Annotated in this window: 46 protein-coding genes (1 of these 46 only partly in view); 27 read left to right on the top strand and 19 right to left on the bottom strand. The window is 57.9% G+C overall.

All coding sequences use genetic code 11. The features are described from left to right. Positions 1–510 carry the 5' portion of an AraC family transcriptional regulator gene (locus tag EXY20_RS09105; RefSeq protein WP_135549990.1) on the bottom strand. The gene continues 315 nt to the left of window position 1, outside the view, so the window shows 510 of its 825 coding nt (coding positions 1–510); its start codon is at positions 508–510; its stop codon lies beyond the left edge, outside the window. 128 nt (positions 511–638) lie between these two features. Here EXY20_RS09105 and EXY20_RS09100 point away from each other — a divergent pair, with 128 nt between their 5' ends. From EXY20_RS09100 to EXY20_RS09090, 3 genes are all read left to right on the top strand, one after another. After that, positions 639–1,913 carry an alpha-L-fucosidase gene (locus EXY20_RS09100; protein ID WP_135549987.1) on the top strand — a complete coding sequence of 425 codons (1,275 nt, stop codon included), beginning with the start codon at positions 639–641 and terminating at the stop codon, positions 1,911–1,913. Positions 1,914–2,043: 130 nt separating this feature from the next. Next, positions 2,044–2,346, top strand: coding sequence for a winged helix-turn-helix domain-containing protein (locus EXY20_RS09095; RefSeq protein WP_135549984.1), 303 nt, complete (start codon positions 2,044–2,046; stop codon positions 2,344–2,346). A 254-nt stretch (positions 2,347–2,600) separates the two neighbouring features. Further along, a complete protein-coding gene (locus EXY20_RS09090; protein WP_135549982.1) occupies positions 2,601–2,939 on the top strand; it encodes an NIPSNAP family protein in 339 nt (112 codons plus the stop codon). Between the two features lie 105 nt (positions 2,940–3,044). On the opposite strand, the gene EXY20_RS09085 is transcribed toward EXY20_RS09090, so the two are convergent. Then, the gene (locus EXY20_RS09085; RefSeq protein ID WP_135549979.1) at positions 3,045–3,563 is read right to left on the bottom strand and encodes a DUF3231 family protein; all 519 of its coding nucleotides are present in this window, start codon (positions 3,561–3,563) and stop codon (positions 3,045–3,047) included. A gap of 861 nt (positions 3,564–4,424) precedes the next feature. Continuing rightward, positions 4,425–6,296, bottom strand: coding sequence for a cytochrome c oxidase subunit I (gene ctaD, locus EXY20_RS09080; protein WP_407944905.1), 1,872 nt, complete (start codon positions 6,294–6,296; stop codon positions 4,425–4,427). A gap of 564 nt (positions 6,297–6,860) precedes the next feature. On the opposite strand from ctaD, the gene EXY20_RS09075 reads away from it, so the two are divergent. Together EXY20_RS09075 and EXY20_RS09070 are read left to right on the top strand one after the other, a co-directional pair. Next, positions 6,861–7,211 carry a hypothetical protein gene (locus EXY20_RS09075; protein WP_135549974.1) on the top strand — a complete coding sequence of 117 codons (351 nt, stop codon included), beginning with the start codon at positions 6,861–6,863 and terminating at the stop codon, positions 7,209–7,211. Positions 7,212–7,429: 218 nt separating this feature from the next. After that, entirely contained in the window at positions 7,430–8,284 is an 855-nt protein-coding gene (locus EXY20_RS09070) for an AarF/UbiB family protein (RefSeq protein ID WP_328592517.1), read from the top strand. Here EXY20_RS09070 and EXY20_RS09065 read toward each other — a convergent pair. Beyond that, positions 8,232–9,098 carry a helix-turn-helix domain-containing protein gene (locus tag EXY20_RS09065; protein ID WP_135549971.1) on the bottom strand — a complete coding sequence of 289 codons (867 nt, stop codon included), beginning with the start codon at positions 9,096–9,098 and terminating at the stop codon, positions 8,232–8,234. The two genes, EXY20_RS09070 and EXY20_RS09065, sit on opposite strands and share 53 nt — an antisense overlap. A 129-nt stretch (positions 9,099–9,227) precedes the next feature. On the opposite strand from EXY20_RS09065, the gene EXY20_RS09060 reads away from it, so the two are divergent. Continuing rightward, the gene (locus tag EXY20_RS09060) at positions 9,228–10,751 is read left to right on the top strand and encodes an alpha-N-arabinofuranosidase (RefSeq protein WP_135549969.1); all 1,524 of its coding nucleotides are present in this window, start codon (positions 9,228–9,230) and stop codon (positions 10,749–10,751) included. A 127-nt stretch (positions 10,752–10,878) separates the two neighbouring features. Here the strand turns inward: EXY20_RS09060 and EXY20_RS09055 are convergent, their stop codons facing one another. The 3 genes from EXY20_RS09055 to EXY20_RS09045 all read right to left on the bottom strand — a co-directional run bounded on the left by EXY20_RS09055 (position 10,879) and on the right by EXY20_RS09045 (position 14,101). Further along, on the bottom strand, positions 10,879–11,265 hold the full coding sequence (locus EXY20_RS09055; protein WP_135549967.1) for a hypothetical protein: 387 nt from the start codon (positions 11,263–11,265) through the stop codon (positions 10,879–10,881). Next, the gene (locus tag EXY20_RS09050) at positions 11,262–13,217 is read right to left on the bottom strand and encodes a primary-amine oxidase (protein ID WP_135549964.1); all 1,956 of its coding nucleotides are present in this window, start codon (positions 13,215–13,217) and stop codon (positions 11,262–11,264) included. The genes EXY20_RS09055 and EXY20_RS09050 overlap by 4 nt, the downstream gene beginning before the upstream one ends. Before the next feature lie 131 nt (positions 13,218–13,348). Beyond that, entirely contained in the window at positions 13,349–14,101 is a 753-nt protein-coding gene (locus EXY20_RS09045; protein ID WP_135549962.1) for an IclR family transcriptional regulator, read from the bottom strand. A 192-nt stretch (positions 14,102–14,293) separates the two neighbouring features. Here EXY20_RS09045 and EXY20_RS09040 point away from each other — a divergent pair, with 192 nt between their 5' ends. After that, on the top strand, positions 14,294–15,172 hold the full coding sequence (locus tag EXY20_RS09040; RefSeq protein ID WP_135549961.1) for an SDR family oxidoreductase: 879 nt from the start codon (positions 14,294–14,296) through the stop codon (positions 15,170–15,172). A gap of 213 nt (positions 15,173–15,385) precedes the next feature. On the opposite strand, the gene EXY20_RS09035 is transcribed toward EXY20_RS09040, so the two are convergent. After that, positions 15,386–16,864 (bottom strand): protein adenylyltransferase SelO, encoded by a 1,479-nt coding sequence (locus EXY20_RS09035; RefSeq protein WP_135549960.1) that lies wholly within the window; start codon positions 16,862–16,864, stop codon positions 15,386–15,388. 423 nt (positions 16,865–17,287) lie between these two features. Here EXY20_RS09035 and EXY20_RS09030 point away from each other — a divergent pair, with 423 nt between their 5' ends. From EXY20_RS09030 to EXY20_RS08975, 12 genes are all read left to right on the top strand, one after another. Continuing rightward, positions 17,288–19,207: an exosporium glycoprotein BclB-related protein gene (locus EXY20_RS09030; protein ID WP_167859104.1), complete on the top strand. Its 1,920-nt coding sequence runs from the start codon at positions 17,288–17,290 to the stop codon at positions 19,205–19,207. A 290-nt stretch (positions 19,208–19,497) separates the two neighbouring features. Continuing rightward, positions 19,498–20,631, top strand: a complete 1,134-nt coding sequence (locus EXY20_RS09025; RefSeq protein ID WP_135549956.1) for a response regulator — start codon at positions 19,498–19,500, stop codon at positions 20,629–20,631. Between the two features lie 173 nt (positions 20,632–20,804). Next, positions 20,805–21,665, top strand: coding sequence for a non-homologous end joining protein Ku (gene ku / locus EXY20_RS09020; protein WP_135549954.1), 861 nt, complete (start codon positions 20,805–20,807; stop codon positions 21,663–21,665). 192 nt (positions 21,666–21,857) lie between these two features. Next, entirely contained in the window at positions 21,858–23,081 is a 1,224-nt protein-coding gene (locus EXY20_RS09015) for an ATP-binding response regulator (protein WP_167859103.1), read from the top strand. Positions 23,082–23,105: 24 nt separating this feature from the next. Further along, a complete protein-coding gene (locus tag EXY20_RS09010; protein ID WP_135549950.1) occupies positions 23,106–28,817 on the top strand; it encodes a HAMP domain-containing protein in 5,712 nt (1,903 codons plus the stop codon). Between the two features lie 446 nt (positions 28,818–29,263). Next, a complete protein-coding gene (locus tag EXY20_RS09005; RefSeq protein ID WP_167859102.1) occupies positions 29,264–30,532 on the top strand; it encodes a glycosyltransferase family 39 protein in 1,269 nt (422 codons plus the stop codon). After that, positions 30,511–31,218, top strand: a complete 708-nt coding sequence (locus EXY20_RS09000) for a glycosyltransferase family 2 protein (protein WP_135549944.1) — start codon at positions 30,511–30,513, stop codon at positions 31,216–31,218. Before EXY20_RS09005 ends, EXY20_RS09000 begins: the two co-directional genes overlap by 22 nt. Before the next feature lie 5 nt (positions 31,219–31,223). Further along, positions 31,224–31,604, top strand: a complete 381-nt coding sequence (locus tag EXY20_RS08995; RefSeq protein ID WP_135549942.1) for a DUF2304 domain-containing protein — start codon at positions 31,224–31,226, stop codon at positions 31,602–31,604. A gap of 34 nt (positions 31,605–31,638) precedes the next feature. Further along, on the top strand, positions 31,639–31,956 hold the full coding sequence (locus EXY20_RS08990; RefSeq protein WP_135549940.1) for an EamA family transporter: 318 nt from the start codon (positions 31,639–31,641) through the stop codon (positions 31,954–31,956). A 7-nt stretch (positions 31,957–31,963) separates the two neighbouring features. Beyond that, positions 31,964–33,007: a GNAT family N-acetyltransferase gene (locus tag EXY20_RS08985; RefSeq protein ID WP_135549938.1), complete on the top strand. Its 1,044-nt coding sequence runs from the start codon at positions 31,964–31,966 to the stop codon at positions 33,005–33,007. A gap of 35 nt (positions 33,008–33,042) precedes the next feature. Then, positions 33,043–33,702 carry a class I SAM-dependent methyltransferase gene (locus EXY20_RS08980; protein ID WP_135549936.1) on the top strand — a complete coding sequence of 220 codons (660 nt, stop codon included), beginning with the start codon at positions 33,043–33,045 and terminating at the stop codon, positions 33,700–33,702. Next, positions 33,702–34,598: a polysaccharide deacetylase family protein gene (locus EXY20_RS08975; protein WP_135549934.1), complete on the top strand. Its 897-nt coding sequence runs from the start codon at positions 33,702–33,704 to the stop codon at positions 34,596–34,598. The genes EXY20_RS08980 and EXY20_RS08975 overlap by 1 nt, the downstream gene beginning before the upstream one ends. Before the next feature lie 12 nt (positions 34,599–34,610). On the opposite strand, the gene EXY20_RS08970 is transcribed toward EXY20_RS08975, so the two are convergent. Continuing rightward, positions 34,611–36,176, bottom strand: coding sequence for a stalk domain-containing protein (locus EXY20_RS08970; RefSeq protein WP_167859101.1), 1,566 nt, complete (start codon positions 36,174–36,176; stop codon positions 34,611–34,613). A gap of 130 nt (positions 36,177–36,306) precedes the next feature. On the opposite strand from EXY20_RS08970, the gene EXY20_RS08965 reads away from it, so the two are divergent. After that, positions 36,307–36,912 carry a DUF3298 and DUF4163 domain-containing protein gene (locus EXY20_RS08965; RefSeq protein ID WP_135549930.1) on the top strand — a complete coding sequence of 202 codons (606 nt, stop codon included), beginning with the start codon at positions 36,307–36,309 and terminating at the stop codon, positions 36,910–36,912. Between the two features lie 171 nt (positions 36,913–37,083). Here EXY20_RS08965 and EXY20_RS08960 read toward each other — a convergent pair whose 3' ends face one another. Beyond that, entirely contained in the window at positions 37,084–38,115 is a 1,032-nt protein-coding gene (locus tag EXY20_RS08960) for an aminoglycoside phosphotransferase family protein (protein ID WP_135549928.1), read from the bottom strand. A 243-nt stretch (positions 38,116–38,358) separates the two neighbouring features. Between EXY20_RS08960 and EXY20_RS08955 the strand changes: the two genes are divergently transcribed. Further along, the gene (locus tag EXY20_RS08955) at positions 38,359–39,201 is read left to right on the top strand and encodes an alpha/beta hydrolase (RefSeq protein ID WP_135549926.1); all 843 of its coding nucleotides are present in this window, start codon (positions 38,359–38,361) and stop codon (positions 39,199–39,201) included. 1 nt (position 39,202) lies between these two features. Here the strand turns inward: EXY20_RS08955 and EXY20_RS08950 are convergent, their stop codons facing one another. Beyond that, the gene (locus EXY20_RS08950) at positions 39,203–39,460 is read right to left on the bottom strand and encodes a YkgJ family cysteine cluster protein (RefSeq protein ID WP_135549924.1); all 258 of its coding nucleotides are present in this window, start codon (positions 39,458–39,460) and stop codon (positions 39,203–39,205) included. 65 nt (positions 39,461–39,525) lie between these two features. Between EXY20_RS08950 and EXY20_RS08945 the strand changes: the two genes are divergently transcribed. Beyond that, entirely contained in the window at positions 39,526–40,233 is a 708-nt protein-coding gene (locus EXY20_RS08945) for a DNA alkylation repair protein (RefSeq protein ID WP_135549921.1), read from the top strand. Here the strand turns inward: EXY20_RS08945 and EXY20_RS08940 are convergent. Beyond that, the gene (locus EXY20_RS08940; protein ID WP_135549919.1) at positions 40,230–41,090 is read right to left on the bottom strand and encodes an AraC family transcriptional regulator; all 861 of its coding nucleotides are present in this window, start codon (positions 41,088–41,090) and stop codon (positions 40,230–40,232) included. The genes EXY20_RS08945 and EXY20_RS08940 overlap by 4 nt on opposite strands. Positions 41,091–41,218: 128 nt before the next feature. On the opposite strand from EXY20_RS08940, the gene EXY20_RS08935 reads away from it, so the two are divergent. Both EXY20_RS08935 and rlmN read left to right on the top strand, forming a co-directional pair. After that, complete coding sequence (locus EXY20_RS08935) at positions 41,219–44,260, top strand: glycoside hydrolase family 2 TIM barrel-domain containing protein (RefSeq protein WP_135549917.1); 3,042 nt, start codon at positions 41,219–41,221, stop codon at positions 44,258–44,260. A 140-nt stretch (positions 44,261–44,400) separates the two neighbouring features. Continuing rightward, positions 44,401–45,474 (top strand): 23S rRNA (adenine(2503)-C(2))-methyltransferase RlmN, encoded by a 1,074-nt coding sequence (gene rlmN / locus EXY20_RS08930; protein ID WP_135549915.1) that lies wholly within the window; start codon positions 44,401–44,403, stop codon positions 45,472–45,474. Positions 45,475–45,500: 26 nt separating this feature from the next. On the opposite strand, the gene EXY20_RS08925 is transcribed toward rlmN, so the two are convergent. Continuing rightward, positions 45,501–46,589 carry a tetratricopeptide repeat-containing glycosyltransferase family 2 protein gene (locus tag EXY20_RS08925; RefSeq protein ID WP_135549912.1) on the bottom strand — a complete coding sequence of 363 codons (1,089 nt, stop codon included), beginning with the start codon at positions 46,587–46,589 and terminating at the stop codon, positions 45,501–45,503. 204 nt (positions 46,590–46,793) lie between these two features. Here EXY20_RS08925 and EXY20_RS08920 point away from each other — a divergent pair, with 204 nt between their 5' ends. Further along, positions 46,794–47,894, top strand: a complete 1,101-nt coding sequence (locus tag EXY20_RS08920; protein WP_135549910.1) for an SGNH/GDSL hydrolase family protein — start codon at positions 46,794–46,796, stop codon at positions 47,892–47,894. Positions 47,895–48,277: 383 nt separating this feature from the next. Here the strand turns inward: EXY20_RS08920 and araA are convergent, their stop codons facing one another. From araA to EXY20_RS08900, 4 genes are all read right to left on the bottom strand, one after another. Continuing rightward, a complete protein-coding gene (araA, locus tag EXY20_RS08915) occupies positions 48,278–49,768 on the bottom strand; it encodes an L-arabinose isomerase (RefSeq protein WP_135549908.1) in 1,491 nt (496 codons plus the stop codon). Positions 49,769–49,851: 83 nt separating this feature from the next. After that, the gene (locus EXY20_RS08910) at positions 49,852–51,522 is read right to left on the bottom strand and encodes a ribulokinase (RefSeq protein ID WP_135549906.1); all 1,671 of its coding nucleotides are present in this window, start codon (positions 51,520–51,522) and stop codon (positions 49,852–49,854) included. Positions 51,523–51,569: 47 nt separating this feature from the next. Further along, positions 51,570–52,271, bottom strand: coding sequence for an L-ribulose-5-phosphate 4-epimerase (gene araD, locus EXY20_RS08905; RefSeq protein ID WP_135549904.1), 702 nt, complete (start codon positions 52,269–52,271; stop codon positions 51,570–51,572). A 95-nt stretch (positions 52,272–52,366) separates the two neighbouring features. Then, complete coding sequence (locus EXY20_RS08900; protein WP_135549902.1) at positions 52,367–53,479, bottom strand: GntR family transcriptional regulator; 1,113 nt, start codon at positions 53,477–53,479, stop codon at positions 52,367–52,369. A 217-nt stretch (positions 53,480–53,696) separates the two neighbouring features. On the opposite strand from EXY20_RS08900, the gene EXY20_RS08895 reads away from it, so the two are divergent. Both EXY20_RS08895 and EXY20_RS08890 read left to right on the top strand, forming a co-directional pair. Beyond that, on the top strand, positions 53,697–54,527 hold the full coding sequence (locus tag EXY20_RS08895) for an amidohydrolase family protein (protein ID WP_135549899.1): 831 nt from the start codon (positions 53,697–53,699) through the stop codon (positions 54,525–54,527). Between the two features lie 88 nt (positions 54,528–54,615). Then, the gene (locus EXY20_RS08890; protein ID WP_135549896.1) at positions 54,616–55,764 is read left to right on the top strand and encodes a response regulator; all 1,149 of its coding nucleotides are present in this window, start codon (positions 54,616–54,618) and stop codon (positions 55,762–55,764) included. Positions 55,765–55,786: 22 nt separating this feature from the next. On the opposite strand, the gene EXY20_RS08885 is transcribed toward EXY20_RS08890, so the two are convergent. Then, entirely contained in the window at positions 55,787–56,707 is a 921-nt protein-coding gene (locus EXY20_RS08885; RefSeq protein WP_135549894.1) for a helix-turn-helix domain-containing protein, read from the bottom strand. Between the two features lie 76 nt (positions 56,708–56,783). Further along, positions 56,784–57,620: a phytanoyl-CoA dioxygenase family protein gene (locus EXY20_RS08880; protein ID WP_135549892.1), complete on the bottom strand. Its 837-nt coding sequence runs from the start codon at positions 57,618–57,620 to the stop codon at positions 56,784–56,786. Positions 57,621–57,671 lie beyond the last annotated feature (51 nt).

Here is a 57,671-nt window from a genome sequence, read left to right as displayed (position 1 = left end):
GGCGGAAGGGACATTCATGCGGCGAAAACCGGCGTCGACGAACAGTGCGATCAATTGCAGCATCGCCGCGCGGACGTTCAGGACGGAGCCGATCGCGGGGGAGCTCAACGCTTCGATCAAGCGCCGGAACGACTCTTCTGTCTGCGCCCGCTCCTTTTCGGCAAGGTCGACGCATACCGGGAACCGGTATTGCTCGAACAAATCGCGGCTGCCGATGCGTGCGGTGAAGTGGCACCAGTATTTGCGGAAGACGTTGTCGCTGATCGTGCCGTACGATTGGCGGACGTTGCAAGGCATGACGACCAATTGGCCGGGCGCCGGACGGTACACGGCACCGTCGACTTCGATTTCGCCTTCGCCGTCCAGGATGAAGTACATCCGGTTGAAGTTATGGACATAACGCTCCCGCCGCCAATCCCGGTCGACCGTCTGCACATTGGCCAAAATGACGTCGGTTTGCATATTCGCCAGCAAGCTGCGCAGGGAGTCGGGCGAGGTTGCATTGTGCATAAACGGACCGCCTTTTAGTGAAAACGAAGTTAGAATCGACTACATAAAGGTTAGCAAATCGAACGAATGTTGTAAACCGGCATCGTATGATAAATACGCATACAGGAAACGGAAGGGGACTTTAAGCGATGATGCCAAAATTTCACGATGCGCGCGACCGGTTTTTCGATTTGCGGTACGGGTTGTTTATCCATTGGGGGCTGTACGCGATCCCGGCCTGGCACGAGCAAGTGCTGTGGCGGGGCAATGTCACGCGCAAGCAATACGAGCAGCTGATGCACGAGTTCAATCCGGTGAAGTTCGATCCTGAGGCCTGGCTGGATTTGGCGGAAGAAGCCGGCATGCAGTACATCTGCTTCACCACCAAACATCACGACGGCTTCTGCATGTGGGACTCTGCCCACACGGCTTATAAAGTGACGAATACGCCTTATGGGGCCGATATTTTGGCCAAGCTTGCGGAGGCTTGCAATCGCCGCGGCTTCCCGCTCAGCCTGTATTATTCGCTGCCGGACTGGCATCATCCGAACTATCCGAACAGCGGCCGCCATCACGAAATGTTCGGCCCGCGGCCGGGCGACGAGCCGGACTTGCTGCGTTACTACGACTATGTCGAGAAACAGATCCGCGAGCTGCTGACGAATTACGGTCCGATTTACCAACTGTTCTGGGACGTCAACGTGGCCGAGCATTACGATCCGAAGCTGAACGAGCTGGCCCGTTCGCTGCAGCCTGGTCTGCTTATCAACGACCGCGGTCCGGACAAAGGCGATTACAGCACGCCGGAGCGGCACGTGCCGGACGGCTTCGCTTTCCGCACGCCGACGGAAGCTTGCCAGTCGCTCGGCCGCGAAAGCTGGGGCTATCGCGAAGACGAAGATTACTACAGCGACAAATACCTGATGCAAAGCATCGATAAAATTATGGCGATGGGCGGCAACTATTTGCTGAACGCCGGACCGAAGGCCGACGGCACGATCGACGAGCAGAACGCGGCAACCTTGCGGCGCATCGGCAAGTGGTACCGCACCGTCAAGGAAGCGTTCGTCGGCGCGGAGCCGGCATCGTTTATGGGCGGTTATGACGAAATTCCGCGCATCGGTTCGCCGGAAGGCGGCGTCACGGTTCGCGAGCACGTGCTGCTGACGCGCAAAGGCAATACGATTTACGTTCACGCATACCGCGACCTGCAGAGCGATACGATCGTGCTCCGGCCGCTGGCGCGGAAGCCGAAGCGTGCGGTGCTGCTGAACACCGGGCAGGAGTTGGAAACGAGCGTCGACCAATTGCCCTGGTTTTGGCGGGAGCGTCCGTATTTGCGCATTCGCGATATCCCGGTCAACGAGCTGACGGGCGAAGTGCCGGTCGTCCGGCTGGAGTTCGGCGAAGACGCGGTTGAGTAAACGACGCGGCGGCATGAAGTTGGCGGGGAGCGATGCGCGGGTATGGCAACTCGTGCGGCGGGGATACCATTGACAGCAGGGGCCGAATCGGTTACGGTAACGGGTGATCGAGGAAGGTGGCAGTGGCAATATGGCGATACCGGATTACCGCGAGTGGATCGTTCCTTTGCTGCGTGCGGCAGCGGACGAACGGGAGGTTGGCTTTTCCGAATTGAACGAGCGTCTGGCGGATCAATTCGGGCTGACGGCCGAAGAACGTCTGCTCAAAACGGCCTGCGGGCGGCAACTCTTATACCAAAACCGCGTAGTCATGGCTAGAACGCAGCTGATCCGGACGGGTTTGTTGCGGCCGGGGACGGGCAAACGGACGGTCGCAATTTCGGAGCAAGGGTTGGCGTTCATTCGTGCGAATGGAACCGAATTGAAAGACTGAATGGCGAAAGCCCCGGGAGCGTTGCGTGCTCCGGGGGCTTTTCCTCGTACTCGCAAACGTTGCCTGCCAAATAGCCAATGAAAAATGGCTTATTTGCCCCGTTTCGCCTGTGTCATCGAAAATAACCAGTGAAATCGCTGGTTATTTCGCTGAAAAGGTCGATTTGAGGGGCGGCAGCAACGGGAGATGCATTTCAATAGCGGGCGCAACCGTTATAATAGAGAAAATGGGTCCACGTCATGGAGGCGACAAGCATGTTGTACGAGCTGCGCATTTATACGATGCATGAAGGCCGGATGGAAGCGATTCAAGAGCGGTTTACCCGGCATACGTTCGCTATTTTCGCACGATTGGGCATGAAGGTGACGGATTTTTGGATCGATGCCGACGGCAAGCCGAAGCTTTATTATGTGCTGGCGTTTGCCGACAGGGAGGAGCGCGAACGGCAGTGGGAGCGGTTCCGGCAAGATCCGGCGTGGCTGGCGGCCAAACGACATTCGGAGTCGGAGCAAAATGGCGGTCCGATTGTAGCGGCATACGAAGTAATTTTCATGAATCGGGCCCCGTTTTTCCACGGCTGTTTAAGGAAATGAATTTGAGTACATAAAAAAATTCCGCGATGGCGCGGAATTTTGTAAAAATACGATTTTTTGCGTTTGCATCATCCGTAAATGAAAAGCTGCTAAAATACAAATCGTTCAAATTTTAACAGTTTCCGGTCTATTTACAAGTAATGGAGGAGGTATTAGCCAACCTTTATCCTTAAGCATTCTAAGGGTTTTACCACCAAGTACGGTTTTTGCGGCAGCATATTTTCCAAATAATGCGCCGATATCTTCGCGAATACACATCGCCATTGCTTGAGTGCAAGCAACAAGACTTGTTGCTGTGTCGGCAGATATTGCAGCAGCAATTTCCTGATCTGCTAAACGGGCACCCACAGGAATATCTTCGAGATTGGCTTTCGGTCTGTCAGCCATTATTGGAGCAGGAGCGATACCATTCGCATTAAGTACCTCATCCAGTTCTTTTACTTCTTGTTTTGCTTGATTAATGTAGTCTTCAATCAATTTCCTTAGGTCCTTGTCACCGGTATGATTTAAATATGCTTGATAAAAAGAAATTGCTGCTTTTGCTGTAGTAGAAGCTGTCCAAACACTGGATACTTCACCGTAATGCATTGGCTCATCTTTTGGGTTACCGCTTAGAATTCCCACGAAAAAGTTACCTCCTTAGTTGTAGAATCAAATGTATTTTGTCCATTATTAAGACCCATATCCCATGTTGCTCGTTTACTTATTATTCCAGATATAGTCAGCTCGAATTTGTGTTATTTTTCCTTCCGCTTGAGATTATAAATCGAATCACCGAGATCTTCGACAACTTCCTGTTAATTTATGTATTGTTGATATAGGGCATTTTTAAGAGGGTGCGTATCCGGCTAATACCAGGAACAGCGACCTTTTTATGGAATCGACTTGCCGCTAAACCTTCCGGGGGTCAAGGGGCTTTCGCGGAGTTAGTTCGATCTAGACAACCCAATATCGACACCTCCCTATAAAGATGGTTCAGTGTACGTGAGTTGTTAATTTAAGGCATGGACTAATAGCCGGATATTAGCTAGACTAAAAACTATTATTTAGAATATTGGGTATATGGTAGGGAAAACTACATTTATTTAATATCAAGGCATCTCGGTTGACAAGAACCTTGTCCGATTCCCGTAGAATGGGCGTCTTTTTCTAGTGGTGAAATTGACAAGAAAAACAGCCTGCTGAGGTTTCTCAACAGGCTGTTTTAATTATTTAGATCAGATAAAATAGTTGTAAATCAATACCCCCAGGACAATAGTTAACGCAAGAAACATGGGGCTTATCAAAATGGTTCGTTTTTTTGTTATTCCTTTTAGTCCCATTTCAGTGATTACCATTGATATCAACAAACCTAGAGTGACAAAAATCGCAGAGACTAAATAAGCCATAGTGATTTCACCGTCTTATAAATATTGAAAGTTGTTTTTGTTAAATCATGCCAGATTTGTTGTTTAATCGATTGTCTCAGGTTTGCGTGACGTTCGTCTATCTTGAATTGGCGGGATAAATCTCTTCCTGCTCATCCGGCTCGATATGCCAGCCGTGATCGTCGTAAACCGAACGAAGCAACATGCAAACGAGCGTGATCCCGATCCCGGCAATCGAAATGACATAATAATTGAAGATTATATCCAGGAAAGCTATGTGGACATCAGTCCCATCGTCGCCAAAATCGTATTTGGCATACATAAAACCAAAACCGGCAATGAACAATCCGAACGCCATCAAGATCGGCAGCTTTGTAGCGGACGGCATATGGATGGATCCGACCGGTTCGGCAGGCGTCATTTCTTTGTTGCCGGCGGATTTCTCTTTCCAGAGCGGGTCCAGAGCACGGACGAGAGGCAACTGCTTAAAGTTGTATTCTGGCGCCGGCGATGGAATCGCCCATTCTAGCGTACGTCCGTTCCAAGGATCTGCAGCAGCATTTCTTGTCTTCAAAGAAGTGAGAATAATATTGATCAGAAAAACGACCATGCCCACGCCCATCAAGAACGCACCGATCGAACTGATAAAATTGCCTGTCCCCAATCTTTCGCCAGGCAAATATGTAAATACACGACGCGGCATGCCCATCAATCCCAAGAAGTGCTGCGGGAAGAACGTCAGATGGAAGCCAATAAAGAACATTAAGAAATGAAGTTTTCCAAGACCTTCGCTCAGCATGCGTCCGAAAATTTTCGGCCACCAGTAATAGAAACCGGAAAACATGCCGAATATTAAGCCACCGACAATAACGTAATGGAAATGAGCGACAACAAAATAAGTATCGTGATACTGGAAGTCGGCGGCCGCAATGGCCAACATTACGCCTGTAATACCGCCCAGGACGAAGGTCGGGATAAACCCGACTGCCCACAGGTTGGCTGCCGTAAAACGGATTTGCCCCCCCCACATGGTGAACAGCCAGTTAAAAATCTTAACTCCGGTAGGTACGGCGATGGTCATCGTCGCAATCGCGAAGATCGAGTTCGCCACAGCACCCAGGCCGGTTGCAAACATATGGTGAGCCCAAACCATGAAGCTCAAAAATCCGATCAGGACAGTTGCGAACACCATCGAGCTGTAGCCGAATAATCGTTTATGAGAGAACGTACTGACGACATCTGAAATGATGCCGAAAGCCGGCAGGATCAGGATATACACTTCGGGGTGACCGAAGATCCAGAACACATGCTGCCAAAGGAGCGTGTTACCGCCCTTGCCCACTTCAAAAAAGTTGCCGCTGAACAAGCGGTCAAACATCAATTCGACCAAACCTACGGTCAAGGCAGGGAAAGAAAACAGAATTAGTACGGAAGTGACGAAGGACGTCCATGTGAAAAGCGGCATCCTCATAAACGACATACCCGGCGCGCGCATATTGATGATTGTGACCATGAAGTTGATACCCCCGATTAGCGTACCAATCCCGGAAATCTGCAAACCGAGCACATAGAAATCGAGGCCGTGGCCGCTGTATGTATCCGACGAGAGCGGGGGGTAAGCTGTCCAACCGGCGTCCGGCGCTCCTCCCAAAAACCAGCTGACATTCAGCAGAACGCCGCCGGCGACGAAAAGCCAAAAACCAAGAGAGTTTAAAAAGGGAAACGCTACGTCGCGGGCCCCTATTTGTAAAGGAACGATGGCATTCATAAATCCGAAGATCAACGGCATGGCTGCCAGGAAAATCATGGTCGTTCCATGCATGGTAGTTAATTGGTTGAAAGTTCCGCCGATGAAGATGTGCTGATCTGGATAAAGCAACTGAATCCGGATCAAAATCGCTTCCAAACCTCCCGCAAGGAAAAAAATGCCGCCGGCGAGGAAATAGAGAATTCCGATTTTCTTATGGTCTACCGTTGTGATCCAATCCATGAGTCCGCTGTATTTCTTCACCGTATAAGTCTGTCCCAACGTAATTACCTCCATGTTTCAAAGATGTTTATTTCTAGCTATCATGACCATATCTAAGCTGAAATATCATAAATGATATTCAAAAAATAATCGATAACTGATGGCTTACGGTTATGAGCACAGATTCGCGGATAAAGCACAAACGTAAAAGGATCCGGCCAAGTCCTGATTGGACTCCGAAAGGAGGCTTCCTTAAATGAAGTCCTTGCGGAGTTAAGACAGTATAAATTTGCTGAGACGATGGAATAACATAAGCGACGATTATTCCAAGGAAAAGGCGGAAACTCATGTGTCCCCATACTTGATTGTGATATGTGCCGTTGTCGTTGCATTCAGTTTGGTCTCGTCCTTTGTGATGATTCGGAGACAACAAAACCGTGAGCTTGACGAAGGCTTGAATAAAACGACGACCAAACATCCCATTCTGGCCAATCCGATACTGATCATGTATGTGTTGTTCCCGATATTTGTCGTGCTTGGGAGTGCATTGCTTTTTTATTTTTATTGGTGAAAGGGGGATTACAAATGGATAGACGAAAATACTACGTTTCGGTGCAATCCGGAACCATTATGGAAAATCAGGGCGATGCTGCTTATGAATTCGAAATTGAGGCTACGCAGGACGAACTCGATCAATTGCAGGAACTGTTTGAGATGAAAGCGGAATTCGATAACGGATCGTTCCTTCGTTCCCATGCCGCGGGTGTTCCGTACCATATCGATCCCGATAACGACGGGTACGACGAAACGTTAAGAAACATTTATGCTCTCATTCAGAAGCTGGGAACCCGGGAAACGAGCAATCATATAGAATGTATGGACCTTGCTCATATCGGCGACTGGAATCGTCATAATGAATCGGGTCAATCGCAATAAGAAAGACTTCTCCGTGCAGATCGGATACGATAACTAACGGCGTTACTGCAAAATCTCCAAGCTGACGGCTGGGCTTCCCCTAAGGGCGACCGAACCGTAAAGGATTCCAAGTCGGTCCCGTTATCCTGCCCTATCGGAGAAGATATCGGTGGAATGCTCACCTTGGCTACGGACCGCTTATCGGCGGCGAGTTTTCGGCCTTGCTGGACGATTGATTCATCCAGGGCATTTTTCACGCCGATCCTCATCCCGGCAATGTATACATTTTGCAGGACGGTACTCCCGCGCTGCTCGATTTCGGTTCGGTCGGCCGGCTCGGCACGCTGCAGCAGGACGCCTTGAAGCGGCTGCTGTACGGCTTCGAGCAGCGCAACGCTTATGTGATCGCGGACGCGCTGGCGCAGCTGGTCGAGCCGAAACGGGAGCTCGAGCAGGAACGGCTGGAGCAAGCGCTCAGCCAACTGCTTGTACAGACGGCGCATGCGCATCGTGTGCCCGGCAGTTCGGAAGCGTTCGTGCAAGGGCTGTTTCGGCTGATGGCCGAATTCGGGCTGTCATTTTTCCCGAACGTTGCCGGCGCGTTTCGATCGCTGCTTACGCTCGAAGGGACGATGGCGCAGCTGAACCCTTCGTTCAGTCTGATGGACGAGTCCCGCCGGTTTACCCGCGAACATGCGGCAGCATTTCTGCCGATCGGCGCGGGCGACGATCTGAAGCAAACGGCGACGAACGAGCTGCTGGAGCTGCTTCCCGTCATGCGCCGGCTGCCGCGGCGGCTCGACCATCTCGGCGCGATGCTGGAGAAAGGCGAGTTTGCGGTCAGGGCCAGCTTGTTCGCCGACAAGGCCAGCGCCTCGTTCGCGACAAAATGGATCACGCAAGCGCTGCTTGCTTTTGTCGGGACGGCGTTCGGCGGCATTTCCATCGGGCTGCTTCATCTGAGCGGCGGCCGCGCCCGGGACGAATTCGATCTGGTGGCCGTATTCGGTTACGCCGGTTTGCTCATCAGCGCGGTCCTGCTCATTCGCGTCGCGATCCATGCGGTGAGGTATGCGAAGCAGGTGAAGGAGTAAGGCCGGGCGGGTATGAAGGCGCGGCCAGAGCCGAGTGGTCCGGTTTCCGGAACCGGCTCGGCGTTACGCCGACGAATTTTTTGAACTGGCGCATGAAGTGCGTGTCGTTGTCGTATCCGCACATGTCGGCGATCGCGGCAACCGAATAAGAGCTGCTCCGCAGCAAATATTTGGCCTGCTCCAGCCGGCCTTGAATCATGTCGTGCACGACCGAGCAGCCAAACAAATCTTTGTACAGGTGCTGAAAATACGATTTGCTCAAATTGACGCCGGCAGCAAGCGATTCGACGGTGACATGGGTTTGCGGTTCACTGTACAGCCGTGTCCGCAGTTCGGCGAATGGGCGGAAATAGCGGTCGGTCGCTTCGGGAAGCGGCGCGCGCTGCTGCCAGTCGCTCAATTTGGCCAGCAGACAACGAATGTCGAGGTCGACAATTTCTTCCCGCAGCGGTCCGCCCATGCGGTGGACGTTTTGCATGTCCATGATGGAGCGCGAAATGGCGGACGGGTCGGCGGCCCGCACCGGTTGGTCCAGAGGGAAGCGCAGCCGCGCCAAAAAGGGGGCGAGCTCGTCGCCTTCGCAATGAAACCAGTCGTTGACGAACGGAGGCTCCGCGTCGCGGTACAGATGCGGCGTGGACGGCTGGAACAGGATGAACGAGTTTTTGCTTGCGGCGGCGCCGTGGCCGCGCACCACGATTTCGGCGTCGCTCTTGAACAGGACGAACGCGTAGTTGCCGGCTCCGGTCGGTCGATCGATGACAATGCCGTCGCGGTGCACATAGTGGTAGCCGCAGCTGAGCAGCCGGATCATGAAGTTCCCTCCCTCTTTCGAAAAAGCACGATAGGTCAGTTTTCAGACAGTATAATGGATGGTTCGCCGCCGCACAAGCCGCTATACTTTGGGCAGGCATTCCATTTGGAGAAACGGAGCTGAGCTGATATGGCCTATCGCGGCATCGTCAACGCCGACAAGCGCATGAGCACGATCGACCGGAATATTTACGGCCACTTCGCCGAGCATTTGGGCAGGTGTATTTATGAAGGCATTTGGGTCGGGGAACAGTCGCCGATTCCGAATACGAACGGCATCCGCAACGACGTGGCGGCAGCGCTGCGGCAGATTCGGGTGCCGGTGCTGCGCTGGCCCGGCGGCTGCTTCGCCGACGAATACCACTGGAAGGACGGCATCGGCCCGCGCGAGCGGCGCAAGCGGATGATCAACACGCATTGGGGCGGCGTCACCGAAACGAACCATTTTGGCACGCACGAGTTTATGGCGTTGTGCGAGCTGATCGGCTGCGAGCCGTACATCAACGGCAATGTCGGCAGCGGCACGGTGCGGGAAATGTCGGAGTGGGTGGAGTACCTGACGACCGCAAGCGAAAGCGAGTCGCCGATGGCCGAGCTGCGCGCGGGCAATGGACGCCGGGAGCCGTGGAAGGTGAAGTATTTTGGCGTCGGCAACGAGAACTGGGGTTGCGGCGGCAACATGCGGCCGGAATATTACGCCGATCTGTACCGCCGGTTCCAAACCTACGTCCGCAACTACGGCGACAACCGCATTCACCGGATCGCCTGCGGGCCGAACGGCGACGATTACCGCTGGATGGAAGTCGTCATGCGCGAGGCGGCCGGCTATTTGGACGCCGTATCGGTGCATTTCTACACGCATCCGCGCTCGCTGAAGGCGCACAGCAGCGCAACCGGCTTCGCGGCGAACGAATGGTTCGTCGTGCTGGACCGCACGTTGTTCATGGACGAACTGCTGACCAAACACGGCGAAATTATGGACCGCTACGACCCGGACCGGCGCGTCGGGCTGATCGTCGACGAGTGGGGGACGTGGTACGACGTGGAGCCGGGCACGAATCCCGGCTTCCTGTACCAGCAGAACACGATGCGCGACGCGATGGTGGCGGCGCTCAACTTCCACATCTTCCACAAGCACAGCGGGCGGGTGCGGATGGCGAACATCGCGCAAACGGTCAACGTGCTGCAAGCCGTCATTTTGACCGATGGGGAGAACATGGTGCTGACGCCGACGTATCATGTGTTCGACCTGTTCCAGGTGCACCAGGACGCGGAAGCGCTCGAGCTGACGTACGACGCCGGCGTTTACAGCCACGGCAGCGGGAGGGGCATTCCGGCCGTGTCCGTCTCCGCCTCCCGGGACAAGGAGGGACGCGTCCACATCAGCGTGTGCAACCTGCAGCACGCGGACGGCGCAACGATCGAGCTCACGCTGCGGGGGGTTGGCATGGAGTCGCCCGCCGTTCGCGGCACGCTGCTCGCCGCCGAAGCCGTGGATGCGCATAACACGTTCGATCAGCCGGACCGCGTGAAGCCGCAGCCGTTCGCGGATTTCCGCACGGAAGGCGGCACATTGACCGTCAACCTGCCGAAAATGGCGATTGCGGTGCTGGAGCTGGTTCCCGGCGAAGATGATGTTGTTATCAAAAAATAAGCCATAAAATAAAAAATGGCTTATTCCCCTCTTTTTACTCCATTCGCGCGAAATAGCCAGTGAAATCGCTGGCTATTTTCGTGCTGGCGGTCATTTTTGACGTAAAACATGGCTTATTACGACTCGCTTATCGCTGCGCGAACATCAGCAGGAACGAGCCGAGCCCGACGGCGATGGAGACGTACGCCGTCAGTCGGCAAAGGAAACGATGGCGGTTTTGCGCGCCCGTTCGCGCTAATGTGCGAATGCCGAAGCCGATGCCGGCGGCATTCGCCAGCACCAGCGCTGCCAGCAGCAGCGACATGCCGGATGCTCCGGCGGCCTGGTGAGAATGGACGTGTTCGCCCATGTCCATGTTCGCCATGCCGGTTGCGCCGGCGCTCATCGTCGGCAGCGCAAGCAGGTGAACCGCGTGCAGCGCCGCAATGCCGGCGGCGGACAGCAGCGGCATTCCCGCCAGCTTCGCGGGCGAGGTTTGGCGGGAAGGGGCGGCGGATGCCGCAGGCCCGCTCATCCGTGCCCCGCCTGCGAGTGGCAGCTGTTGGCGGAGGCGCTGCAGGAGCCGCTCTTTTTGGCCGACGACGGCAGGTTGATCGCCGGGTTGGCGCCGAAGAAGCCGACCGGCTTCAGCAGGAAGCCGATATAGGCGGCAGGCATGACCGGCCAGTCTTCGGGACGCGGGATATGGTTGTGGCCCATCGTGTACCAGACGACGATATCGGTGTTGTCGACGGAGCGGTCGCGCTGCGTCCAGCCCGCCAAGCCGTCGCCGCCCGGATGCTGGTTCGGATAGTTGCCGGCGGCGTACATCTCGTTTTCGTCGAACGGCGTCACCCAAAGGTGGTGCTGCGCGAAACCGGCGCGCTTCATGACGCTCGATTGCGGCGCCGCAAACGGGAAGCAGTTTTCGCCGGGCACGATTTTGTAGCCGACGGAAGCGTTCATCCCGTTTTTGACGTTGTCGTTGACGATTTTCCAGAAGCGGGCGGTTTCGAACTTGAAGTCGCGGATCGCCTCCCGTTCGGTCGCCAGCTTCGTTGCCCGGGCGTAGAACGCATTGTTCATCGGATTGTCCGGCCCGGGCGCCCCCGCGAGCGTGTCGACTTCGTATACGGTATTGTTCATGCCGTCGATCTGGAAATCGAGCCGCACGTTGAAAAAGTGCTGGTGGTTCGGCGCATACAGCTCCGGCGCGATCATCGTGCCGTATGCGGGCTTGCTTCCTTCCTCCAGACAGCCGACGGACAGGATGCCGGTCAGCTTGATTTGAAATTCGATGTTGCCGTCCTGGTGAAAGTACCAGAAAAAGCCATATTCATAATTGGCGACGGTCGAAATCGACGACACGACGAGCCGGCGCGAGCGCCGCACCTCCACTTCGTTCGTGCGCCAATCGGTATGTTTCCAGAGGATTCCGTAATCTTCCTCGTGGATGCAGATCGCATTTTTGATCACGGCAACTTCGCCTTTGCTGTTCGTCATCGCCGCGTCCAGATACTGGATGTAACCGACGCAGTCGCAGCCGAGCTCGAGGCTGTTCGCCAGTTGGCCGATGCCGTATTCGCCGCTGTCGAAGGCGTTTTTGCGATTTTGCGACGGAGAGGGGTCGCCGTACGGCACTACCATTTCGGACAAGGCGCCGCGATACAGCACCGGGCGTTTGACGCCCTGATCGTCATAGCTGACCGTGTGGATAACGAGCCCTTCGCGGCTGTTGAAGCCGACGTTCATGTCCCAGCTTTGCCAACGGAGCCGGTGGCCGTCAAGCGTAAAGCCGGGCCCTTCCGGCTGCGTGATCGAAATCGGCTTGATGTCGCTCCTCGGCGGTCCGATCCGGTCCGGCGTATAATGCGCGGGCATCGGCGGGATGGAAGAGTAGGCGGCTTCCTCTACGCGAATGACCTCCATCCGGTTCAAATCGACGACCGGCATGATGCCAAGCGGCCGGGCATAGCCGTTCTCCTTCGCGTCCGCCCTGAGGAAGCACAACGGCCGGGCGAGCCGCAGCTCGGTTTCTTCGGCCGCACCGAAATGACCGACCGACCAGAGGTCGACCATGACGAGAGCCGGATCGAAGTCGCCCAAACGGGCAAGCGCTTCGCGGAACAACGGGCTGCGCTTGACCGCTTCCTCGCACTCAATCTGCTCGTCAAGCATGATCGTCGGCTGCACGCCGGGAACATGCTTCCACGAGACGACTTTGCGCTGCGCGAGCGAAACGACGGCTTCGAACACGGCGTTGGCGGCATTGTTCAGCAGCACGATCGCCGCCTGGCGGTCGATTGGCGCCTTGCCATCGTATTCGAGCACGACGGACTTGGGCGGCTCCTTCAGCATGACCGACACGAACCGGTCGAACCGGCCAAGCGCCTTTTCCTCCTTGACGATCGCTACCGCCGCCTCGATTTCCGCCGGATGCAGCGGCTCGAGCGGGTGTTTCGCTTGGGACATTGGTTGCGGGCTCATCGCTTTTGCTCCTTTTCCACTTTAATGTTAGGTTAAAGTTATTATATCTAACATTATAATGGCGAAAGAAGGCGGCCTAAAGGCCGTTTTCCCGAATAACGGGAATGCGCACAAAAAAAGTTTGCGCGGCGTCAATACCCCATTTCGCGGGAGATCAGCTCGGCGAATTTTTTGGCGAGAACGACGTTGCGCTCCATCGTCTCCCGCTGAAAGCGGATGGCCGGCCCGGCCACGTTCAGCGAGCCGATGACTTGCCGCTCGTACGAAAAGATCGGCGCAGCAATGCCGGTCGTGCCTTCGGTTGCTTCCCCGGTCGTCGTGGCGAAGCCTTGCTTGCGGATTGTTTCGAGGTCTGCGAGGACGTATTCGCGCGTCAGCGGCTTGAGCGACGGGACGTTGCGCCAGTCGACCTTGCGCAGCAGTTCTTCTTGCGTTTTGGCGGGCAGAAAGGCGAGAATGACGCGGTTCGAAGCGCCGATGACAAGCGGAAGACGCAGGCCGATCGGTTCGGATATTTTGAGGAATTGGGGCGAATCGATGGCGTCGACGTAAACGCCTTCGTCGTTTTCGCGCGAAGCCAGGTACACCGTTTCTTTCGTGGCGCGCGACAGCTCTTGCATGTACGGCTGCGCGACGGAGCGGAACAGGAGGCTGTCGCGCATGAGGGAGCCGTATTTCATCAACGACAGGCCGAGCTTGTATTTGCGCGTTTGGCTGTTGCGGGCGACGAAGCCGTGCTCGCGCAGCGACGACAAGATCCGGTGCACGCTCTGCACGGGCATTTCGAGCCGTTTGCTGATTTCCGTGACGCTGAGCTCCTTTTCTTCGCCGTGCGGCAGCAGCATGTCGAGCACGCGGATCGCTTTCGAAATCACGCCGGACATCGTATCCCTCCCCATGAGAAATGTTTATGTTATGATATATGACACCATTATACCATGAGGAAACCGTGATGTAAGATGGATTTCCCGCTATTCGGGAAATCGTATAATCGCTGATTCATCCTTGCACAATAGTGGTAATCGCATCAGGAACGCGGATTCGATTCCACAACAAGTGACAAGGAGGGAAGCGCCATGACCACAGGCACCCCGACAACTGCGCCGAAACAGACGTTTCCGCCGCAGCACCAGGACCGCCAGCCCGGCCTTGAAACGGCGATGCACCCGGCGCCGCAATACGAATCGGCCGATTACCGGCCCGGCATGAAGCTGAAAGGCAAAACCGCGCTTATTACCGGAGGAGACAGCGGCATCGGCCGGGCGGCGGCGATCGCCTTCGCCAAAGAAGGCGCCGATGTGGCGATCGTTTATTTGAACGAGCATGAAGATGCGGAGGTGGTGCGCAAGCGGGTCGAAGCGCTCGGCGTCCGCTGTCAGTTGCTTGCCGGCGATATCGGCGAACAATCGTTCTGTAACGAAACGATCGAGCGAACGATCGGCTCCTTCGGCAAGCTGGACGTGCTCGTCAACAACGCAGCCGAACAACACCCGCAGCCGAAGCTGACGGATATTACCGAGCGGCAGCTGGTTTCGACGTTCCGCACGAATGTGTTTGCGATATTCTACATGACCATCGCGGCGCTGCCGCATTTGAAGCGGGGCGCGTCAATCATCAACACCGCTTCGATTACCGCTTACCGCGGCAATCCGACGCTGATCGACTATTCGGCGACGAAGGGCGCCATCGTTTCGTTCACGCGGGCACTCTCGCAAAATGTCGCCGGCGACGGCATTCGCGTCAACGCCGTGGCGCCGGGGCCGATCTGGACGCCGCTCATCCCGTCGACGTTCGACGAACAGGCGGTGTCCACGTTCGGCGGCGACACGCCGATGCAGCGCGCCGGCCAGCCGTATGAGCTGGCGGCCGCATACGTTTACCTCGCAAGCGGCGACTCGTCGTACATGACCGGGCAAACGCTGCACATCAACGGCGGCGAAGTAGTGAACGGTTGAGCGAGGAGGGTGTGCAGTTCAATGTTGTCAAGTTGACGGCAATGGACATTTGCGTTGCCGGGCTTAAACAGGCGAGCCTGGGCAGGTGCTGCAGCGCATGAAACATGCGCTAAACGCGCCGCTGCGAGCCCGTGCAGGTGCTGCAGCGCATGAAACGGCCGCGCACAACAACCCGCCGGATGTAAAATTCCGGCGGGTTGTTGTGCGCGGCCGTCAAGTGCCGCAAAACGTGCGATACGGCCCGGACGGCGCCGGCACCACGCTAAATTCCTCCTGCTCGGGCGAATAAGCGTACGGATCGGCCAGCGTAGCCAGCAGCCGCTCCATCACGCTCAAGTCATCCCGTTCCACGGCGGCGGCCAGCGCTTCTTCGACCCGGTGATTGCGCGGGATCACCGCAGGATTGCTTGCGCGCATCAGCCGCCGCGACTCCTCGTGCGACTGCTCCTGTCGCGCAAGCCGTGCCCGCCACCGCTCGCGCCACTGCCCAAAGTCCGCGGTTCCGAACAACATCGGCCCCGACTCCGTCGTTCCCTCTGCCGACAAGGCGCGGAACGTATTCGTGTAATCCGCATGATGCTTCTGCATCAGGCTGAGCAAATCTTCCGCCAGCGCCTGATCGTGCTCCTCCTCTCCGAACAGGCCCAGCTTCGCCCGCATGCCTGCGAGCCACTCGCCGCGGTAAACGTCGAAATACCGCACCAGCTCCGCCTCGGCAATCCCGATTGCGCGCTCTTCTTCCTCATGCAGCAGCGGCAGCAGCGTTTCGGCGAAGCGCGCCAGGTTCCAGGCGGCGATGTTCGGCTGGTTGCCGTAAGCGTAACGGCCGTGCGTATCGATGGAGCTGAACACTGTAGCGGGATCGTAGCTGTCCATAAACGCACAGGGACCATAGTCGATCGTTTCGCCGCTGATCGTCATGTTGTCGGTGTTCATGACGCCGTGAATGAACCCGACCAACTGCCACTTGGCGATAAGCGCGGCCTGGCGGCTGCACACGGCTTGCAGCAGTGCGGCATAACGCCCGTCGCCGGACGGCAGATCCGGGTAATGACGGGCGATGGCGTAATCCGCCAGCGCTTGCAAATCATCCGCCGCTCCCCACTGTGCGGCATATTGGAACGTGCCGACGCGCAAATGGCTTGCGGCCACGCGGGCCAACACCGCGCCGGGTAGTTCGGTCTCGCGGTAGATCTTTTCTCCCGTTGCCGCAACCGCCAGGCTGCGCGTCGTCGGAATGCCGAGCGCGTGCATCGCTTCGCTGACGATGTATTCGCGCAGCATCGGACCCAGCGCCGCCCGGCCGTCGCCGCGGCGGGAATACGGCGTTCTGCCCGAGCCTTTGAGCTGAATGTCGAACCTGTCGCCGGCAGGAGTGATCTGTTCGCCGAGCAGCAACGCCCGGCCGTCGCCCAGCATCGTAAAGTGGCCGAACTGATGCCCGGCATACGCTTGCGCCAGCGGCGACGCTCCTTCCGGCACCCGGTTGCCGGCAAAAACGGCAGCTCCTTCGTCGCTTTTCGCCAGCGCTTTCGCATCCAGGCCAAGCGAAGAAGCCAGCCGCTCGTTGAGCTTCACAAGCGACGGCGCCCGGACTGAAGAAGGGGCCATCAGGGTATAAAATAGTTCCGGCAGCCGGGTGTAGCTGGTATCGAAGTTCCAGCCTGCTGTCTGTGCATTGTGTTCGTTCATGGAAATCTCCTTCCGGCGGTTGGCATCGATCTCATGCGCAGGCTATAGTATTCCTTTACCATATTGTTTCAAGCGGCGCAACCAACGGACGTGCAGCCGACATGGCGCATAAGGGCCGCTTGTGGGCATGGCGCGACAGGTGTTCAAAGCAAAAGTACGTTTGTAGTTCTTTAGATATAGTTCATATCACTTATTTTTATGGATGAAATTTGTTAAATATATCGGAATATGTCGAATCATGTCCAGAGAATGTCCAGAATAGAACGTTATGATAAAAGAGGAGCAGAAAATAAAGTTGCGGTTCCGGAGGTCTGCCTATAGCGAAACAGTCGGAGGCAAGGCGCAACCATGCGTATCGGAGTGTCAGTTTGTCGGGAATGCCAAAAAGTTGTCGCGATTTCAAAAAAGAAAGTGGGAGAGATTATGGAAAGTAACAAGAAATTTCAAGGAAAACGATCCGCCAAGGACAGTTTGCTGCACAAAGTGAAAAAGCCGGTATTCAAGATGCTTATCGCTTCCGTCGTGCTCACTCAGGCAGCCGGCGTAGCGACATGGGGCGTGCCGAACGTAGTTCATGCGGCGGCGGCGCAATATTCGTTCTCCGACGTCGGCGCGGATTCCTGGGCGTACAAGTACATATCGAAGCTCGCTGCGCTTGGCGTGGCGGAAGGGGACGAAGGCGGCAAATTCAATCCGAACCAATCGGTCAGCCACCAGGAAACGATTGTCCTTGCGCTTCGTTTTCTCGGCGTCGAAAATGCGGCAGCAAGCGGCTCGGGTTCGGGACTGAACGTGAGCGATTGGGCAGCGGGCTGGGCCGAGCTTGCCGTCAAGCGCGGGCTTGTCGTGCCCGGCGAGGAAGCCAACGGACCGAACTGGGGCGCAGAGCCCGCGACGCGCGAGTGGGTCACGAAGCTGGTGGTGCGCTCGATCGGCAAGCAGGCGGCGGCAGCGACGCTCGCCAACAGCGCCGTTCTGTTCTCGGACGCCGCGAGCTCGTCGCCGTGGGCGGTCGGCTATATTAATGCTGCAACGCAGCTGCGCATTATCGACGGTTTTCCCGACAATACGTTCAAGCCGCTTGACTCCATTACCCGGGCGCAAGTGGCCAAGGTGCTCAGCAATGCGGAAACGTATACTGCCGAAAAGCCGGGCAAAGCGGCCAAAGGCACGTTTATTGGCTTGGAAGACGGCACCATCTCCCTGTTGGCGGACAACGGCGAAGTTGAGGAATACCCGGTTGACGGGGAAGCCAGCATTTACGGCAGCGACGGCGAAGGCTCGCCGCTGAAAAAGGGACAGCGCATCATCGTTATCCTGCACAACGGCGCGGCCACCTTCATTGATGTCGCCGAAGTGGAGAAGCAGGAAGTCAACATTCCCGGCGAAAAGGGCGAACAAGGCGCTGCTGGACCGCAAGGCGCTGCAGGTCCGGCGGGACCACAAGGTCCTGCGGGCCCGGCAGGTCCGGCGGGACCACAAGGTCCGGCAGGCGCACCGGGTACGGGAGCGCAAGGACCCGCGGGATCGCAAGGTCCGGCAGGTCCTGCAGGCCCGCAGGGACCCGCAGGACCGCAAGGCCCGGCAGGACCGCAAGGCCCAGCAGGCGCTGCGGGTACGGCCGGCGCTGCGGGTTCGCAAGGGCCTGCAGGCGCGGGACTTAACGGGCTTGTCGCATACGATTCATCGGCAGCTCCAGCTTATACGCTAAATCAAGTCGTCACCTATCAGGGAAGCACTTATATCGTGACTTCGGTTCCTGTGTCGGGTACGCCGGATTCAAGCAGCAGTTACAAGCTTCTGGCTTCCAAAGGGGACCCCGGTGCGGGAGCGATTATCCCTTTCGCTTCCGGCGTTCCGGTGGCGTTGACGACTATAGCGGGCGGACTGGCCGGAACGGGCGGCTTGATCGGATTCGGAAACTCCGCTCCGACGCCATCCATTGTCGGATCGACGATTGATCTGACCGGAAACGGGAGTGTGCTGCAAAACTTCGCCTTCTCCGTACCTCGCGCCGGAACCATTACGAGCCTGTCGGGCTATTTCAGCACAACTGCCGCTTTGACGTTGGTTGGAACGACCGTTACCATTACGGCGCAGCTGTACAGCTCGGCGACGCCGGATGATAGTTTCACGGCGGTTCCCGGCGCGATCGTTACGCTTGCTCCGGCACTTACCGGCGTTCTGGCAATCGGGACGATTTCGTCAGGATTGACGACCGGCCTGTCGATTCCGGTGACCCCGCAAACGCGTTTGATGATGGTTTATACGGTGACTGCCGCCGGAGTATCGTTGATCAATACGGTTGCCGGATATGCCAGCGGCGGCGTATCCATCGACTGATCGGATGTCCGTCCGCAGGAGCGAAGCTGCGGCCCGGTGTGCCAATCCGGCGGCATGAGCCAGTCGGGTTCGTCGCACCGGCAAGCCGGCAAGCCCAACGTCCGCCACGCGCCCGGCAAGGAAGGCGCGCGGCGGGCTTTTTCGTCTTGCATCCGCTAAGCGCAGCTTCAAGGCAAGCGGTAGAAATGCGATGAAAGTGGGTATAATGATTTGACCTGACCAACGGCTCCGGACTTCGGGCTGTTGGTGGCGCAATCAGGCTGACAGTCATACAAGGAGAGACTTGAATCATGAAGGCCATCATTGTAGACGACGAGTTGATGGCGATCAAGCTGTTGCAGAGGTTGCTTGACCTGGACGGCAGAATCGAAGTTGCCGGCACGTTCGTCAATCCGCTGGACGCGATTGCCGCAGTCGCCGAATTGCAGCCGGAAGTCGCCTTTCTGGATATTCAGATGCCGTTGATGAACGGATTGGAGCTGGCCGAACGAGTGAAGGACGCTAACGAGGAGACGGAAATCATCTTTGTTTCCGCTTACGATCAATTTGCGTTCCGGGCGATCAAGGCCAATGCCGTGGACTATTTGCTGAAGCCGGTGGACATTCAGGAGCTGCGAAAGACGATTACCCGTCTGTACAAACGAAAGCGGCTGCCGACCGCCCCGACCTTCGTCAACGAAAAACCGAACACCTTGACCGGGTTCGGCGGATTCCTGCTTGTCGGGAGCGATCCCGCAGACGGGTACGTCAGCTGGCGAACCGGGAAGGCGCAGGAATTAATGGCGTATCTGTTCCTGAAGCGCGGGCAAGAGATCAGCAAATGGGAAATTATCGACGCGCTGTGGCCGGATTGCAGCGAAGTGCAGTCGTTTTCCAATCTTCATACCACGATTTACCAGGTAAGAAAAACGTTGAAGTCGTATGCCGTGGCTGCCGGCATCTCCTACCGCCATTCGCACTACCGGTTTGAGGCGGAGGACCTGGCGAGCGATGTGGCGCAGTTTGCGAGCCTTGCCTTCGCAGAAACGCCGATCACGGCCGCCAACGCGGAAATGTACGAACAGTGCCTCGGGCTGTACAAGGGCGATTTGTTCGGTTCCTGGAGCTACCCTTGGTGCTTGCAGACGCGGGAAATGTATCGCCAGCGGTTCGCCGCGCTTGCAAAACGGCTGGGCGTCTACTTCCTGGGCTCCGGCGACAGAGGCAAGGCGATGCAGCACATCCGGCAATTGATCGACATGCAGCCGCTTGACGAGGAAGCCTATGAAATGGCGATGCGAATCGATCTGGACATGAAGAACCAGGCGGCGTTTATCGCCCGTTATCGACAGCTGGAACGGGTTCTGCATGCGGAACTCGGCATTCAGCCGGACGAACGAATCCGCAAGCTGTTCGAGCGCGGACTGCGTGAAGGTCGCATATAGACTGCAAAGGAAGCCCCGCCAAACCTGCGATTGGCGGGGCTTTTGCGCGTGCGCCCCGTCCATCGGCCCGATCTTGCATGCGCGCCCCCTTCCCCGAATAAACATAAACAGCCGGGTATATTTCTAGCGAATCCGGCGAAACTGGCTACTAGATTCGGTGGGGAGGGAAACGGATGCACACGATTTGGAAAGGCGCCATTACGCTCGGATTCGTCTACGTGCCGGTGAAAATGTACGCGGCGACGGAAGAGAAGGACATTGCCCTGAAGCAGCTGCACGCCGTCTGCGGCAGCGGCATTCATAACGCGCGTACGTGCCCGGTATGCGAAACGGAAGTCGAATGGGACGACATCGTCAAAGGCTACGAATACGAAAAAGGCAAATACGTGCGCTTCGCGAAAGAGGAGCTCGAACGGCTGCAGCCGGACGCGGGCAAAGAAATTCGCATCCTCAGCTTCATCGAACCGGACGAAATCGATCCGGTCTACTACCAGAAAACCTACTACTTGTCGCCAGGCGACACCGGCGCGGCCGCCTACCGCCTGATCGCCGAAGCGATTCGCGCCTCAAGGCGCATCGCCGTCTGCAAAGTGGCCATCCGCGCCAAAACGAGCCTGGCACTGTTGCGGCTGAGCGACGACTGTTTGACGCTGGATACGATTCATTATCCCGACGAAGTACGGCCGGTGCAGCAAGTGCCGAACATGGACGCCGGGCAGCCTGCCGGCGAACGCGAGCTGCTGCTGGCGAAGGAACTGATCCGCCGGTATGCGAAGCCTTTCGCCGCGGCCGACTTCCTGGATGACGACCGGCTGGCCCTGGTCGACGCGATCGAGAAGAAGATGGCCGGCGTCGAATGGGAGGCCCGTCCGTCGGCGAGCCGTCCGCCGGTGACGGATTTGCTCGCGGCGCTGCAGGCAAGCATCGACGAGGCAAGGCCGCCGGAGCCGGAGCAGGCGACGGAGAAGCCGAAGCGCAAACGCCAAACGGCAAAAGCGAAAACCGCCGCTACGGCGGAAGAGACGGCGTCTTAAGCACGGGTACCCGGTATGGTGCGGAGCGGTTAGTGCCTACCCGGGCGCGAGACGCAGGAGCCGCGAGCGCAACAAAAAAAGAGGGGCATCGCCCCTCTTTTTGTCATGCGCAGGTTTCGACCTTTCCCCCTGTTTCAACATGCCAGCAACCGGGTAAAGGTAGCTGTGGAAACTGGGCGAAGGAGGAGCGGCGTGGACAATCCGGTACACATTCTGCTCGTGGACGATCATCCGGAGAATCTGATTGCCATCGAAGCCGTGCTGGCCGGCGAACCGTACCGGCTCGTGCGGGCATATTCCGGCACGGAGGCGCTGCGGGCCGTGCTGGAGACGGAGTTTGCCGTCATCGTCATGGACGTGCAAATGCCGGGAATGGACGGCTTCGAGACGGCAAGCATTATCCGAACGCGCGAAAAATCGAAATACGTGCCGATCATGTTCCTGACGGCGACAAGCAATCGGCTCGAGCATGTGTTTACGGGCTATTCGGTCGGCGCCATCGATTATATGACGAAGCCGTTCGTCCCGCAAATTTTCAAATCGAAAATCGACGGGTACGTCGGCATGTACGAAGCGAACCGGGCGCTGCAAGCCCAGAGCGAGCTGCTGCAGCAGCAGACGAAGCAACTGGAGAAAACGAATCATGCGCTTGCCGCGGCCAAAGAATCGGCCGAAATCGCGTCGCGGGTCAAATCGGAATTTCTCGCGATGATGAGCCACGAAATCCGCACGCCGCTGAACGGCATCCTCGGCATGTCGGACCTGCTGCTCGCCTCCGAGCTGACGGAGGAGCAGGCGCAAATGGCGGAAATTATCCACTCCAGCGGCAAATCGCTGTTGGCCGTTATCAATCATATACTCGAATTTTCGAAAATGGAATCAGGACGCATCGAGCTCGCGCACGAACCGTTCGAGCTCGATTATTGTCTGGAGGAAACGATCGACTTGTTTACGGCGGCGACGAAAGAGCGCCAATTGACGATCGATCTGGCGATCGAACCGTCGCTGTGCGACACCTTCGTCGGCGATGTGAACTGCTTGCGGCAAGTGCTGGTTAATTTGATCGGCAATGCCGTCAAATTTACCCAGGAAGGGGGAGTGTCGATCGTTGTCGGCAAATTGGCGGAGCAAGGAGGGGCGCTGACTATCGAGTTCCAGATTCACGACACCGGCATCGGGATTCCGGAGCACAAGAAACACGAGCTGTTCCGGCCATTCTCGCAGCTCGACGCCGCGACGAACCGCAAGTTCGGCGGAACCGGGCTCGGATTGTCGATTTGCAAGTCGCTGGTCGAGCTGATGGGCGGTTCGATTCGTTATGAGCCGAAAGCGACGCCCGGCGCGACGTTCGTGTTTACGATTCAACTTCGCAAGCATGGGATTGAGAGCGGCAAGGAAATCCCGCACGTCCAGTAAGCACGTTCCGGAGAGGATGAGAGTATGTCGGACAAAGAGATCATGCAGGCGACGCAAGAGCACGGACTGGATGCGGGAGAAGTGTTGCAGGCGCTGATGGCGCTGAAGAAAGGCCGGTTTACGTATCGGATGCCGTACGATCGCACGGGAATCGCCGGCAAAGTGGCCGATACGTTCAACGAAATTATGGACATGCAGGAAAGCCTCGTGCAGGAGGTGCAGGCCGTTGCCCGCGTCGTGGGCAAGGAAGGCAAGCTGTCGCGGCGCTTCGTGCACAAGAACGGCGGCGGCGCCTGGGAGACGGCGATCGAATCGCTCAACGGGCTTGTCATCGATCTGATCCAGCCGACAAGCGAAATGGTTCGCGTCATCAACGCCGTCGCCAAAGGCGACTTGTCGCAGAAGGTCGAGATGGAATTCGAAGGCCGGCCGCTCACCGGGGAGTTTCAGCGCACCGCCAGCAATATCAATATGATGGTGAACCAGCTCAGCATTTTCGCATCCGAAGTAACGCGGGTGGCGCGCGAGGTCGGCACGGAAGGCATGCTGGGCGGGCAGGCGGACGTCAAAGGCGTGTCCGGTACGTGGAAGGATTTGACCGAAAGCGTCAACAACATGGCGAGCAACCTGACCGATCAGGTGCGAAATATCGCGGCGGTGACGACGGCGGTCGCGAATGGCGATTTGTCCAAGCAAATTACCGTCAACGCCAAAGGCGAAATTCTCGAGTTGAAAAATACGATCAACACGATGGTCGATCAGTTGTCGACGTTCGCCTCCGAGGTGACGCGGATGGCGCGCGAGGTCGGCACGGAAGGCAAGCTCGGCGGGCAGGCGGACGTCAAGGGCGTGTCCGGCACGTGGCGCGATTTGACCGAAAGCGTCAATTACATGGCATCGAATCTGACGAATCAGGTGCGCAACATTGCGGTGGTGACGACGGCGGTTGCGAACGGAGATTTGTCGAAGAAAATAACGGCCGACGTACAGGGCGAAATTCTCGAACTGAAAAATACAATTAACACGATGGTCGACCAGTTGTCGACGTTCGCTTCCGAGGTGACGCGGATGGCGCGCGAGGTCGGCACGGAAGGCATTCTCGGCGGGCAGGCGGAAGTGAGCGGGCTGGCCGGCACGTGGCGCGATTTGACCGAAAGCGTCAATTATATGGCGTCGAACTTGACAAACCAGGTGCGGGGCATCGCCGAAGTGACGACCGCGGTCGCGAAAGGCGACTTGTCGAAGACGATTACGGTCGACGCCAAGGGCGAAATTTTGCAGCTGAAAAGCACGATCAATACGATGGTCGCACAGTTGTTGACGTTCTCGTCGGAGGTGACGCGCGTTGCCCGCGAGGTGTCGACCGAAGGCATTCTCGGCGGCCAGGCGGACGTTAAGGACGTATCTGGCACGTGGAAGGATTTGACCGACAGTGTCAACTTCATGGCGAGCACGCTCACCGACCAGGTGCGCAATATTGCGGAAGTGACGACGGCGGTGGCGAAGGGCGATTTGTCCAAACAAATTACGGTCAACGCCAAAGGCGAAATTCTCGAGCTGAAAAATACGGTCAACACGATGGTCGAGCAGCTCTCCACGTTCGCTTCGGAAGTGACGCGGGTGGCGCGCGAGGTCGGCACCGAAGGCATGCTGGGCGGACAAGCCCAGGTCAAAGGGGTGGCCGGCACGTGGCGCGACTTGACGGAAAGCGTCAACTACATGGCGTCGAATCTGACGAACCAGGTGCGCAACATCGCGGTAGTCACGACGGCGGTCGCCAACGGCGACTTGTCTAAGAAGATTACAGCCGACGTGCAGGGCGAAATTCTCGAGTTGAAAAATACGATCAACACGATGGTCGACCAGCTGTCGACGTTTGCGTCCGAGGTGACGCGGGTGGCGCGCGAGGTTGGCACGGACGGCAAGCTTGGCGGCCAGGCGCAGGTACGCGGCGTTGGCGGCACGTGGAAGGACTTGACCGAAAGCGTCAATAATATGGCGCGCAACTTGACCGACCAGGTGCGCAACATCGCCGACGTGACGACGGCGGTGGCGAAGGGCGATCTATCGAAGAAGATCACCGTCGACGTCAAAGGCGAAATTCTCGAACTGAAAAACACGATGAACACGATGGTCGACCAGCTGTCGAACTTCGCCTCCGAGGTGACGCGCGTCGCCCGCGAGGTCGGCACGGAAGGCAAACTCGGCGCGCAGGCGGAAGTGAAGGACGTTTCCGGCACGTGGAAGGATTTGACCGATACGGTCAATACGATGGCGAGCAACCTGACGATCCAGATGCGCAACATCGCCGGCGTCACGACGGCGGTCGCCAACGGCGATCTGTCGAAGAAAATAACGGTCGACGTCAAAGGCGAACTGTTCGAGCTGAAAAACACGATCAACACGATGGTCGACCAGCTCAATTCGTTTGCGTCCGAGGTGACGCGGGTGGCGCGCGAGGTCGGCACGGACGGCAAGCTCGGCGGCCAGGCGCAAGTGCGCGGCGTCGGCGGTATTTGGAAAGATTTGACCGACAACGTCAACATCATGGCAACAAACTTGACCGATCAGGTGCGCGGCATTGCCAAAGTCGTGACTGCAGTAGCGAACGGCAATCTGAAGCAGAAACTGACGGTCGAAGCGAAAGGCGAAATCGCCGAACTGACGGACACGATCAACAACATGATTGACACGCTGGCGACGTTTGCCGTGCAGGTGACAACGGTGGCGCGCGAGGTCGGCGCGGAAGGCAAGCTCGGCGGGCAAGCGAGCGTGCCGGGCGCCGCCGGCACGTGGCGCGATTTGACCGACAACGTCAATTACATGGCGAGCACGCTGACGACGCAGGTGCGCGCGATTACGAACGTGGCGACGGCGGTGACGAACGGCGACCTGTCGCGGGCGATCGACGTTGCCGCTGCCGGCGAAGTGGCGACGCTGAAGGACAACATCAACGAAATGATACGCAACCTGAAGGAAACGACGCGCATCAACACCGAGCAGGACTGGCTGAAAACGAATCTGGCCAAATTTACCCGCATGCTGCAGGGACAGCGCGATTTGTATGCAGTCAGCCGGATGATCTTGTCCGAGCTGGCGCCGCTCGTGTCGATGCAGCACGGCGTCTTCTATATCAACGAGCCGATGAGCGGCGATCAGGTGCTGAAGCTGTTCGCCAGCTACGCCTACCAGCAGCGCAAGCATCTGGCCAACGAATTCCGCGCCGGGCAAGGGCTGGTCGGACAATGCCTGATCGAGAAGCAGCGCATCGTGCTGACGAACGTGCCGGGCGACTATGTCGTCATTTCGTCGGCGCTCGGCGAAGCGACGCCGCTGAATATCGTGCTGCTGCCGATTATTTTCGAGGATCAGGTGCTGGCGATTCTGGAGCTGGCATCGTTCCGCCCGTTCAGCGCCATCGACTTCGCTTTCCTCGACCAGTTGACCGAATCGATCGGCATCGTCATCAACACGATGCAGGCGAACCAGCGCACCGAGGAACTGCTCATTCAGTCGCAGTCGCTTACCGAAGAGCTGCAGAAGCAGCAGCAGGAGCTGCAAATAACGAACGACGAACTGGAGGACAAGGCGAAGCTGCTCGTCATCCAGAAGGCCGAAGTCGAAAGCAAAAACAAGGAAGTCGAAGTCGCCAAACGCTATTTGGAGGAAAAAGCGGAACAACTTGCGCTGACGTCGCGCTATAAAAACGAGTTTCTCGCGAACATGTCGCACGAGCTGCGCACCCCGCTCAACTCGCTGCTGCTGCTCGCCGAACAACTGGCGGAGAATCCGGATGCAAACTTGTCCGAGCAGCAAGTCAAATTCGCGCTGACGATCCAGGACTCGGGGCTTGAGCTGCTCAACCTGATCAACGACATTCTCGACTTGTCGAAGATCGAGTCCGGCACGATTTCGCCGGAGTACGGCGAACTGTCGCTAGTCGAGTTGACCGACGGGCTTGAGCGTACGTTCCGCCACATGGTCGACGACAGCAAGCTCGAATACCGGATCAAAATCGAGCCCGACGTGCCGCGGCACATCGTTACCGATGCGAAGCGGCTGCAGCAAATTTTGAAAAACCTTTTGTCGAACGCATTCAAGTTTACCGAGCAAGGGCAAATCATGCTGTTGATTCGCCGCGCCTATTACGGCTGGAAGCCGGAAAGCGAGCGGCTCGCCCGGGCCGGCATGGTGCTGTGCTTCTCCGTCAGCGACACCGGGATCGGCATTCCGCAGGAGAAACAGCAAATTATTTTCGAAGCGTTCCAGCAGGCGGACGGCAGCACGAACCGCGAATACGGCGGCACCGGGCTCGGGCTTGCGATCTCGCGGGAAATCGCGGAGATGCTCGGCGGCGAAATAACGCTGTACAGCGAAGTGAACAGCGGCAGCGTGTTTAACTTGTATGTTCCGCTGGAGATCGAAGCGGAGGAGCCGGAGCCGAGACCGAAGCGGGTGCCGGAAGTGATCGACGTGACGCCGCCGCCGCGCAGCCGGCTTGCCGTGAAACCGGCGGCCAGCGCCGTGGCGGACGATCGCGATCGCCTGCAGCCGGGGGATTGCGTTTTCCTGATCGTCGAGGACGACGAGAAGTTCGCTTCCATCATCGTCGACATGCTGCACAAAAAAGGATGGAAGGCGGTCGTGACGGCCAAAGGGGCGGAGGCGCTCGAGCTGGCGCAGCGGTACAAGCCGGCGGCGATTACGCTCGACCTGCACCTTGCCGACACGGACGGCTGGCTCGTGATCGAGCAGCTCAAGAGCGATATTAACGTCCGCCATATCCCGGTTTGTGTCATGACCGTGGACGAAGACGAAATTCCGCTGCTGCAGAAAGGCGTCTACGACTACTTCTGCAAGCCGGTTACCAGCGAGGCGCTCGAGCGGGCGCTGGACAAGCTGAGCGAGTTCGCCGGGCAGCAGGTGAAGCAGCTGCTTGTCGTCATCGGCGACGAGCAGCGCCGGCAGTCGACCGTCGACTGGCTCGACAGCGCAGATGTCAAAATCGTCGCCGTCGACACCGGCCGCAAGGCGCTCAATCAATTAAACGCCAAAACGTTCGATTGCGTGCTGGCGGACAGCGACTTGCCGGACATGAACGCGCTCAAGTTCGTGCGCGAGGTGCAGAAGAAGGCCGGGCACAAAAACGTGCCGATCGTCATGCACCACAGCGGCAAGCTGCTGCCGGAAGAAGAAAACGAGTGGGACGAGCTGCTGAAGTCGGCCGTCATCCGCGAAGCGAAGTCGCCCGTTCAGCTGATGGACGAAACGACGCTGTTCCTGCACCGACGGGCGGAGCAGCTGCCGGAGGAATCGCGCGAGGCGCTGCTCAAGCTGCACAAGTCCGATGCGATGATCGAGTTCAAAAAAGTGCTTGTCGTCGACGACGACATCCGCAATATTTTCGCGCTCACGACGATTCTCGAGCGGCACCACATGAAAGTGATCCCGGCGGAGAACGGCCAGGACGCCATCACCATTCTGGAGCGGACGTCAGATATCGAAATCGTGCTGATGGACATCATGATGCCGGTGATGGACGGTTACGAAACGACGCGCGCGATTCGTGCGTTGCCCGCCTTCCGCGAGCTTCCGATCATCGCGCTGACGGCCAAGGCGATGAAGGGCGACCGCGAGCTGTGCCTGGAAGCCGGCGCTTCCGACTACATCACGAAGCCGGTGAACAGCGCGCAATTGCTGGCGATGATGCGGGAGTGGCTGGATCAGAAAGCGTGACCGCCACCTGGCCGCGGCATTTTTTGAAATAGGCCATGTTTGATGGCCTATTAGACCAAAAATAGGGGCCAACGCCAAAATAGCCATTGATTTTACTGGCTATTTTGGCGCGTGGCCCCATTTTGCTGAGATTCGGCCGCAATAGCCAGCGATTTCGCTGGCTATTTGCAACGAAGCAGGCAAAATGGCGCGCATAGGCCATTTTTTACTGGCTATTTTTGTCCCCGATCATCAGTCTGCTGCTGTTCAGCCTTCGTACCTTCATGCACTCACATTTCTAATTCAACTCTAATAGTTGTAAAGAAACTGTGAAGAAAGTGTGAAAAAAGTAGTTGCTAAAGATTGCGATTCCGTGCAGAATAGAGGAAGAAGCGAAGCGGACGAACGCCGTCAGAGGCATGCGCCGATCGCCTTTCATCCTGCGCCCAACCTGGAGCCGTGCCGCCTTGGAACGACTGTTTACCCGCCTGTACACAACCTTTAAGGATCGCGAATATATTTATTATCTCCCGCTCGCCATGCTGTGCATCGCGCTTCGCGAGCGACATTTCTTCCGCATTTATTACTCCGGCAAAGGGTTTCCCCAATCCGCGGATTCGCAGTGGTATCTCGACTATGCGCATGGCCTCATCAAGTCGTTTCGGATCGGCCTGCACATGGACGACATCATGTATTTCGGCTACAATACGCTGCTTGCGCTGCTGCTCGCCATTTTCAAGAATCCGGTCACTGTCATTTTCGTCCAGGCTTTTGTTTCCGGCCTCAGCGTCATTCTCGTGTACCAAATCGCCCGTATGCTGTTCAATCGGGGAGCTGCCATTATAGCATCTTACTTTTATGCCGATAATTGGAACATCAGCATCTGGTCGATGTACATTTTGTCCGACAGCTTCTTCAGCTGTTTGCTGCTGTTGACGGTATTCCTGCTGCTCAAGTACATCGAATCGCCCACAAGCATATACCGACCGCTGTTCGTCGTTTCCATGCTGTACATGCTCGTGTTCCGACCGACGGGCATCATGTCCGCCGTGTTCCTGCTGCTTTATTTGCTTGTCCTGAAACCGCCGGCGGTATGGATCGGCTATCTGAAGCGGAATCGCTACATCATCGTCGGCGCGCTCGCCGCGGTTATGCTCCTGTGCGGGCTTGCCGTCGCTTCCGGCAAACTCGATCCGCTGATCGTTTCCATGCAGGACAATGCGAAGAAGGTGTTGTACAACATTTACGCCAACGGCTGGATTTACGATCGTTCGACATCGCACGATTACGTCTATAAGCCGGACTATACGATCGATATCGCGGGCAGTCTCGTGCTTAGCTTCGTCATCCACAATTTCGATCACATTCTGGTGCTGTATGCCAAACGGATTTTTGCGCTGCCGGGGTGGTGGATATGGAGCACGGACCTGCGGACGAAAGCCGGGATCGTCAGCTTCTTCTGGAATATCCTGCCGACGGTGCTGCTGCTGATCGGAACGGTTGCCGCCATCCGCGGCCGGCTGTTCCGCAAAGCGTCGGTCGTGTGGCTCGTGATGCTGTCCGTCTTCCTGTTCTGCATCGTGTTTTTCATCGACGCCATGTACCGGTACAAGGCGCCGTCATTGCCGTTTATCGCCATCGCCGCGGGCTACGGCGCGGAACGGGTCATCAGCTTGGCGCTTGGCCTCATCAAACCGATAACGAGGAAGCTGACATGGATCAGAAAAAGCTATTGATCGCGATTCCGGCCTATAACGAACAGCACAATATTATGAAAGTGATCCGCGAAATTCGCGAGAGCTTGCCGGACGCCGGCATTGTGGTCGTCAACGATTGCTCCCGCGATGCCACTTCCGACGTGGCGCGCAAGGCGGCGGACGTTTCGGTGATCGATTTGCCGTGCAACCTCGGGATCGGCGGCGCCGTGCAAACCGGCTTCAAATTCGCGTGCGAACGCGGCTACGAAGCCATGGTGCAAATCGACGGCGACGGCCAGCATATTCCGCGCGAGGTGGACAAGCTGCTGGACGCGATGGCGCAAACCGGCTGCGATATGGTCATCGGTTCGCGTTTTCTCGGCGTGCAATCGTTCCGCACGACGCGGATGAGGCGGTTCGGCATCCGCCTGTTCTACCACCTGTTCCGGATACTCATCCGGGAGCGGGTGACGGACAGCACGTCGGGTTTCCGGCTGTACAATCGCAAGTGCATCGAACTGCTCAGCAAACACTATCCGGAAGATTACCCGGAGCCCGACGCCATCATTTTGCTGAAAAAGAACGGCCTGCGCATCAGCGAAGTCGGCGTCGAGATGCGGGAGCGCGAGCACGGAACGTCGTCCATTTCGATACTAAAAGGCCCGTACTATATGTCGAAAGTGATGGTTTCCATCTTCTTTACTTACATCAGAACCAGGTGGTGAGCGGCGTGTCCGGCAGCAATTTGGCCAGTGTGCAATTGATGGGAGCCGCATTCAGCCTGATCTTGCTCGTATCGGTGCTGTTCCTGGTTCGCGCGCGGATGATTCGCGAGAAATATTCGCTCGTCTGGTTCGTCATCGGCCTGTTCATGCTGGCGATGTCCGTGTTCAAAGGAGCGGTCGACTGGTTTTCCGGTTTGTTCGGTATCGATTATGCGCCGTCCGCTTTTTTTGCCATCCTCATCGTAAGCGCCTATTTGCTGCTGCTTCATATGAGCGTAAGCATATCGCGGATGAAGCTGCAGAACAAAACGCTGACGCAAGAGCTCGGCTTGACCAAGCTGCGGCTCGAAGAGCTGGAGAAAAAAGTGAGCGAGAGGAGAGATTAGCATCAAGCATCTGTTGCTGTTCGGAAGCGTGCTGATGACGGTGGCGGGCAGTACGCTGCTCAAGCTCGGCAGCCGCTCCGTACAATTCGAAGGTTCGCTGTTCGGCATTTTGCTCGGTTACTTGTCATCGCCGGCGATCGTCTCCGGCTTTCTCGTCTATGCGGTTGCCGCCATTCTTTGGGTCTATTGCCTGTCGGCGTTCGACCTCAGTTATGTCACTTTTGTAACGAGCGTCCAATATGTGCTGCTGATTCTGGTGTCGTTGTTCGTCTTCCACGAGGTGATCACGCCGATGAAATGGGCCGGCACGGCGGTCATTATGATCGGCGTCGTTATGTGGCTGAAAGGGTAGGGGAAGCATGTTCCGCATCGTTGCTTATTCGGACGCCTTGCAGGAGCCGTGGGACCGGCTCGCCCGGTCGGCCGGCACCGTGTTTCATACGACCGCAATTCGCCGTATTCTGCTCGAAAGCTTCGGCTATCGCTGTTGCTATCATGCCGTTGTCGACAGCGACAATCGGGTGCGGGCGCTCATTCCGCTGGTACGGGGGCGCAATCTCGGTTTGCGCAAGGCGGGAGTGTCGCTGCCTTTCGTCAACTACGTCGATCTGTGCGCGGACGGGGAAGAGGCGCTGCTTTATGCGCGCGAGATGCTGCCTGCGCTGCGCGGCTATTGCGGGCTCGATTATATCGAACTGCGGCTGAAGGATCAGCCGGCCCCCGGCGACGGTTGGCAGGAGCAGCTGCGTCACTTCACCTTTTCGCTGCCGCTCGCGGGCGGGGAAGAAACGGTGCTGGCGCTGTCAAGCGGCAGCAACCGGAATCACGTACGCAAAGTGTACCGGAGCGGCCGGTTCGACGTTTCGTTCGACCCTGCCCATCTGGACGCCTTTTACCGCGTTTATGCGACACGGATGAAGCAGCTCGGTTCGCCGGCGCCGGATGTGCGATTTTTCCGCCGGTTCCTGGAGTGGCTGCCCGAAGAAGCGCACTTGCTGACCGTGCTCGACGCCGCAACCGGCAGCGTCGCCGGCGGCATGCTGCTGCTGCTGAGCCCGGGCGACGAAACGCTATATTACCCGTACGGCGCCAATCTGGTCGCCTACAACAATTACTATTTGAACAATTTCATGTATTGGGAAGCGGTCCGGTTCGGCATCCGCCACGGCATGAAGCGGCTCGATCTCGGCCGCTCGCAGGCCGGCTCCGGCACGTACAAGTACAAAGAGCAGTGGGGCGCGCGCCCCGAACAGCTGCGGTACTGCACGTACGACGGCACAAGCAGTCCAAGCGGCCTGCCCGATCCGGAGCGGCTGCGGCTGTTCGTCGAGCTGTGGAAAAAAACGCCGCGCTTCATTACCGATCCGCTTGGCAAACGGCTTATCTCCTATGTATTTCCTTAACATTTCGGACGAACACAATCGGAGGAAACCGCGACATGAGCGCAACGAACTGGAAGCAATATTTCGATAAAAAAGCGGAAACGCACGGCGCGTCCGTGCAAACGTCCGATTATTTCAATGAGGAAAGCTTTTTCCGTCAGCGCGACAATACGCTGCGCTGGCTGGGAGCCGTATCGGGCAAAACGGTGCTCGATGCGGGCTGCGGCGTTGGCGCGTTCAGCGAGCCGCTCGTTCGCGGCAATGTCGTCACCGGCGTCGATTTTTCCGAGAAGAGCCTGGCATACGCGGCGAAACGCGGGCTGCGCACGTCGTCGGCGGATTTGACCGCGCTGCCGTTCGCGGACGGCCACTTCGACGTTGTGCTCTGCATCGGCGTCATCCAGTTGATCCCGAACTACAAGCCGGTCCTGCGGGAGCTGGCGCGGGTGACGAAGCCGCGGGGGACGCTGCTCGTGCAGACGCTGAACCGGGGTTCGGTGCAGCGCAAGCTGCTCGGACTCGTCGAGAAGACGAAAAAGTTCGACACGATGTATGCGATGAAAGACATGGCGCGGGATTTCGCCGAATTGGGTTTGACCGACATCGCCTTTCTGAATCAATATCATCCGTTCAAGTTTACGACGAGCGGCCGTTCGGCCGGAATCGTTCCTCATCTGCTATCCACTTCGTTCGCCATCAAGGGGTGCAAACGCTGATGCCTTCTCCCGAAACGGTCCGTGCCCGCCGCGGCGACGCCGAGTCGGTGCCGGCCGTGGACAACATGCTCACCTTCGACATCGAAGAATGGTTTCACGCCAATTACGACGGGCTGGCGCTGCCGAAGTCGGCGGGCGGCTCCAATTTTCGCGCCAATATGGACGCTTTGCTGCGGCTTTGCGGCGAAACGGGCAGCAAGGCTACCTTTTTCGTTCTGGGCACGATCGGCGAGCAGTATCCCGACGTCGTCAAGGCGATCGTCCGCGAAGGACACGACGTCGCTTCCCACGGCTACGGGCACGAGCTGGCGTATCGGCAAACGTTCGAGCAGTTTTACGCGGATGTGAAGAAGTCCGTCGACATCCTGGAGCATGTGACGGGGACCAAGGTGATTGGCTACCGTGCGCCTTCGTGGTCGATCGTGGCGCGCAATCTGCATTATTTGGAAGCGCTTGAGCGGATCGGGATCAAGTACGACGCCAGCATTTTTCCGGTGAAAACGTTTCTGTACGGCATCCCGGAAGCACCGACGCACGTCCACAAGCCGATTGTCGGCGGCCGCGAGCTCGATTTGTTCGAGGTGCCGATGTCGGTCATGAACGTGCCGGGAAGAAGAGTAGGCTACTCGGGCGGGTTCTATTTTCGCCTGTTTCCGTCCTTCCTCATCAAGCGTACGATTGAAGCCGCCAACCGGCAGGGCCGCAGCGCGATCGTTTATTTGCACCCGCGGGAAATCGATGCCGGCGAACGAAAGCTGGTGCTGCCGTACAAGGAGCATTTTATCCACTATTACAACGTGCGCGGCACGAAGGCGAAGCTGGAATCGGTGCTGCGCCGGTTCCGCTTCGTCTCCGTGACCGACCATTTGCGGCGGTGCCATGGTTTGCAGGCGTAAAGGGACGCCTGGTTATTTGCGCTCCAGCTCCCGCAAAGTCGATACGATGGCGGCCAACTCGCGTTTGGCCGCTTCTTCGTTGTCGGCGGGCGAGATTATCACCATACGATAGTAAGCCGTCTTGGACTCCAGAATCACGATTTGTTCGACGTAGCCGATCTCCCCGGAGTAATACGCCGCCCCTTGGAAGCCGGACCATGGACCGAATTCTTTCCGAACCGGTTCGTTAAAACGGAAATAGTCAGGCACGGATGATTTCATGATGGTTACCAGACTGCGCCAGTACTCGTCAAGGTCAGGGAGGTAAGAGAGATTGCGTTTGGTTTCCTTAACGACATACAGCATGTCTTTGTCTGGAGTCTGCGCTGAAAAGACGATGAGCGTGTTTGTCGGTTTGTCCAGCCGCTGCCATTTACGGCTAAGTTCGATTGTATTCAAACCGTCGTAAGAATAACCGGTGTTTAGAGAAGAATATATACGCACCGCGCCCTTCGAATTGTCCCACGTTACGTCGTAGCCAAGCGATTCGCCGATAAACCGGGTCGGTACGAAGGTATAGTCGCCCGCCAGCTTCGGCGGTTCCGACAATTCGTAAGTGGCGCCGTTGACCGTCGCCTGCTTGCTTCCGATTTGCAGCCGCAGCGTCAACCCCGGCTTGCTGCCGACGATCGTTTGCGTTTCGCTGTCCCATTCCAGCGCAAGACCCAACGCTTCGAACAACGGGCGGAATTGCACGAGTGTCGTACTGTTTTCGATCATGGGCTGCACATCGAAAAAAACGCGCTTCCCATCCAAATAAACCGGTGTTTGGGTGAATTTCCCCGGCAAGCGGCCGGTTTCGTTCACCGAGGCGCCGTGTCTGCGCATCGTGGAGATGTCGCTTTCCGCCTGTTCGTCAAGCGGATTGTCGTTCACATGAATGTCGTACAGCTCAGGCGCGTCAAGCAACGGATGAACATTCACGATCCGGTTGTGGTCCGCATAGAGATGCTCCAGCGCAGGAAGTCCGGATAACGGCGACAAATCGGCAATCCGGTTGTTTTCTACGGAGAGCCATCTAAGCTTCTTCATCGTTTTGGCTAATTCGACGCTCGTCAATTGATTGTCTCCGGCAAGCAAATCGGTGATGTTCGTCAGGCCGGACAAACAATCCAGGTTGGCGATGCGATTGCGGCTGACAATCAGTTGATGAAGCTTGGTGAGCGAAGCAAGTGGGCATGCATCGACAATTTCGTTGTCGTTCAAAGCGAGAATGCCCAGCTTCGTCAGCTTGGATAGCGGTGTCAAATCGGAGATGGCTTGATTCGGCGCATAAAAACTGATCAGATTGACCGCATATTCCAGGCCGGCTAGGCTTGTAATTTTATCCTCGGGTCTTGGAAAGAAGGAAGTCAGCTTCAGCAGATCGTCCGCATTCAATTCCCGATCCGCTATTTGCAATTGCGCGCGCACGGCTTGCTCCAATACCGGATCCTGGAAGTGGACCGGCTGTGTTGTGGAAGCTGAGGCAGCCGGAAGGCCGGGCAGCGCCGCGGAAATGAACAGCAATAAAACGAGCAGGGTCAATCGAGAACCCATGGACAACATTCTCCTTTTTATAAAATAATGGTATTCTTTACATTCCACATGATCGTCCGGAATCCTTTTTCTTCTTTGGCGCATAGGCTATTGCATATAATAGCTAAGCCAGAGAAGGAGCGGAATTTGCTTGAATACGATTGCCACACCGCCGATAGTCCGCACGTACCATGTGGTTCAGCCGCATTTTGACGTCAAATATCCGAATGTGGAAAGCGCCGTGCAAGGGCAGGCCACGCCGGCCATCAACGAACGGCTGCTGCGCGAGATGCACCGGCTGATCGGCCCGCCGGCCGGACCGCAGGAGCAGAAAGACGTGACCGGCGGCTTCGAAATCAAATCGAACGAGCGCAACGTGCTCAGCATCGCCTTGATCGTGTATACGTACACCGGCGGCGCGCACGGCATGACGTATATCAAGTCGTCGACGTTCGACGTCCGTTCGGGTCGCGCGTATACGCTGGCGGAGCTGTTCAAGCCGAACAGCGGCTACGAAGTGCGGCTGAACCGGATCATCCGCGCGCAGATCGCCGCCCGCAAGCTGCCGCTGCTGTCGCCGTATACGGGCATCAAGCCGGACCAGGATTTTTACATCGCCGACAAAGCGCTGGTCGTTTATTTTCAGCTGTACGATTTGACGCCGTATGCGTATGGGCTGACCTATTTTCCGATATCGGTCTACGAGCTCGAGGATATTGTTGCCTTGGACGGGCCGCTCGGGCGCATGATCGGGTAGCAGCGGAGAATGGCGAAATAGGCCATCTTTTGTGGCCTATTTCGTCAAAAATGACCGTTCTCGAAGAAATAGCCAGTCATTTCACTGGCTATTTGGGATGAGGCCTCCGAAATGGGGGGAATAGGCCACTTTTTATGGCCAATTTATCTCCGAGGGAAATCGTACAAACGGTCATTGTTCATTCCTTAATTCATAGATTTGTTGCAGGGTTTGAATGTGCAGCATTCTTACGTCATCCGATTCTTGAAGCTTGTTTCCCGATCTTGCGTTCATATACCCCTCCACAAGCCTGTACCCGAACTTAAGCAGAATCATTTCATAAACACAGTTATCCGTGATGGGTGAAAGATCCGCATATTCCGAAAAGCCCTTGTAATACGCCGGGATACATCTGCGGTAGTATTCGATCATATGTTCAATATCGGCTTCGTCCGCGATAAGACTTGCCATATCTTCCCCTAAATAGCCCCACCCCGCGGTATCCCAGTCGATGAGGATGGTTTTACCGTCTGGGCAGATTATGTTTGTCACCCAAAAATCCCTGTGGCACAGCACAATCGGCAGCTTTTCAATACGGTTGAATATTTGGTCCGCGCTTTCATCCATGTCGATGAGCATTTTGCCTAAGTGTTTCGGAATTTCGCAATCGCTTGCGCGTATATAATCGTACACTTTTTTCCATGACCGATAATGAAAATAGTTGTTCTTCATGTACTCTACTTTGCTCAGGTTGGACAACTTCAGTAAAAATGCGGGCTGTTCGGCATATAACTTGCCTTGGAACCGTCCTAATTCCTCGGCTGCGCGTTCATACCTATCGCCGGTCAAGTCCAAACCCGATATGCCGTCGATATATTCGATCCAGATCTGCGTCCGGTTTTCTTCTTCGTTCATCTGGGCGTGATAACATTCAGGCCATCGGAATGATTCGGAAAACAGCATGCCGAAGTCGGTTTGATACAAATCATATTCCCTGCGCCATGAATCGGGGTCGCTGTAGCGTTCCCATTTCTTCTGCGTTTTTGAAACGATTTTATAAGGCAATTTCCCGCCGTCAGCGGTGGTGGCATTGCCGGTCACAAGCTGTACATCTCCCAATGTGCCGCCGCGTAATGGTTTCATATGGAAATCGACGCCGATTATTTTTGTGCCGAGCATTTTGCTTAGAATCCGGGACAAAGTTTCAACTTTTAATTCGTTCATGACGCAATCCTCCAATCGTTGTTTTCAAAAAGTCGAACCATGATGATCATGTGCCTTTTCCTCGATTGGAAAATGATATCATTTTTATTGCCGATTGGTCTCAGGTAAAGAATGGCCATAATAAAAGTTTCCTGGCCGACAGCTTAATTTTTGACTACGGCAGGACCTTTCCGGCTCGTCGTTGACAGCCCGGGAAGCAACCTGTTACGCTTGGGGCAAATGGGTAAAGCGAGCGTGATCCGAATGTCTTATCAGGAGTTTGCTTGGACATGCGCGGACGGCACGAGCCAGTTCGCCTGCGAGTGGAAGCCGGATTCGCGCGGCGAAGTCAAAGCGGCGGTCGGCATCGTCCACGGAATGGGCGAACACGCGGGCGGCTACGCGCATGTCGGGCGCATGTTTGCGGAAGCGGGGTACGCGGCGATCGCCTACGACCAGCGCGGGCACGGGCGAACGGCGGGGAAACGCGGCCATACGCCCGATTATGAAGCGCTGCTGGACGGCGTCGACCGGCTGCTTGCGGAGATGGCGGCGCGCCATCCGGGCAAACCGCGTCTGTTGTACGCGCACAGCATGGGAGGCAATGTGGCGCTGACGTATGCGATCCGCCGGCAGCCCGAGCTGGCGGGCATCGTCGTCTCCGGGCCGTGGCTGCGGCTCGCTTTCGAGCCGCCGATGCTGACGGTTGCGATCGGAAGAATCATGGAGCTAATCGTGCCTTCCTGGTCGAACGCGCGGCCGGGACGGGTCGATCATTTGACAAGCGATCCGGCGATGGCGCAGGCGATTCAGACCGATTCGCTGCGGCATGGGGTTATTACGGCGCGGTTTTTTTTCTCGGTGCAGCGGGCGGCGCGGCAAACGATGGCGGATGCGGCGAAACTGCGCGTGCCCACGCTGATCATGCATGCCGCGGAGGATAAAGTGACGTCGGACCAGGCGAGCCGGACGTTTGCGCAGCGGGCGGGCGAGCGGTGCGAATTCGTGTCTTGGGAAGGGTTCGGGCACGAGCTGCACAACGAGGTGCGGCGCAGCGACGTGTTCGCGTATGTGCTGGACTGGATGGAGAAGCAACTAAACGGGTAACTCATTCCGGTCGGGTGGCGCGCTCCAATTGCTCGAGATAACGAAAGGCGTGTTCGTTCGATTGGCCGCACATATCGGCCGACGCTTGCAGGCTGCCGCACACGGCAGGGCGCTCGGGACGACCGAACAGCATACATTTGTTGTCCGGCGTCAGCTGCACGCAGCGTACGCCGGCCGGTTTGCCTTGCGGCATGCCGGGGATCGGCGACGAGATGGATACGACGATGCAGCAGGCGGCACAGCCGATTCGGCATTCCACGTCGGATCAACTCCTTTGAATGGATTGTACCATAAGAGCCAATCAAGGAAAGGACGGATCGACCCATGGAATTGCAAGAAGTCATGAGCCGGCTTGAAGAGCTCGGCAGCGAACAAACGAAACGGACGTTTCGCAACCACGGCGCTCCGGAGCCGCTGTTCGGCGTGAAGATCGGCGATCTGAAGCCGCTGGCGAAATCGGTGCGCAAAGACCGGCAGCTGGCGCTCGACTTGTTCGCGACCGGCAATTCCGACGCGATGTATTTGGCCGGTCTGTCGATCGATCCGCAGACGATGGACAAGCCGCTGCTGCGGGCATGGGCGCGCCAGGCGAGCTGGTACATGCTGGCCGAAACGACGGTGGCGGGCGTTGCGGCGGAGAGCGGGCATGGCCGCGATCTGGCGGAAGAATGGATCCGCTCCGCAGAGGAAATGATCGCCACATGCGGATGGAGCACGTACGCGCATTACGTGTCGCTGACGCCGGACAACGAGCTCGACATCGATCGCATTCGCGCGCTGCTGGACGAAATCGCGGCGACGATTCACCAGGCGCCGAACCGCGTGCGTTATACGATGAACGCGTTCGTCATCGCTGTCGGCTCCTATGTGGAGCCGCTGCACGAGCATGCGCTGCAGGCGGCGGCGCAAATCGGCAAAGTGAACGTCGATGTTGGCCAAACGGCCTGCAAGGTGCCGCTCGCCGGAGCGTACATCGCCAAAACCGTCGCCGCCGGCAAGCTCGGCAAGAAGAAAAAAACGTGCATCTGCTAATCGTCGCTTCCAGTCATACCGGCTGCGTATGACGAAGGCGTGACGCCGAACTCGCGGCGGAACAACCGCGTCAAGTACACCGGCTCCATGCCGATATAAGCGGCCGTTTGGCGCACGGTCATATGCGGATGCTCGCGAAGCAGCGTGCGTGCGGTTTGCAGGCGGATGCGCAGCAAATATTGCATCGGCGTCACGCCGAGCCGCGCGCGGAACAGGCGGACGAGCTGCTTCTGCGAATAGCCGATGCGTGCGCTCAGCTCGGTCATCGTTACTTCGCGCTGCAGATGGTCATGAAGGAATCGTACGGCATTGTCCACAACGGACCGGCGCAGCTGCGCCGGGTCGGGAGTTGCGGCGCGAAAAGGGGGGGCTTCGGCGGAAGCCTCCTTTTTGAGCGCGAGCAGGAAGGCGAACAGCGTCTCCGCCGCCTGCCAACAATCGTAGCCATGGCCCAGCATGCGCCACATCGCTTCGAGCAGCGCAAACAGCCGCGACGTATCCCCCAGCTTGCGCTGCAGCGGCGTTTCGCCGAAGCCCCATTCCCGCAGCACGCCGGGCGTGCGTTCGAAATAGGTCACGTAGCCGACTTGCCACGGTTCGTCGCCTTGCGGCACATATTCGTGCGGCAGGTCCGAAGGGATGAACAGCAGCGAACCCGGCTCGACAATGTCCCATTTCTTCTCGCCGAGCGGACGGAACGAACCGCTACCGGCGAACGTCACGAACAGCTGGTTGGCCGAAAATCCTTTCAGTCGCGACATCGCCCGCTGCTCTTCCGTGCCCACGGTGTACACAATCAGCGGCACGTCGTCCTTCGTTTGCGGGTGCAGATTCGTTCGGAGCCGGAGCAGCTTCATAGGGTGACGGCCTCTTTCGATGTCCATTTTGTACGGCATTTTGTCCGATTAAGTGCTAGGCACCATTATACCGGATTTTTATAATAAAAACAGACGTGTCTACCTTAATGCGAGGAGCGATGGAGCAAATGATAGCGGTGCCAAAATATTGGGAAGATCCGCAGCTGCTGCAAGTAAACCGGTTGAAGCCGCGGGCGTACTACATTCCGTACGCGGACGAAAGCGCCGCCGCAGCGCGCCGGCGGGGCGACTCCCCTTTTTACCGTACATTGAACGGGAGCTGGAAGTTTTCCTATGTGCCGAGCGTAAGGGACGTGCAGGACGGCTTCTATAAGGAAGCTTACGATGCCAGCGGCTGGGACGACTTGATTGTGCCGTCCTGCTGGCAGACGAGCGGCTACGACCAGCTTCATTACACGAACGTCAATTATCCGATTCCGTGCGATCCGCCCTACGTGCCGGACGAAAATCCGGCCGGGCTGTACGTGCGCGAATTCAACGTGGCGGAAGGCTGGAGCGGCAAACAGATCAACATCGTGTTCGAAGGCGTCAATTCCTGTTTCTACTTGTGGGCGAACGGTTCGTTCGTCGGCTACAGCCAGGGCAGCCGGGTGCCGGCGGAATTCGATCTGAGCCCGTACGTGCGCGCGGGCCGCAACAAAATTGCCGTGATGGTGCTCAAGTGGTGCGACGGCACGTACTTGGAGGATCAGGATTTGTGGCGGTATTCCGGCATTTTCCGCGACGTGTACTTGCTCGCGCGGGAATCGGTTCATGTCCTGGACGTGTTCAACCGTCAGGAGCTGGCGGCCGATTTCGGCAGCGCGGTGCTTCGTTCGGAGATTGTCGCTTCCGGGCGGACGAACGTGCGCGCCGACCTTAAGGACGCGGACGGCCGTACGGTCGCTTCCGGCAGCGCGGACATCGACGGTTCTGGCGCGATTGAGCTTGCCATAAGCGATCCGGTGCTGTGGAACGCGGAGCAGCCGTATTTATACAAGCTGTTCGTTTACGCCGGCGGGGAAGTGCTCGCTTTTCCGGTCGGCTTCCGCAAGGTGGATATAACGGACGGCGTCTTCCGCATCAACGGCAAGGCGGTCAAGCTGAAGGGCGTTAACCGCCACGACTCGCATCCCGAGCTCGGCCAGACGATTCCGATCCGGCACATGACCGAGGATCTTGAGCTGATGAAACGGCATAACGTCAACACGATCCGCACATCGCATTACCCGAACGATCCGCGGTTCCTCGATTTGTGCGACGAATACGGCTTCTATGTCGTCGACGAAGCCGACCTCGAATGCCACGGCATCGGCAGCGCGGAAGGCTGGGCGGAAGGCGCGTTCCACAAACTGTCGGCCAATCCGGCGTGGAAGGAAGCGTTCGTCGATCGTGCGGCGCGCATGGTCGAACGCGACAAAAACCATGCCTGCGTCGTCATCTGGTCGATGGGCAACGAGTCCGGTTACGCCGGCAACCATATCGCCATGGCGGAATGGACGCGGCAGCGAGACACGTCTCGCCCCGTGCATTATGAAGGGGCGGCGGCGATTTACCGCGGCAGCGCCGATACGGCCTGCCTCGATATGGAAAGCCGGATGTACGCAACGGTTGAATTCATCGAAACGTACGCGAAGGACGAGGCGAATAAGAAGCCGCTGTTCCTGTGCGAATACAGCCATGCGATGGGCAACGGACCGGGCGACCTGGCCGATTACTGGCGGGCGATTTATCGCTATCCGAAGCTGATGGGCGGCTGTGTCTGGGAGTGGTGCGACCACGGCATCAAAACCGCAACGGCTGACGGAACGCCGTTCTTCGCCTATGGCGGCGATTTCGGCGACAAGCCGAACGACGGCAACTTCTGCATCGACGGCCTCGTTTCGCCGGATCGGATTCCGCACACCGGGCTGCTGGAGCTGAAGCAGGTGATCGCGCCCGTGCTGATCGAGGCGGAAGATTTGGCCGGCGGCAAACTAATCGTTACGAATCGTTACGATTTTATCGGCCTTGGCGATGTGGTCCTGCACTGGCGGGTCGAAAAGGACGGCGACATCGTCCGCCAAGGCGTCGTGCGCGGCGTGGAGGCGGGGCCGCAGCAATCGGCGGCGATCGCGCTGTGGGACGAAGCGGCGCAATGGAGCGGCGGCAGCCACTATTTGACGCTGTCCTGCTGCACGGAAACGGCGACGCGCTGGGCCGACGCCGGGCATGAGCTTGCGTTTGAGCAGTTTGAGTTGCCGGCGGTTCCGGCTGCGTCTGCAGCACCGGCTTCGGCGACACCATCGGCGGATGCTGACATTCGCGTGGCGCTTGATGGCGAGCTGCTGACCGTGGAAGGCTTCGACTTCCGTCACCGCTTTGATCTCGGCGCCGGCGCATTCGTGGCAATTACCAAACACGGCGTGAACATGTTGGCCGCACCGACGCGCTTCGCCATCTGGCGCGCGCCGACGGACAACGACCGCAACGAGCGCAAAGGCTGGGAAACCGAAGGCTTCGACCGCGCCGGCATGAAGGTGTACAGCAGCAGTTGGTTGCAGCCGGACGCGGGAACCGTTGAAATCCGCACCTCCTACGCGCTTGCGGGGTATATTCGTTATCCGTATTTGCGCGGCGAAGCGGTATGGACGGTCGACGGCAGCGGTGCGGTCCACCTGTCGACGCAGGTCGAGGTGCGCGAGAGCATCGAATATTTGCCGCGTTTCGGCTTGCAGCTGACGATGCCCGCGGGCACCGAAGAAGTCGACTATTTCGGCAACGGCCCGCACGAAAGCTATATCGACAAGCGGCAGAGCGTGCACAAAGGCTTGTACCGCACGACGGTCGACGATTTGCACCAGTCTTACGTCATGCCGCAGGAGAACGGCTCGCGTTTTGATACTGCATGGGCGGTTGTGACGAACAAGCTCGGCATGGGGCTCAAGTTCAGCGGACCGGCCGCTTTCTCCTTCAATGCGTCGCACTATACGCCGGAGGATTTGACCGCCGCGCTGCATACGTACGAATTGGTCAAACGCAAGGAAACGATCGTCCATCTCGACTACAAAATGAGCGGCGTCGGCTCCAATTCGTGCGGACCGAAGCTGCTGCCGGACTATCAGTTGAAGGAAAAAACGTTCGCTTTTGCAATCACCTTGCTGCCGTTGTTCAAGGAAGACGGCGTGTAGGTCGGCGGTTATGGCGCCGACATTCGGTATAAAGGCAGGCTCCCGTGGCGGAGTCTGTCTTTTGCCGGTTTTGCCGATTGCGCTTGTGTTCCGCGGCGCTTTTCGGGATAATAGGAGGTGGAAAAAGGGGCTGGAAACCGATGAAGCAAACGATATACGATTTAACGTTCGAGCAATTGGCCGGCTGGCTGGAATCGCGCGAGCACCGCAAGTTTCGCGCCCAGCAAGTATGGGACTGGCTGTACCGGAAACGGGCGACGAGCTTCGACGCGATGGAAGGCGTAAACGCCGGGTGCCTGGAACTGCTAAGGGACCATTTCCGGATCGTTACGCTGGCGGAACACGTGAAGCAGCAGTCGGCGGACGGCACGGTCAAGTTTTTGTTCCGGCTGTCGGACGGCCACTTGATCGAAACGGTGCTGATGCGCCACAAGTTCGGCTTGTCGGTGTGCGTCACGACGCAGGTCGGCTGCAACATCGGCTGCAGCTTTTGCGCGAGCGGCTTGATCGCCAAGCAGCGCGACCTCACGAGCGGTGAAATCGCCGAGCAGGTTGTGACCGTGCAGCGGTTTCTCGACGCGGCGGGTCAGGATGAGAAAGTGAGCCACATCGTGGTGATGGGCATTGGCGAGCCGTTCGACAATTACGAGCATGTGATGAACTTCCTGCGCATCGTCATCGACCACAAGGGGCTGGCGATCGGCGGCCGCCATATTACCGTTTCGACCAGCGGGCTCGAAGCCAAAATCCGCACGTTCGCCGACAGCGGCATGCCGGTCAATTTGGCGATTTCGCTGCATGCGCCGACGGATGAGCTGCGCACCCGCATCATGAAAATCAACCGCGCCATTCCGCTCGACAAGCTGATGGCGGCGATCGATTATTATTTGGCGGCGACGAAGCGGCGGTTGACGCTGGAGTATATTTTGCTGCGCGACGTCAACGACCGGCGCGAGCACGCGGAGCAGTTGGCCGATCTGATCGCGGATCGCCGCGAGCTGGTCAACGTCAACCTGATCCCGTACAACCCGGTGGATGAGCACAGCCAGTACCAGCGCAGCGACAAGGAAACGATTCGCGCGTTCTACGACACGTTGAAGAAGCGGCAGGTGAGCTGCAGCGTCCGGCTGGAGCACGGCACGGATATCGATGCCGCCTGCGGCCAGCTGCGCAGCAAACAAATGCAGGCCACTCTCGCCCCCCTCGAAACTTGAGGGGGGTTTTGTCGCCTTATCACCCGTCACATGTCGACGGGCTCGCGTTTCGCCAGCGCCGCTTCCAAATAGGCTTTGTTGGCAACAATGCTCGCGTCGTCCGGCCGATACCGGCGAGCTTCTTCGTTATGTCGGAATGCAAGCTCCAGTTCCCCAAGCTTATCATAGCAAACACACAACTGCAGATGGGGCAGCCAGGTGGAGCAGGCGCGGTTGGTCAGCGCCCATGTCGTCGTCTGGCCGACCTGCAGCGCCTGATGATACCAGTAGGACGCCGAGCGATACTCCTCCCGCTGCATCAAATAATAGCCCAGCCGGCAGCACGTTTCCGCACGCGGCGCACCATACAGAAACGACCGCAACACCCATTCCATCTCCGCATCCTCATCGCCCAGCGCGTGATAACAATCGGCCAGTTTTCCGCAGGCGGCGATGTTGTCTTCCGACCAGCCAGCGCCGGTGCCGAGAAATTGCTCGTAGTAATGAATCGCCCGGTTCAAATAGCGATGATCCATCAGCTCGTTGGCGAAGTAGATCAGGTCGCGCGGGGACAACTGTTCGCCACGGGCCGCTTTCCGTTCGTATATGCGCAGGTTGCGATCGCTGTCATGGCGCAATGCGCGGTGAGTGACGGCAATATCGCTCTGCAGATGGTTGCCCCAGACATCCAAATATTCATGAACGGCGCCGATCCACCTGTAACCATTCGCCCGCTTGACCAACCGGTTGCGGCGAATGCTGGACGTGATGTTGCCGTATTCGTCGAATGCCAGATGATATGCCATGTTGACGTAGTCGACGCTTGGCTCGAGCGTCAGCTTGAGCGCGGCAAGCTTGTGCCGGTCGTCCTCTTCAAGCATGTCGTCCGCATCGAGCCATAAAATGTAGTCCATCGTCGCCAGGCTGAACGCATAGTTGCGGGCGGCGGCAAAATCGTCGATCCAGACAAAATCATGGATAGAATCCGTGTAGCGGCTGACAACGGCCTTCGTTTCATCGGTGGAGCCCGTGTCGACAATCACGATTTCATCGGCAATGCCGGCAACGGAATCGAGGCACCGGCCGATATGATCTTCCTCGTTTCTGACGATCATACACAAGCTGATGGAAGGCATGATTTCCACTCCCCGGTATCGTGATGCTGCTAGGATATTCGCCCGGAATCGGAATGGTGAGCCGGAGATGCGGCGCTCGAAATCGGATTGGCCAAATCGGACAACACCAGGCAAGCATCGCAAAAATGGATTGTTCCCGGCTGCTGTTAGCGGCTTATATAATAGGGGCGTGCGTGTGGAAGCGAAAGCAAGGGGAGCGGACGAATGGGGGAACATGATCAAAACGAAGTGCAGCAGCTCGATGCGAGCATGAAAACAAGCAAGGTAACGCTGCGGGAATGGGAATGGTTTTCGCCGCAACAGCCGCCGTTCCGGGTGACCGGGCTGCCCTGGTTCGGCGAGGAGGGCTTGTATCGTCGCTTGCCGCAGCAGCCGCCGGAGCAGATCCGTCCGGAGGTCGACCGGCTGGCCGACTATCCGACAGGGGCGCAGCTGCGGTTTGCGACCGATTCGCCGAAGCTTGCGGTGCAGGTCGAGTTGGCGGCGCCGGCGGGAATGTACCAGATGCCGGCGACGGGCCAATGCGGTATCGATTGTTACATGGGGCCGATCGGCAATATGACCTATGTCGGCACAGCCAAGTTTGCCGCCGACGCCGCTGCGTACGAGGCGGTGTTGTTCGACGGTGCGGCTGCCGAGTGGCGGGAGGTGACGCTCAACATGCCGCTGTATCAAGGCGTGAGGCGGATAACCGTCGGTTTGGCGTCGACGGCAGGCTTGCGGCCGTTCGCGGGGTTCGCGAGCGGCAAGCGGGTGCTGCTGTACGGCACCTCAATTACGCACGGCGCTTGTGCGACAAGGCCGGGAATGGCGTATCCGAACGTGCTCAGCCGGATGTTTCCGATCGAGTTCGTCAGCTTCGGCTTCTCCGGCAACGCGCAGGGGGAGCCGGGGGTGGCGCGGCTTATCGCCGGCGTAGACGAGCCGGCGCTTCTGGTGCTCGATTACGAAGGCAATACGCCGAGCACGGAGCGACTGTCGGTTTCGCTGCCTGAGTTTATCTCGATTGTCCGGGAGCGTCATCCGGAGGTGCCGATTCTCGTGATATCGCAAATTCCGCTCGCCCGCGAGTCGTACGATGGCGACATGCTGCGGCGCCGGCTGGAGCGCAAGCACATCCAGCTCGCCACGGTCGAACGGCTCTGCGCCGCCGGCGACAGCAACGTGCATTTCTGCGACGGCGAATCGCTGCTCGGCGCCGACTGGCACGAATGTACGACGGACGGCATTCATCCTTCCGATCTTGGTTATTATCGCATCGCACATGCGCTTCGGCCGATTATTGCCGGGCTGCTGCGGTGGTGAACCGTCGAAATAAGCCATGTTTTATTGGCTATTGTGTCAAAAAGGAAGGGCAGTAAAGAAATAACCAGTGAAATCACTGGCTATTTCCGGGAAAAGGTCGATTTTAAAGCTGTTTGGCCGCAATAACCAGTGTTTTCACTGGCTATTTTCGACTATTCGAGTGAAAGTAGGCAAATAAGCCATTTTTCATGGGCTATTTTTCAGGAGGGGTTAGAAGGGGGCCGTTTGGGAACGTTTCGAACGGAAAAACTGGCATATTCGGCATCCGCAAGTGTTTGCGGGCCAAACGCGGAATCGACTCATCTGCCTGCTCGTTTGAACGAGAGGAATGGACAACAAAAACCCTCGACCCGGAAGCTGCCGGGTCAAGGGTTTAGAACCGTTTACCGCAAGCGCCAGGCGAGGTCGTTCCAGCGCAGTTCGTTCCTGATCGCCGGAATCGTCGTTCCTCCGTCGATCAGCACGGCTTCGATGCCGACCATCTCCGCCCAGTCGGTCAACTGCTCCGCCGTCACGTGGTAGGAGAAGCCGGTGTGATGCGCGCCGCCGGCGAGAATCCACGCCTCCGCGCTTAGCGCCAGCGACGGCTGCGGCTTCCACAGCACGCGCGCGACCGGCAGCTTCGGCATCGGCTGCGCCGGCTGCACCGCTTCAACGGTGTTGATCAGCAGCCGGAAGCGGCTGCCGAGATCGATCACCGAAGCGTTAAGCGCCGAACCGGATCGGCCGTCGAACACGAAGCGCGCCGGATCGGCTTTGCCGCCGATGCCGAGCGGATGCACTTCGATCCGCGGCTTCGTCGCCGTGATCGTCGGGCATATTTCCAGCATGTGCGCGCCCAGCACCATCTCATTGCCCGGCTCCATGTGGTACGTATAATCTTCCATGAACGAAGTACCGGCGCCGCCGGCCATAATTTTCATGATGCGCACGAGCGCCGCCGTTTTCCAGTCGCCTTCGCCGCCGAAGCCGTAGCCGTCCGCCATCAGCCGCTGCACCGCCAGGCCCGGCAGCTGCTTCAGGCCGTGCAAATCCTCGAACGTCGTCGTAAAGGCGCCGAAGCCGCCTTCTTCGAGCAAGGAGCGCAAGCCGAGTTCGATGCGCGCCTGCTCGAGAATCGCGCTGCGCACCGGGCCGGCTTCCCGACCGGCCGGCGCGATGTCGTACAGCTCCTCGTAGGAGGAGAACAGCCGCTCGACTTCGGCATCGGCGAACTCGTTCATCCGCTGCACCAGGTCGCCGACGCCGTAGCCGTTGACCGACCAGCCGAACTTGATTTGCGCCTCCACCTTGTCGCCTTCGGTAACCGCCACCTGCCGCATATTATCGCCAAAACGCGCTACTTTGAGTTTGCGGCTTTCGGCGTATCCGACCGCCGTGCGCATCCACGCGCCGAGGCGGTCGCGCACCGCGGCATCCTCCCAGTAGCCCATCACCACTTTGCGGGCAAAACCCATACGGGCGCCAATATGCCCGTATTCGCGGTCTCCATGCGCCGCCTGGTTCAAATTCATGAAGTCCATGTCGATCGAATCCCATGGAATGTCGCGGTTGTACTGCGTATGCAGATGGAGCAGCGGCTTTTGCAGCTCGCGCAGGCCGGCGATCCACATTTTGGCCGGGGAGAACGTATGCATCCAGGTGATGAGCCCAACGCAGCGGTCATCTATGTTCGCTTCCCGCGCGAGCCCGAGAATTTCATCCGGCGTCTTGAGCACTGGCTTGAACACGATTTCGCACGAAATCGCGTTGTCCCGGTTCAGTTCCTCCGCGATGCGGCGCGAGTGGGCCGCTACTTCCTCGAGCGTCTCCGGACCGTACAAATGCTGGCTGCCGGTGACGAACCATACTTGATATCGTTTAAAATCCAACATGGACATAGCCTCCGTCTTTTCGTACTTCGTATTCCGTATTCTGCACTCCGCACCCGGTGTTCTGTATTCGTGCGCTCGCGCTCTCAGTGCGCTTCGTGGCGAATTGCCTTGAGCCGTTTCATCACGTCATTGGCGCCGCGGCCAAAATAGTCGTGAAGCGTGTTGTATTCGCGATACAGCTTCTCGTAAACGGCGACGTTGGCCGGAATCGGCTTGAACGTTTCCTCACGGACGCGGGCCATGCGCTGCGAAGCCAAGGCGATCGAGTCGTAGCCGCCGTTTGCCGCTCCGGCAGCGACCGCGCCGAACATCGCCGCGCCGAGCGCCGGCGTTTGTTTGGAGTCGGCGATTTTGATCTCGCGGTTCGTGACGTCGGCGTAAATTTGCATCAGCAGCCGGTTTTTCTGCGGCAGCCCGCCGCAGGCGTACAGTTCGTTCACTTCGACACCGTTTTCGTGGAAAGCATCGACGATTTTGCGCGTGCCGAACGCAGTCGCTTCGAGCAGCGCACGATATATTTCTTCCGGCTTCGTCAGCAGCGTGCAGCCGATCAGCAGCCCGGTCAAGTCGGTGTCGACGAGCACGGAACGGTTGCCGTTCCACCAGTCGAGCGCCAGCAGGCCGGTTTCGCCCGGCTTGTAGGCGGCGGCTCGCTGCTCCAGCCATTCGTGTACGCCGATTCCTTCTTGCGCAGCGGCTTCAGCTACATAAGCAGGCACGCCTTGCTCCACATACCAGGCAAAAATGTCGCCCACCGCCGACTGCCCGGCTTCATAACCGAGGTAGCCGGGAATGATGCCGTCCTCGACAACGCCGCACATGCCTTCGACGCGTTTCTCTTCCGTGCCGAGCAGCATATGGCAAATCGACGTGCCCATCGCCATGACGAGCTTGCCCGGCGTAACGACGCCTACGCCCGGTACAGCCGCATGGGCGTCCACGTTGCCGACGGCTACCGCCGTGCCGGCGCGCAGCCCGGTCAGTTCGGCCATCTTCGCCGTCAATTCGCCGGCCTTGGTGCCAAGCGGTACGACATCGCCACGCAGCTTGGTCGTCGTCAAATGCTCCAGCCGCGGATCGAGCGCCTTGAAGAAGTCGCTGTCCGGATAACCGTCGCGCTTGTGCCAGATCGCCTTGTAGCCGGCAGTGCAGCTGTTGCGCACGATGTTGCCGGTCAGCTGGCCGATAACCCAGTCGGTCGCTTCGACGAATTGGTCCGTTTGTTCGTAAATGTCCGGTGCCTCGTTCAAAATTTGCCACACTTTGGCCATCATCCATTCGGACGATATTTTGCCGCCGTAGCGCGGCAGGAACGATTCGCCGCGCGCGCCGGCGATTTCGTTGATGAGGTTCGCCTCGTGCTGGGCGGCGTGATGCTTCCACAGCTTCACCCAACTGTGAGGATTGTCGCGCAGCTGCGGATTGAAGCTGAGCGGCTCGCCGGCCGCGTCGATCGGCAGCATCGTGCATGCCGTAAAGTCGATGCCGATGCCGATAACTTGCGCCGGATCGACGCCGGACGCCTGCAACACGGCCGGGATCGAACGCTTCAGCACTTCGATGTAGTCGCCGGGATGCTGCAGAGCCCATTCGTAGCCGAGCTTGATCCCGCTCCCGGGCAGTTGTTCGTCGATGACGTTATGCGGATAAGGGGTAACGTGATCGGCCACTTCCGTGCCGTCGGCCAAATCGACGAGCACCGCGCGGCCCGATTCCGTCCCGTAGTCGACGCCGATGGCATATGTGTTGGACATGAGTTCTTTTCCTCCCGAAAATAATAATTCCGGCAACCGCGTTCGCCCTACTTGCCGGGTTGGCCGTAATAAGCGCCCGCGCCGTGCTTGCGCAGAAAATGTTTGTCGAGCAGCGCCTGATCCATCGGCGCGACGTTCGGATTCAGCGCCACGGTAGCCGAGGCGATCTTCGCCACTTCCTCGAGCACAACCGCATTGTGCACGGCGTCGTGTGCGTCCTTGCCCCAGTTGAACGAGGCGTGGCCGCGAACGAGTACGCTCGGCACCTGCATCGGATCGAGCTGCAGGTCGCGGAATGTTTCGATGATGACGTTGCCGGTTTCGAGCTCGTAGGCGCCTTCGATCTCTTCCTTCGTCATCGCCCGCGTACAAGGCACGGTGCCGTAGAAATAGTCGGCATGCGTCGTGCCGAGCGCCGGCAGCGCGCGTCCCGCCTGCGCCCAGGCCGTCGCCCACGGCGAATGCGTATGCACGATGCCGCCGATGCGCGGGAACGCCTTGTAAAGCGCCAAATGCGTCGGCGTGTCCGAGGAAGGACGAAGATTGCCTTCGATGACGCGGCCCTCGAGGTCGAGCACAACGAGGTCGGACACTTTCATCGCGTCGTACGGCACGCCGCTCGGCTTGATGACGATCAGCCCGCTGTTGCGGTCGATACCGCTTACATTTCCCCAGGTGAACGTGACGAGCCCGTAATTCGGCAAATCGAGGTTCGCTTCGAGCACGGACTGCTTCAACGCTTCGAGCATACGAAATCACTCCTTTTTGTCAACGCCATTATACACTTGTACGTACAGGATCGGCAATCGATTTTTTGCGCCATCATGCGTCATGAAAGGGGTCATTACGATTGGTAGCGCCGCGTCGACTCGCGCACGATCAGCTCCGGCACGTACCGTTTGCCGCTGCTCGACGCGCCGCGCGGCTGCTGCGTACGGCGCGCGATCAGGCCGAGCAGCAGCTCCGCCGCGTCCGCGCCCATTGCCGATTTCGGATGGGTCAACGTCGTCAGCTTCACTTCCGTCGCCGTGGCAAGCGGCGAGTCGTCGAAGCCGACGACCGATACGTCGCCGGGGACCGAGGCGCCGGCGAAACGGATCGCTGCGAGCAGTTGTACGGCCAACTCGTCGTTATAACAAACAAAAGCGCTCGGCCGTTCCCCCGCGCTCCCGCCCAGCAGCCGCAACGCCGCTTCGTAGGGGGCCGTTTGCCGCATCTCCGTCGTATAACGAACGACAAGATCGGGCGCCGCCGGAATGCCGCGGTCGCGGTGCGCCCGCAGGAAGCCGCGCAGCCGGCTCGTGCCTTGCAGGTCGTCGGTTTTGAAGAAGCCGGCGATGCGGCGATGGCCGAGCGCGAGCAAATGCTCGGCGGCCTGGTAGCCGCCGGCTTCGTCGTCGACGAGCAGGCACGGACAGTCGAGCTCGGCGTAGCGCTGGTTGATCATGACGTAAGGAATGCGCCGGTAGTCGAGATCGAGATAACAATCGACGTTCGGGTTGCCTTCCGCGCTTTTCGTCGGTTCGACGATCAGCCCGCTGAGCGGCTGGCTCATCATCATGTTCAAACTTTCGCGCTCCCGCTCCTTGTCGTTGTTCGTGCTTGACAGCAGCAGCCGGTAGCCGCGCTCGCGCAAAGCCGCTTCGACGCCGCGCACGATCGACGGGAAAATATAGTCGGAAATGTAGGTGGTAATCAGCCCGACCGTTTGCGGATCGTCGGCGAGTCGGTGCGGCGGTTCGGCCACGAACGTGCCTTTGCCTTTGACCCGGTGCAGCCGCCCCTCCCGCTCGAGCTCGCCGAACGTTTGCCGTACCGTTTGCCGGCTCAGGCCGTGCCGCTCGGCCAGTTCGTTTTCGGACGGCATCAACTCGCCCGGCATCAACTCGCCCTTGTCGATGCTCGCCAGCAACTCGCGTTTCAACATCCTATATTTGGGCACTTGTTTTTCTGTCATGCGACACCTCGTTTATGGATGCAAGCTTCCGGTTGCATTTGCGCATCATTATAGCATTGATCATACTTGTATGTACATGTCGAAAGCGGGCGTCTCCGCTTGTTCGGGGTGTCGAACCGCGGCCGGCGGCTGTGTTACAATAGCAATGTGAAACGGTACATAACCGAGCGTTCGGAAAGTCGGCTTTTTGAAGGATCATTGGAAGGGGAGACGAACGATGCGCATTGACGCGCACCAGCATTATTGGCGGCCGGAACGGGGCGATTACGGGTGGCTGACGCAAGAAATGACAACGCTGTATCGCGATTATTTGCCCGAGCACCTGGTCGGTCATCTGGACGCAGGCGGCATCGACGGCACCATTGTCGTACAAGCCGCCGCTACGCATGAAGAAACGGAGTTTATGCTGTCGCTGGCGGACCACGATCCGCGCATATTCGGCGTCGTCGGCTGGGTCGACTTGCTGTCGCCCGCCTATCGCGAGCAGTTGGAGCGGTTTCGCCGCCATCCGAAGTTTGTCGGCATCCGCGTCATGATCCAGGACATGTCCGATCCGGGCGTCGTTCTCGAACCGGCGTACGTCGAAGCGTTTCGTTATTTGGAGCGCGAGGGACTGCCGGTCGATTTGCTTGTGACGTCAGGGCAGCTGCCCGTGCTGCTGCAATTGATGAAGGAAGTGCCGGGTCTGCACGGCGTTGTCGACCATTTGGCCAAACCGCCGATCGCAAGCGGCAGCCTGGAGCCGTGGAAGGCGCAAATCAGCGAGATGGCGGGCTACCCCGGCATTTATTGCAAGCTTTCCGGCATGGTGACGGAAGCGAAGCATGACGGATGGCAACATGCCGATTTCATCCCGTACGTGCGTGTCGTGCTGGAAGCGTTCGGCGCGAAGCGCGTCATGTTCGGCAGCGACTGGCCGGTTTGTTTGTTGGCCGCGACGTACGAAGAGGTGCTCGAGGTGCTTCGGCGTGCGCTGCCGGACGAAATGTCCGCTGCCGAGAAGGCGGATTTGTTCGGCAACAACGCCCGGACGTTTTATCGGCTATAGCGGCAAAAGAAAGGAATCGACGCTGATTTTGTCGAATGGGTCTTTGTCGAATGGGTCAATGGATCATGTGTTAAGGAGACAAGCGCCGATGATTCGTGTACTGCTCGTTGATGATGAAGAAGATGCGCTGGATCTGCTGGAAATATTGCTCGGTCAGCTCGGGGGCATCGAGGTTGTCGGAAGGTACGTCAACCCGCTCCAGGCGATAGATGCGTTGAGCCGCTCTTCCGTCGATGCCGTGTTTCTGGACAACCAGATGCCGGGCATGAAGGGAATGGAAGCGGCAAGAATCATCAGGCAATCGCTGCCGAAAATCCCCATCGTATTCACAACGGCTTATGCCGAGTACGCGGTGGAAGCGTTCGAAGTGCAAACGACCGATTATTTGCTGAAACCTTTTACAATCGACCGTTTGCAAAGTGCGGTGGCGAGAATCAAACAATCGTCGTCCGATGCCGTTATGCAAGCGCGCCAAAGCGAGCAGGTTCTCCCGACGATTCAATGCCTCGGAGGGTTTCGCATTCAGCTGCCGGGGGGCGGAAACAAGATTTTGCCGTGGAGAACGAAAAAAGCGAGAGAGTTATGCGCATTTCTGATCCACCACGAAGGCAAATCCGTGGCTACCGCCACCATCATTGAATCGTTGTGGCCGGGCCACGATCTGAACAAGGCCAAAGCGTATTTGTATACGTGCCTGTCCTATTTGAGGAAAAGCTTTGCCGATCACAACATCCCCTTTGTCATCCATAAAGCCGATCAAGGGTTCTATGCGGTGTGGGACGGGATGACGGTCGATGTGGCGGAATTCGAACAACTGCTCGGAGCCCGGCTGTCCGAAGGGGAGACGGATGAACGATTGTACGACAAGATGAACCAGATCGGCAAAGGCGAATATATGGAAGCCTGCGATTTTGGCTGGGCCGCATCCCGGCAGCTGAGCATCAAAGCCGCTTACATACAGGCGCTTCGCCGCTGGTCGGCTCTTTTCCGGGACAAAGGCAAGTCGGGCCTCGCTATCGACAGCATGCAGCGCGTGCTTGCGATCGCTCCCGATTCCGAGGCGGACGGACGCGAGCTGATCAAGCTGCATCTGGAAGCGGGCAATCGCACTGAAGCGCATCGCGTGTATACGCAGCTGGAACAAACCGTTCGCGTTCAATTGGAGGCGGAGCTGGAGGAAGAGACGGTAAACCTGTTCCAGATGGCCAAAAAGCATGCGGATCGGCAGGCCCGGTGAAAAAGAGCGGCGGCCACCGTTACTAGAAAATTTGCGACAACCGGCGGTACCGGTTCGCGGACATGCCTTCCCACTTGTGGAAAATACGGCTGAAATAATGCAAATCGTCGTAGCCGACGAGCCGGCCGACCGCTTCGATCTTGAGCTCGGATTCCCGCAGCAGCCGTTTGGCTTCCTGGTGGCGTACATATTGGATGTAGCGGGAAGGGGTCATGCCGGTGACGCCTTTGAACAGCTTGGCGGCGTACGACAGCTCCACGTTCAGGCGGGCGGCGATCCGCTTCACCGGCCATGGCTGCGCGATGTCGTTCTCCATCTCGCGGACCAACTGCAGCACCGGCTCGCCGTACTTCGGATGCGGCTGCCGCCGCTCTTCCGCGCGGCTTCTGCGCAGCAGGGCGAACAGCTGCAGCAGCACGCCTTTGCAGACGATTTCGAAACCTTCCTTGCGTTCGTTGAATTCGCGGATGATAAACTCCATCAAACTTGCCGCTTGCGGATCCGTCAGCCGGACATGCGCATCGAAAAACGCATCCGCATCCGGAAGCAGCGGTTCCGCGCAAAAATGCTCCGGCTGCAATTGTTGCTCATTGACGATGATGTCTTCGTCCGCCTGCACGTCCAAATCGTCGAAGTAGTCGAAATGAACGCCAAGAAACCGCGCGCAGGGAGCAGAAGTCACCTGCACGCGGTGGGGAACGCCGGACGGCAAATAAACGAGGCTGCCGGGCTGGGCGACGTGTCTGGCTCCCGCGATGCTCACGTCGGCTTCGCCTTGCAGCACATACAGCAGCTCAAAATCGTAGATGCGCCGCATGGCGACGATTTCGTCCGGGCTTCGGCTGTGCACTTGCGCCCAATGGATGCTCGGGGCCAGTTCGCGGTATTCGGCTTTGCGCCGCAGCGGATATCGCTGCGGCGTTTCGTTCGTCGCTTTCGTCATCGTCGTTCATGCGCCTTTCCGTCCATGATATGCTGACGTTATTGTAGCATATTGACGGGAAACGATGCGAAAGCCGTTATGCCTTGGCCGAATATACAAGCGGATTGAGCGGGCCCGCGGCTTCGTCGCCCGCCGCCATGCCCGGGAACCACCGCTTCATGTCGTTCGTTCGCGCATTGCTGTCCGGCGGCAAAATGCGGGTGCCGTCGGCATGATAGATGACGGTCATGACCTCGCGCGTCGATTCGGTCGGGTTGCCCGGCGCGCTGTGCAGCGTCCAGCCGGCATGGAACGTGGCGTCGCCGGCGGCCATGGCGCCGTAGTTCACAAGCGGAAGTCCCTTGCCCTCGATGTATTGGGCCAGCGTCTTGTGCGACTCGTCGGAGATGACCATCTTGTTGATGTAACCGTGACGATGCGAACCGGAAGCGAACGTCATCGAACCGACCTCGGCCGAAATCGGTACGAGCGGCATCCACATCGTAATCGTGTTCGCCGTATCGAGCGGCCAGTAAATTTGGTCCTGGTGCCACGGCGTATGGCCGCCGCCCGGCTCCTTGTAGAGCGCCTGGTCGTGATAAATGCGCACGCCGTCCACGCCCATCAGCTCGGCGGCGATGCGAGCGAACCGGCGCGCCAGCGTAAACCGGCTCACCGCTTCGTCGAATTCCCAGATGTTTGAAATTTGCAGAAACGCTTTGCCGTATGTGTCGCGTTCGCCGAGCGGCCGCGTTTCCTTGTTCAGTCGTTTGACGGCGTCGCCGATGACGGTCCGGTAAGCCGCCGTTTCTTCCGGCGAGGCGACCTGGCGCAGGATCATATGGCCGTCGCGCGCATATTGGGCGCTTTGCTCCGGCGTGATCGCATAAGGGGACGACAATTCCGGCAAGTCGTTAAGGTTGGTCGATGTCATTTGCATCATTCCCGCTTTCCGTTTGGAGTCGTTGTATCGCTTAATACCAAT

The organism is Paenibacillus cymbidii (assembly GCF_004764705.1).
Classification (GTDB): Bacteria; Bacillota; Bacilli; order Paenibacillales; family NBRC-103111; genus Paenibacillus_AN; species Paenibacillus_AN cymbidii.
Note: the sequence above shows the minus strand (reverse complement) of the source record. Positions and strands in the feature narration are given on the sequence as shown.

Bases quoted from the DNA above. Each gene is read 5' to 3' on its own strand.
- EXY20_RS09100 (WP_135549987.1), top strand. From the start codon at position 639: ATGATGCCAAAATTTCACGATGCGCGCGACCGGTTTTTCGATTTGCGG.
- EXY20_RS09095 (WP_135549984.1), top strand. From the start codon at position 2,044: ATGGCGATACCGGATTACCGCGAGTGGATCGTTCCTTTGCTGCGTGCG.
- EXY20_RS09090 (WP_135549982.1), top strand. From the start codon at position 2,601: ATGTTGTACGAGCTGCGCATTTATACGATGCATGAAGGCCGGATGGAA.
- ctaD (WP_407944905.1), bottom strand. From the start codon at position 6,296: ATGGATTGGATCACAACGGTAGACCATAAGAAAATCGGAATTCTCTAT.
- EXY20_RS09075 (WP_135549974.1), top strand. From the start codon at position 6,861: ATGGATAGACGAAAATACTACGTTTCGGTGCAATCCGGAACCATTATG.
- EXY20_RS09065 (WP_135549971.1), bottom strand. From the start codon at position 9,098: ATGATCCGGCTGCTCAGCTGCGGCTACCACTATGTGCACCGCGACGGC.
- EXY20_RS09060 (WP_135549969.1), top strand. From the start codon at position 9,228: ATGGCCTATCGCGGCATCGTCAACGCCGACAAGCGCATGAGCACGATC.
- EXY20_RS09055 (WP_135549967.1), bottom strand. From the start codon at position 11,265: ATGAGCGGGCCTGCGGCATCCGCCGCCCCTTCCCGCCAAACCTCGCCC.
- EXY20_RS09050 (WP_135549964.1), bottom strand. From the start codon at position 13,217: ATGAGCCCGCAACCAATGTCCCAAGCGAAACACCCGCTCGAGCCGCTG.
- EXY20_RS09045 (WP_135549962.1), bottom strand. From the start codon at position 14,101: ATGTCCGGCGTGATTTCGAAAGCGATCCGCGTGCTCGACATGCTGCTG.
- EXY20_RS09040 (WP_135549961.1), top strand. From the start codon at position 14,294: ATGACCACAGGCACCCCGACAACTGCGCCGAAACAGACGTTTCCGCCG.
- EXY20_RS09035 (WP_135549960.1), bottom strand. From the start codon at position 16,864: ATGAACGAACACAATGCACAGACAGCAGGCTGGAACTTCGATACCAGC.
- EXY20_RS09030 (WP_167859104.1), top strand. From the start codon at position 17,288: ATGGAAAGTAACAAGAAATTTCAAGGAAAACGATCCGCCAAGGACAGT.
- EXY20_RS09025 (WP_135549956.1), top strand. From the start codon at position 19,498: ATGAAGGCCATCATTGTAGACGACGAGTTGATGGCGATCAAGCTGTTG.
- ku (WP_135549954.1), top strand. From the start codon at position 20,805: ATGCACACGATTTGGAAAGGCGCCATTACGCTCGGATTCGTCTACGTG.
- EXY20_RS09010 (WP_135549950.1), top strand. From the start codon at position 23,106: ATGTCGGACAAAGAGATCATGCAGGCGACGCAAGAGCACGGACTGGAT.
- EXY20_RS09000 (WP_135549944.1), top strand. From the start codon at position 30,511: ATGGATCAGAAAAAGCTATTGATCGCGATTCCGGCCTATAACGAACAG.
- EXY20_RS08990 (WP_135549940.1), top strand. From the start codon at position 31,639: ATGACGGTGGCGGGCAGTACGCTGCTCAAGCTCGGCAGCCGCTCCGTA.
- EXY20_RS08985 (WP_135549938.1), top strand. From the start codon at position 31,964: ATGTTCCGCATCGTTGCTTATTCGGACGCCTTGCAGGAGCCGTGGGAC.
- EXY20_RS08980 (WP_135549936.1), top strand. From the start codon at position 33,043: ATGAGCGCAACGAACTGGAAGCAATATTTCGATAAAAAAGCGGAAACG.
- EXY20_RS08975 (WP_135549934.1), top strand. From the start codon at position 33,702: ATGCCTTCTCCCGAAACGGTCCGTGCCCGCCGCGGCGACGCCGAGTCG.
- EXY20_RS08970 (WP_167859101.1), bottom strand. From the start codon at position 36,176: ATGGGTTCTCGATTGACCCTGCTCGTTTTATTGCTGTTCATTTCCGCG.
- EXY20_RS08960 (WP_135549928.1), bottom strand. From the start codon at position 38,115: ATGAACGAATTAAAAGTTGAAACTTTGTCCCGGATTCTAAGCAAAATG.
- EXY20_RS08955 (WP_135549926.1), top strand. From the start codon at position 38,359: ATGTCTTATCAGGAGTTTGCTTGGACATGCGCGGACGGCACGAGCCAG.
- EXY20_RS08945 (WP_135549921.1), top strand. From the start codon at position 39,526: ATGGAATTGCAAGAAGTCATGAGCCGGCTTGAAGAGCTCGGCAGCGAA.
- EXY20_RS08940 (WP_135549919.1), bottom strand. From the start codon at position 41,090: ATGAAGCTGCTCCGGCTCCGAACGAATCTGCACCCGCAAACGAAGGAC.
- EXY20_RS08935 (WP_135549917.1), top strand. From the start codon at position 41,219: ATGATAGCGGTGCCAAAATATTGGGAAGATCCGCAGCTGCTGCAAGTA.
- rlmN (WP_135549915.1), top strand. From the start codon at position 44,401: ATGAAGCAAACGATATACGATTTAACGTTCGAGCAATTGGCCGGCTGG.
- EXY20_RS08925 (WP_135549912.1), bottom strand. From the start codon at position 46,589: ATGCCTTCCATCAGCTTGTGTATGATCGTCAGAAACGAGGAAGATCAT.
- EXY20_RS08920 (WP_135549910.1), top strand. From the start codon at position 46,794: ATGGGGGAACATGATCAAAACGAAGTGCAGCAGCTCGATGCGAGCATG.
- araA (WP_135549908.1), bottom strand. From the start codon at position 49,768: ATGTTGGATTTTAAACGATATCAAGTATGGTTCGTCACCGGCAGCCAG.
- EXY20_RS08910 (WP_135549906.1), bottom strand. From the start codon at position 51,522: ATGTCCAACACATATGCCATCGGCGTCGACTACGGGACGGAATCGGGC.
- araD (WP_135549904.1), bottom strand. From the start codon at position 52,271: ATGCTCGAAGCGTTGAAGCAGTCCGTGCTCGAAGCGAACCTCGATTTG.
- EXY20_RS08900 (WP_135549902.1), bottom strand. From the start codon at position 53,479: ATGACAGAAAAACAAGTGCCCAAATATAGGATGTTGAAACGCGAGTTG.
- EXY20_RS08895 (WP_135549899.1), top strand. From the start codon at position 53,697: ATGCGCATTGACGCGCACCAGCATTATTGGCGGCCGGAACGGGGCGAT.
- EXY20_RS08890 (WP_135549896.1), top strand. From the start codon at position 54,616: ATGATTCGTGTACTGCTCGTTGATGATGAAGAAGATGCGCTGGATCTG.
- EXY20_RS08885 (WP_135549894.1), bottom strand. From the start codon at position 56,707: ATGACGAAAGCGACGAACGAAACGCCGCAGCGATATCCGCTGCGGCGC.
- EXY20_RS08880 (WP_135549892.1), bottom strand. From the start codon at position 57,620: ATGACATCGACCAACCTTAACGACTTGCCGGAATTGTCGTCCCCTTAT.